This is a genomic window from Streptomyces sp. NPDC047130 (assembly GCF_040643475.1).
GTDB lineage: Bacteria > Actinomycetota > Actinomycetes > Streptomycetales > Streptomycetaceae > Streptomyces.
This window is the reverse complement of record NZ_JBEYUK010000013.1, coordinates 111,877-166,463: the sequence shown is the minus strand read 5'-3', so window position 1 is coordinate 166,463 and position 54,587 is coordinate 111,877. Positions and strand designations below refer to the sequence as shown.

Genomic DNA, 54,587 nt, shown 5'->3' with positions numbered 1-54,587 from the left:
ACGAGACCGGAGGCGATCAGCGCGTCACGGCCCTGCTCGTTCGCCTCGCCGAACTTGCTGGCGATGTTCTGGGCGAAGGTGCCGCCGCCCGGGTCCAGGAGGCTGGCCTGGATGTCGAAGGTGGGCGACAGGACGGTGGCCACGGCCATGGTCTCGCCGAGCGCGCGGCCGAGACCGAGCATCGAGGCGGAGATCACGCCGGAGCGGCCGAACGGGAGGACCGACATGCGGATGACCTCCCAGCGGGTGGCGCCGAGGGCCAGCGCGGCCTCCTCGTGCGCCTTGGGCACCTGGCGGAAGACCTCACGGCTCACGTTGGTGATGACCGGGAGGATCATGATCGCCAGCAGGATGCCGACCGTGAGCATGGAGCGCGGGGCGCCGCCCTGCCACTCGAAGATCTTGGTCCAGCCCAGGTACTCGTCGAGCCAGCTGAACAGGCCGTTCATGTGCGGGACGAGCACCAGCGCGCCCCACAGGCCGTAGACGATCGACGGCACGGCGGCGAGCAGGTCCACCACGTAGGCGATGGGGCCGCTCAGCTTCCGCGGGGCGTAGTGGGTCAGGAAGAGCGCGATGGCCACCGCGACCGGAACCGCGATGATCATGGCGATGATCGACGACACGACGGTGCCGAAGGCCAGCACCGCGATGCCGAAGACCGGCTCGGTGCTGTTCGGGTTCCACTCGAAGGTGGTGAGGAAGTTCCCCTGGTCCTTGCTGATCGCCAGCGCCGCGCGGTAGCTGAGGAACACGGCGATGGCGGCCATGACGGCCAGCAGCAGGATGCCGGAGCCTCGCGAGAGGCCGAGGAAGATGCGGTCGCCGCGGCGGGTCGCCGGGCGGGGGGCGCGGGGCTCGGAGGTCTTCCGGCCCGTGCCCGTACCCGTGCCCTTGGCCTTGCCCTGTTCCTGCTCCGGCTCCGGGGAGGAGGAGGTGCGGGGCGTGCCGGCGGCCGCGCCCGCGGGAGGCGCGTTGTCGTTGTCCGTGTGTGACTTCTGTGTCGATATGTCCATCAGGATCTCCGGTCTGCGGGGCCGGGGCCCGCCCTGACGGGGCTGGGCGGGCCGTCGGCTCCCTGGCGGCGGTGCACCGGACGGAGCCCGGCCGGGGGCCGGGCTCGTGGATCAGGCGAGGCCGTTGATGGTTTCGCGGACCTTGCCGATGATCTCGTCGGGGATCGGGGCGTAACCGGCGTCGGCGAGCAGCGCCTGGCCGTCCTCGCTGGCGACGTAGTTCAGGAACGCCTTGGTCGCCGGCAGCGTCTCGGGCTTGTTGCCCTTGTCGCAGACGATCTCGTAGGTGACCAGGACGATCGGGTAGGCGTTGTCGGCGGTGGTGCCGTAGTTCAGCTCCAGCGCCAGGTCCTTGCCGGTGCCCACGATCTTGGCGTCGGCGATGGCGTTGGAGGCGTTCTCCACGGTGGCGGCGACCGGGGCGGAGGCGCCGGTGGCGATGGAGACGGTGGAGCTGTCCTTGGCGTACGAGAGCTCCATGTAGCCGATGGCGCCCTCGGTCTGCTTGACCTGCTGGGCCACACCGCTGGAGCCGGAGGCCGCCTGGCCGCCCTTGGCCTGCCAGGACTTGCCGCCCTCGTACTTCCAGTCGTCGGGGGCCGCGGCGATCAGGTACTTGGTGAAGTTGTCCGTGGTGCCGGACTCGTCCGAGCGGTGGAACGCCTGGATCTTGGTCGACGGCAGGTCCGCGTCCGGGTTCAGCTTCTTGATGGCGGCGTCGTCCCAGGTGGTGATCTTCGAGTCGAAGATCTTCGCCAGGGTCGGGGCGTCCACGACCAGGTTGTCCACGCCGGGGAGGTTGTAGGAGACAGCGATCGGGCCGCCGACCATCGGGAGGTCGATCGCCTGGCCGTCCTTGCAGATCTTCTTGGACTCGGCGATCTCCTCCGGCTTCAGCGCGGAGTCGGAGCCGGCGAAGGCGACCTGGCCCTGGGTGAACGCGGTGATGCCCGCGCCGGAGCCGGAGCCCTTGTAGTTGATCTGCAGGCCCTGGCAGGCGGCGGTGAACTGCTTCACCCAGGCGTCGATCGCGTTCTTCTGGGCGGAGGAGCCGTCGGCCAGCAGCTGGCCCTGGGCGTCGCCGCAGTCGATCTTCCCGGTCTGGGCGGCGGCGGTGCCGCCGGTCGAGTCACCCTCGGAGGTCGCGTCCGAGCCGCACGCCGTGAGGGCCAGGGCGCCGGAGACGGCGAGAGCGCCGAGGGTCAGGGCCCGCCGGGTCTGGCGCCGGGTCTTGCGCTGAAGCGTCACTTTTCGTGTCTTCCTTCCGGGAGCCGCCGGGTGGAACCGGTCCGCTTGGCGGCGTGCGAAGTGTCGGTGGCGGGGGGTTGTCTTTGCGACGGTTTCCCCGCTGTCGAGGCCGAAATTAGGCCGGGGAGGTGACGGGGCCGACGGGGGAGGGTGAACGGGGGGTGAATCCGCGGGGACGGTGCGGTGAGCCGCCCTCCGGCCGACACCACCCGTCCCGCACGCCTCCCGTCCCGCTCGCCTCCCGTCCCGCACGCCCCCGTTCCGCGCGCCGCGTACCCCTCACCGCCGGGGGCGCACCTGGGGCGGGGGTCCTGCGCGGGGGCGCGTGGGTTCGCCTGCGCCGCGGGGGAGGGCTGGCGGTGGCGGGGCTTGCGTGCGTCGGGCCCCGGCGGCGGTGGGGGCTTGCCTTTCCCAGGTGGATGCCGGGCGGGTGCCGGGACCGCGTGGCAGCGTGGGCGTCGTCCTCCGACGGCACCGGGGTGGGGCGGCGGTGGGTGGCGTCACCTTGCCGCCGCGCGGCCGGGTGCATGGCGGGCAGTGCCCCCCGCCTCGCACCGGGGCGCGGGCGGGCAGAAGTGCGGGCGTCGGGCCCCGGCGGCGGTGGGGGCTTGCCTTTCCCCGGTGGATGCCGGGCGGGTGCCGGGACCGCGTGGCAGCGTGGGCGTCGCCCTCCGACGGCACCGGGGTGGGGCGGCGGTGGGTGGCCGGCTTGCCGCCGTGGGGCCGGGTGCACGGCGGGCGGTGCCCCCGCCTCGCACCGGGGCGCGGGCGGGCAGAAGTGCGGGCGTCGGGGGAGGAGCGGGGCTGTCCGCCCGGCTGTGTCTGCGCCGTGCTGCGGTGCGGGGCCGTGCGCACGGTGCCGTCGGCTACGCCGGGTGCGGTGCGGGGCGGTGCGGGCCGCTTGCCGCGGGGGCGCCGACCTGCGTCCGCCCTCGCCCAGGCGGCTTCGGCTTCGCTCGCGCGGGGTGGGGGTGGGGACGGTCAGAGGGGGAGGGCGAGGAAGGCGGTGAGGAGGGGGCGGTCGTGGGGGTGGGTGAGGTGGGGGTGCGCGGCGCGGGCGGGGTGCCAGGCGAGGGCGTCGATCTCGTGGGTGGGGGTGAAGGCGTCGGGGGAGGTCGCCTCGGCGGCCCAGTAGTCGACCCGCTTGGGCCGGCCCCCGACCGTGTAGTGGACGGTGGGCAGCCGCGGCCCCAGCCGGACCCGGTGCCCCGTCTCCTCCGCGACCTCCCGCACCGCGGCCTCCTCGGCGCTCTCCCCGGGGTCCAGCTTCCCCTTGGGGAAGGACCAGTCGTCGTACTTGGGCCGGTGGACGAGGCAGACCTCGAGACCGCCCGGCGTACGGCGGTAGAGGACGCAGCCCGCCGCCCGGACCGGGCCGGAGGAGGCGTCGGGAGCGGCGCCGGAGCCGCCGGAGCCGTCGGAGCCGCTGGAAGGCCGGGTCATCGTACGGTCACCGTGTCACGGGAGGCGGACTGCCAGGTCCGGTGGAAGGCGCGGCGCGCGGCGAGCACCTCGTGCCGCTGGTGGGCGTGGAGGTTGCCCAGCGCGTACGCCGTCGCGGGGGCGATCCGCGGCGTGCGCGCGGCCGCGGCGGCGACCGAGGCGGCCTCGGCGGCGTCCCGGTGCCGGTCCAGTGCCCGCGCCGCGCCGACCAGCCGGCGCGGCACCGGCTCGGTGAGGACCTCCAGCGCGTACCGGTGCAGCCGCAGCAGCGACCGCACCTGGTGCCAGGCGGTGTCCCCGTCGCCGGGGCGGTCCCCCGGGTAGCCCGGGCACGGGCCGCCGAGGTCGCCGTCCCCGTCGAGGAGGTCGTGGGGCAGCGCGGCGACCGCCTCGGCGAGCCGCCGCTCCGCGGTGTCCGCGTGCCCCCGCAGCACCGCCCCGGCCGGGCCGGCGTCACGCCCGCCGCCGCGCAGCGGGACCTCGCCCGCCAGCAGGGCCACCGCGTCGGCCAGCGCGTGGAACCGTGCCGACCCCAGCGCCTCCAGCACCGCGGAGTGCGCCCGGCCCCGGGCCAGCGTGAGCCGCCGCTCCAGCAGCGCGGCCGCCTTGGCGGCGCCGAGGTCCCCCTGCGGCTCGTTCAGCGCCGCCTGGAGGCGCCGCAGGGTGGCGGCGTGCAGCCGCTCCTGGGCGAGGACGCCCGAGAACCAGGCCAGCTCACGCCGTAAGGCCGCCGACCAGGCCGGATCGAGCGCGGAGTGGAAGGTGTGCAGTGTCGCCCCGATGCGGCGCGAGGCCCTGCGCAGGGCGGGCGCGGAGTCCGCGTCCCCGCCCGAGGCGGCGGCCCTCAACGCCCGCAGGAACTCCGTGGCCTGCCCGCGCAGATAGGCCGAGAGCACAGGGACGTCACTGTCAGGGTGTTGCTGGGCCACGCCGGCGCCTCCGGGCGTCGATGAGCATCTCCTGGACATGCGGCAACGGGCGCCCGTCCGGATCCGTGGCGTGCCGCGTCCACTCGCCGTCCGGGCCGAGGTGCCAGGACGAGGTGGAGTCGGACATGCCGGTCTCCAGGAACCGGTGGAGGGTGGCCCGGTGGGTCGGGTCGGTGACCCGGACCAGCGCCTCGATGCGCCGGTCGAGGTTGCGGTGCATCATGTCGGCGCTGCCGAACCACACCTCGGGCTCGCCGCCGTTGGCGAAGGCGAAGATCCGGGAGTGCTCCAGGAACCGGCCGAGGACCGACCGGACCCGGATGTTCTCCGAGAGCCCCGGCACGCCGGGCCGCACGGCGCAGATGCCGCGGACCCAGATGTCCACGGGCACGCCGGCCTGGGAGGCGCGGTAGCAGGCGTCGATGACCGCCTCGTCCACCATCGAGTTGACCTTGATCCGCACGTAGGCGGGCCGGCCGGCCCGGTGGTGGCGGATCTCCTTGCCGATCCGGGAGACCAGCCCGTCCCGCAGGGACTTCGGCGCGACGAGCAGTCGGCGGTAGGTCTCCCGGCGGGAGTAGCCGGAGAGCCGGTTGAACAGGTCGGACAGGTCCGCGCCGACCTGCTGGTCGGCGGTGAGCAGGCCGAGGTCCTCGTAGAGGCGGGCCGTCTTCGGGTGGTAGTTGCCGGTGCCGACGTGCGAGTAGCGGCGCAGCGTGTCGCCCTCCTGGCGGACCACCAGCGACAGCTTGCAGTGCGTCTTCAGCCCGACCAGGCCGTAGACGACGTGGCAGCCGGACTCCTCCAGCTTGCGGGCCCACTTGATGTTGGCCTGCTCGTCGAAGCGGGCCTTGATCTCGACGAGCACCAGGACCTGCTTGCCCGCCTCGGCGGCGTCTATGAGGGCGTCGACGATGGGGGAGTCGCCGGAGGTGCGGTAGAGCGTCTGCTTGATCGCCAGCACGTCCGGGTCGGCGGCGGCCTGCTCCAGGAAGGTCTGGACGGAGGTCGAGAAGGAGTCGTAGGGGTGGTGCAGCAGCACGTCCCGCTCGCGCAGCGCGCCGAAGATGTCCGGCGCGGACGCGGACTCCACCTCGGCGAGGTCGCGGTGGGTGCCGGCGATGAACTTGCGGTACTTGAGCTCGGGGCGGTCCAGGCCGGCGATGCCGAACAGGCCGGTCAGGTCCAGCGGGCCGGGCAGCGGGTAGACCTCGGCCTCGGTGATCTTCAGCTCGCGCACCAGCAGGTCCAGGACGTGCCGGTCGATGGACTCCTCGACCTCCAGGCGCACCGGCGGGCCGAAGCGGCGCCGCATGAGCTCCTTCTCCAGGGCCTTGAGGAGGTTCTCGGTGTCGTCCTCCTCGACCTCCAGGTCCTCGTTGCGGGTGATCCGGAAGGCGTGGTGCTGGATCACCTCCATGCCCGGGAACAGCTCCTCCAGGTGCGCGGCGATGACGTCCTCGATGGGGACGTAGCGCTCGGGGGAGGCCTCCAGGAAGCGGGAGAGCGACGGCGGCACCTTGACCCGGGCGAAGTGCCGGTGGCCGGAGACCGGGTTGCGGACCACGACGGCCAGGTTGAGCGAGAGGCCGGAGATGTAGGGGAACGGGTGCGCCGGGTCCACGGCGAGCGGCGTGAGGACCGGGAAGATCTTGGAACGGAACAGCGTGAAGAGCCGCGCCTGTTCCTTCTCGGTCAGCTCGTGCCAGCGCACGACGTGGATGCCCTCCTCGGCGAGGGCGGGGGCGACGTCCTCGTGGAAGCAGGCGGCGTGCCGGGCCATGAGCTCGCGGGAGCGGCCCCAGATCATCTCCAGCACCTCGCGGGGCTGCAGCCCGGAGGCGGAGCGCTGGGCGACGCCGGTGGCGATCCGCCGCTTCAGGCCGGCGACGCGGACCATGAAGAACTCGTCCAGGTTGCTGGCGAAGATCGCGAGGAAGTTGGCGCGCTCCAGCAGCGGGGTGTTCGGGTCCTCGGCGAGCTCGAGGACCCGCTCGTTGAAGGCGAGCCAGCTGCGCTCCCGGTCCAGGAAGCGGCCCTCGGGGAGCGGCCCGTCCTCCTGGCGGATCTCCTGGTAACCGTCGAAGTCCGGCCCCTCGCTCGGCTCCTCGGCGGGCCGGGGCTGCGGGGGCTCGGGCTCGTGGCCCACCGGTATCAGTCCCACCGCTGCCTGCGAGGGCAGCGGGGAGGCGGGATCCTGGGCGCTGCGGTCCTGGATGCTGGGGTCCTGGGCACTGGGCTCGCTCATGTTCCCATTGTTCCGCGCGGCGTTGCCGTATGGCATGTCGGACCGGGCGCGCGGAAGCACCCGGAGGTGGGCATTCCGCCTGCTCACGCCGCCTTTGCGCGACTTCGCGGACCGGGCGCGCGCGTCGTCGCCCCCCGAGGAAGCGGCCTTGGGGGGCGGTGACCCGGCGTCGGAGGGAGGTTTCACCACGCGGGAAGGGTCCCAAGCGAGCCTGAATGCCGGGTTACGGGCAGTTGGCTGCCAGGCGTCAGGCCGTGCGGAGCCGGAGGATCCGGTACGACAGGATGACCGCGACGACGGCTACGGCGAGCCAGATGCCGGACTCCACGAGCTGGAGCGGCCAGAAATGGCTCTCGGGGTGGTAGCTCGCCCACACGTCGGTGTAGCCGCTGTCCTCGAGACAGGCGTAGAAGTCGCGGGCGGTGCCGGGACGGCCGTCGTCGCCGATGACGGCGTCCAGGCAGTCGTAGTCGTAGGGGACGTGCCGCCCCGACCCGGTCACCGCCCCGCTGTCCAGCGGCCACTCGCCGGCGGACGCGTACCAGTGGGGGAGCGGCCCGTCGGGCGTGTAGCCGTGGCGGACCTCGGTCGGCCAGAGCTGGTGGCGGCCCACCGAGAACTTGAGGGCGCCCGCGGCCATCACCAGCAGTCCGGCGCCGAGGGAGGCCAGGCTCCGCTTCAGCAGGAAACCGGCCAGGACGCCGACGGCCACCGCACACAGCACCCGGGGCACGGCCACGATGCCCATCGCGGTGAAGAAGTCCTCGCCCCACCAACGCGGCGACGCTCCGTACCGGACGACGTGCCGGACGTCGGCACCCGCGGTGTGGGCGATCCGGTGGACGGCGAGCAGGAGGGCCATGCCCGCCGCCGCGACCGCGGCCGGGAGCGCCAGCTTGGCCGTGAGCCAGCGGGTGGGGGACACCGACTGGGTCCAGGCCAGGTGGGCGGTGCCGGTCTCGAGTTCCCTGGCGGTCAGCGAGGCGGACGCCCAGGCGCCGACCAGGAAGGGAGCGGCGAGGATGGTGTAGAGCCCGAGGCGCAGCAGGAGGTCGTAGGCCGTCCAGACGTCCTCCAGTTCCTTCGGGCAGCGAGAGGAAGGACCGTTCCCGGCCTCGCAGGCCGCCAGCAGGACCCGGGCGTCGTCGCCCATGGTCGCCCAGGCCGCGAGCAGCAGTCCGGCCCCGAGGGCGACGTAGGCGATCCACAGCCACAGGGCCCACCGGTGCAGGCGGAGCACGGTCCGTGCCAGGCCGCCGGGTGCTTTCGCCGGGGCGGTGGCGCCGCCCCCGGACGGTGCGGGTGGGGTGAGGGTGGTGGTCATGCGGGGCTCCCGGAATCGGAGGACGAGGCGGGGGGCATCGGCGTCAGACGGCCGTGCGGCGGCGGAGGGCGCGGTAGGAGAGGGCGACCGCGGTGAGGGCGACGGCGAGCCAGAGGCCGGACTCCACGAGCTGGAGCGGCCAGAAGTCGTCCCGGTTGTGGAAGGCGACCCAGATGTCGGTGTAGCCCTCGTCCTCCAGGCAGGAGTAGAAGGCGTCGGCGTCGAAGCCGGGGCCGTCGTCCCGGTAGCCCTCGTTCATGCAGACGTACCCGGCCGTCTCGCCGGCGTCCCCGGCCAGTTCCCCGGACTCCGTGACCGCGCCGGTGGCGATCTGCCACTCCGAGCCGTTGAGGCTCAGGTAGGGCGAGCCGGCCGTCTCCGCCCTGGCGAAGCGGATCTCCCTGGGCCAGAGGTAGCCGCGGCCGAGCGTGACGGCGAAGGTGGACGCGGCGAGCAGGGCCAGCCCGGTTCCGAGCGAGGCCAGCGAGCGCTTCAGCAGCAGGCCGAGCAGGACGCCCACGGCGACGGCGCACAGGACCCTGGGCACCATGACGACGCCCGTCATGGTGAAGAGGTCCTCGTTGTACCACGACGGCGTCCAGTGCCGGATCGCGGTGAAGGCGGCGGCCCCTTCCTGGTGGGCGAGCCGGTACAGCGCCAGCAGCAGCGTGGTGCCCGCCGCGGCGACCACGGCCGGGAGCGCCAGCTTGGCGGTGAGCCAGCGGGCCGGGGTCACCGACTGGGTCCAGGCCAGTTCCGCGGTGCCGGTCTCCATCTCGCGGGCGGTCGGCGCGGCCGCCGCCCAGGCGCCGACCAGGAACGGGGCGCCGAACACGGCGAAGAAGCCCAGGCGCATGAGTTCCTGGTAGGTCTCCAGGGCCTGGTAGACGTTCCGGGCGCAGGAAGGTTCCGTCTGTCCGCCCAGGTCGCACGCCGCCGCCAGGGAGGCCAGTTCGTTCGCCGCCGGCCCCCAGGCCCACAGCAGGACCCCGGCGGCCAGGGCCACGTAGGCGATCCATGCCCACAGCGCCCAGCGGTGGAGGCGGAACACCGCCCAGGCGAGGCCGCCCGGCGCCTTCACCGGCGCGGCGGCGTCCTCGGCCTCCGGCGGGACGGGGGACTTGAGGGTGGTGCTCACGCCGCCTCCCGGAGGTAGGAGAGGACCAGTTCCTCCAGGGTCGGCGTGGTCGCCTCGTGGGCGGCGGGGACCGGGCCGTCGGGGCGTATCAGCGCGGTGGTCTGACGGCCCGTGGTGCGGGACTCGATCACCGTGTGGCCCTCCAGGCCCGCCTCCGCGGGGCCGGTGACCAGGGCGTGGGCGGCCAGGACGTCCTCCAGGGAGCCCTGCAGGCGCACCTGACCGCGGCGGATCAGCAGGAGGTGGTCGCAGGAGCCCTCCAGCTCCGCGATGACGTGCGAGGACATGACAACCGTGGTGCCGTGTTCGGCCGCCTCAGCCATCAGCTCGCCCATCAGCTGGTGGCGGGCCAGCGGGTCCAGGTCGGCCATCGGCTCGTCGAGGAGCAGGAGTTCGGGCCGCTTGCCGAGCGCGAGGGCCAGCGCGACGCGGGTGCGCTGGCCGCCGGAGAGGCTGCGGACCGTGGCGGTCGGGTCCAGGTCGCCCTGGGCGACGATGCGCTCGGCGGTGGCCTGGTCCCAGCGGGCCTGGTTGAGGGCGTGCCCGAGCCGCAGCGTGTCGATCACCGTCAACTGGGTGTGCAGCGGCTTGTTCTGCGCGACGTACGCGACGCGCTCGCGGGCCGTCCCGGGGTCGGTGCCCAGGACGCGGACCGCGCCCTCGGTGGGGCGGGCGAGGCCGGCGGCCAGGGACAGCAGCGTGGACTTGCCCGCGCCGTTGGGGCCGACGACCGCGCAGACGCGGCCGACCGGCAGGCTGAAGGAGCACGCGCGCAGTGCCCACTTGACGCGGCGGGGCAGCAGCCGGGTGTAGCGCCTGCCCAGCGCCTCCGCCTCGATGGCGATCTCGGTCATCGGTGGTCCCCCCCAAAGGGATAGAGGTCGTCCAGGACGGAGGTGAACAGCGCGGACACGTCGTCGCGTTCCAGGCCGGCGGCCTTGGCCCGCCGGCCCCAGGCGACGAGGTCGTCGCGCAGCGGGGCCGCGTCGGCCGGGGCCGGCCCGAGGGAGCGGCGGACGAACGTGCCGAGGCCGCGCCGGGCCTCCACCAGGCCCTCGCGTTCCAGTTCGCGGTAGGCCTTGAGGACGGTGTTCGGATTGATGGCGGTGGCCGCCACGACCTCGCGGGCCGTGGGCAGCCGGTCACCCGGTTCGAGCAGGCCCAGCCGCAGGGCGTGCTTGGTCTGCTGGACGATCTGCAGATAGGTGGCGACGCCGCTGCGCCGGTCGATGCGGTACTCGACCACTCGACAACACCCTTTCACTAATTGAGTAGTGGAAGGGTGATGCAAGGCAGGGGGCGGCGTCAAGTCGCCGCCCCCTCGGGGGTGTTGTCAGTGGCCCGGTGTCACAGTTCGGTGCGGTACATCAGGTCCGTCTCGTGGGTGGTGAAACCGAGGCGCTCGTAGACGGTGACGGCGGCCTTGTTGTCCCCGTCCACGTAGAGCATCGCGGCGGGCAGGCCCCGTCCGGCCAGGTGGCGCAGGCCGGTGACGGTGAGCGCCTTGCCGAGGCCGCCGCCCTGGGCGCCGGGCCGCACGCCGACCACGTAGACCTCGCCGAGGTCCTCCTCGGCGTGGACCTTGGTCCAGTGGAAGCCGACCAGGTCGCCGTCCTTCTCCGCGAGGAAGAAGCCCTCCGGGTCGAACCACGCCTCGGCCTTGCGGTCGTCCAGGTCGCGCTGGGTCAGCGAGCCCTGCTCCGGGTGGTGGGCGAACGCCTCGGCGTTGACGGCCAGCCAGGCGGCGTCGTCCTGTCCGGGCACGAAGGTGCGGACGGTGACGCCCGGGGGCAGCACCGGCTCCGGCAGCTCGGGGGCGTCCGGGCCGGTCAGCGGGCGGCGCATCTGGCGCAGTTCGCGGAAGAGCGTGAGGCCGAGGACCTGGGCGAGGTGGCGGGCGGAGGCGTGGCCGCCGTGCGCCCACAGCCGCAGGCGCTTGCCGGTGGCGGCGAGCAGGGCGCCGCCCAGGGCACGGCCGTGGCCCCGGCCGCGGTGGCCGGGATGCACCACCAGTTCGGCGGCGGGCGGCTCCACGGTCTCCGAGCCGTCGAGCTGGGCGTAGCCGACGAGTTCGCCGTCGCCCAGGGTCAGCAGCAGGTGGGCGATGCCCGGGCGGGGTTCTCCGCTGCGCAGGTGGAGACGGCCCTGTTCGGAGACGGCCTCCTGGCCGTCCACCCGGGCGGCCGCCTCCAGCAGGGCCAGGACGTCGCGGATCCGCGCGTCCGTCAGCGCGTCGACGGTGTCGATCTGGCGAGGGCTGAGAGGGCTGGTCATGCCAGTGAGCGTAGTCCGGCGGGCCGCGCCCGGTGGCGGTCTGCCGCGCCGCGGCCGCCGGGCCGGGCGTCCGGGCAGTCGCAATCAGGCTGTGACCCGCGTCCCCTGTCGCCGCTACGCGCGTTGACCCTAAGCTGCCGCTCAGCCACCCCACTGTGTACCTACTCATTCAAGAGGGGGGACGATGCCGCGGATCACCCGGCAGAGACGTACCCACCGCATTCTGATCACCGGCGCCGCGCTGGCCACCGTCGGCGCGCTGACCGCAGCGCTTCCCGCCGGTACCTCCGCGTCCGCGGACGGCCACGACGACCGGCGCGGGAAGGCCCGCACGGTCGACGTGCAGCTGCTCTCCTTCAACGACCTCCACGGCAACCTGGAGCCCCCGACCGGCTCCAGCGGCCGCGTGACCGAGCGGCAGCCGGACGGCACGGTGAAGCCCATCGAGGGCGTCGGCGGCATCGAGTACCTGGCGGCCTCGCTGCGCACCGCGCGCAAGGGCCAGGAGTACAGCGTCACCGCCGCGGCCGGCGACCTCATCGGCGCCAGCCCGCTGCTCTCCGGCCTCTTCCACGACGAGCCGACCGTCGAGGCGCTCAACAAGCTGGACCTGGACGTCTCCGGCGTCGGCAACCACGAGTTCGACGAGGGCCTCGCCGAGCTGAAGCGCATGCGCGACGGCGGGTGCCACCCGACCGACGGCTGCTACACCGAGACCCCGTTCGAGGGCGCCGACTTCCCCTACCTGGGCGCCAACGTCACCCACGAGGGCACCGGGAAGACCGCGCTCGCCCCGTACTGGGTGTGGAAGCAGGGCCCGGTGAAGATCGGCTTCATCGGCGTCACGCTGGAGAACACCCCGGGCATCGTCACCGCCGAGGGCGTCGAGGGACTGGAGTTCCACGACGAGGTCGAGACGATCAACAAGTACGCCGACGAGCTGCACCGCAAGGGCGTCAAGTCCGTGGTGGCGCTGGTCCACGAGGGCGGCGCGCCCGCCGACGGCGCGTACAACGCCTACTGCGACGCGGAGGCCGGCGGCGTCTCCGGGCCGATCGTGGACATCGCGAAGAACGTCAGCCCCAAGGTCGACGCGCTGGTGACCGGTCACACCCACAACGCCTACGTGTGCGACATCCCCGACCCGGCGGGCAACTCCCGCATGGTGACCTCGGCGGCCTCCTTCGGCCGGCTGTACACGGACACCACGCTGACCTACGACGTGGCGACCAAGGACATCGTCCGCACGGCGGTGGAGTCGGCCAACCACGTGGTGAGCCGCACCCAGAAGCCCGCCGGGGACATGTCGGACCTGATCGAGCACTGGAACGCGCTGGCGAAGCCGGTGGCCAACCGGCCCATCGGCTGGATCAGCGGCGACATCACCAAGACCGGCACCGAGAGCCCGCTCGGCGACCTGATCGCCGACGCCCAGCTCGAGCACGCCCGCACCATCGACCCGGACACGGCGTTCGCGCTGATGAACCCGGGCGGCATCCGGGCCGACCTCATCCACGCGCAGAGCGGCAGCGAGGGCGACGGCGTCGTCACCTACGGCGAGGGCTTCACCGTCCAGCCGTTCAGCAACACCGTCAACCTGGTGGACCTGACCGGCGCGGACGTCGTCGCCGCGCTCCAGCAGCAGGTGAGCGGCGGCAACGCGGCCTCGCCGAAGATCCTCCAGGTCTCCGAGGGCCTCACCTACACGCTGGACCTGACGAAGTCCGGCGCGGACCGCCTGGTCGCCGACTCGGTCCGGATCCAGGGCCGGCCGGTGGACCTCACCGCCACCTACCGGGTCGCGATGAACAACTTCCTGGCCGGCGGCGGGGACAACTTCCCGGCCCTCGCCAAGGGCACCGACCCGGTCGTCGGCAGCGACGACCTGACGGCGTTCGCGGACTACCTGACCGCGAACTCCGGCCCCGCCTCGCCGATCGCCCCGCCGGCGGCGAACCGCATCACGATCGTCAAGTGAGGCCGGCGGCCGGAGGGCCAGGGACCTGACGGCCCGAAGGCCCGAAAGGTCCGACGACGAGAGGGCCGCCCCGTGCACGGCACGGGGCGGCCCTCTCGTGTGCGGCGGCCGCTGCCGGCCGCCTTCTCAGCCCAGCAGCAGCGCCGCCGGGGCGGCCAGGGCGAGCGGCAGGGCGACGCCCGCGGTGAAGTGCACGAAGCGGGACGGGTAGTCGTAGGCGGCGACCCGGTGGCCCACCACGGCGCACAGGCCGGCCAGCGCGCCCAGCAGCGCGCCCGCCGTCCCGTCGCCCACCAGCACGCCCGCGCCGGCCGCGACGGCCACCGCGAGGACCATGCCGCCCGCGGCGGGCTTCGGGACGGCGGCACGGGCCACGATCGCCGCGGCCACCGCGACGCCGGCGACGGTGACCGCCTCCGGGTCCGCGGCCAGGTGACCGGCGGCCAGGATGGCCAGCGCGGCGGCGGCGAGGGCGGCGGTCAGGCCGTACATCCGCTCGTCGGGCTCGGCGTGGCTGCGGAGCTGGAGCACCAGGGTGAGCAGCACCCACACGCCGAGGGTGCCGAGGACCGCGCCCGTGCCGTGCTCCCGGCCGACGACCAGGACGGCCGCGTCGGCGGCGAGCGCGCCGAGGAAGCCGAGGGCGATGCCCTGGCGGGCGGGCCACATGCCGTTCAGACGGAACCAGCCGGCCGCGGTCAGGCCCTGGAGCACGATCAGCGGCAGCAGCAGCGCCCACGACCCCAGGGCCGCGCCGCCCGCCATCAGCAGGGAGAGCACGGCGGTGAGGACGGCGGGCTGCATGCCGGGGTCGATGATCGGGGAACGGCCCTCGGCGCGGGCGCGCTGGGCGTCCGTGATCCGGGCGTTCCCGCCGACGGTCGCCGGACCGTACCCCGCCAGATCCGGCCCACCCTGCGCGGCGGCCCCACCCTGCGCGGCGGCCCCACCCTGCGCGGCGGCCCCGGCCTGGGCGGCGGCCCCGGCCTGCGGAGCGGCTGCCGGCTGTGCGGCAGGTCCGGTGTACGCGGCGGCCCCGGCCTGCGCGGCGGCTCCCGGCTGCGCGGCAGGCCCGGTGCAGGCGGCGGGCCCCGCCTCGGCGGGGGTCTCGGCGGGGGTTCCGGTGTACGCGGCGGCCCCGGCCTGCGGGGCGGTTGCCGGCTGTGAGGCGGGCCCGGCGTACGCCGTGGCTCCCGCCCGGGCCGCGGCCCCCGCCCCGACGGCGGCCGCGGGGTACCCGGCGGCCCCTGCCCAGGCGGCGTCGCCGGAGTGTGCCGCGTCCCCGGTGCCGTGCGGCATCGGCCCCGGGGCCGGGTGGGCCGGGTGCGCCGGGGCGCCCCCGGTGCCGGGGCCGGCCGTCCCGCCCTGCGACGGGTACGCCTGGTACGCGCCGTACCCCTCCTGCTGCGACGGGTGGCCCTGCCGGACGCCCTCCGCCGCACCCGGCTGCGACGGCTGCGCCGGGGACGCCGGGTACGCCGAGTACGCACCCGGCGCCTCCGGCCCGGCGGCTCCCGGCACCGGCGGCAGGTACGCGGTGCGGGCGGCCTCCGGCTCGGGGGCCGGGGAGGTGCCGAGGTGGGGCTGGAGCTGGGAGTCCCACGTGTTGCCCTGCCACTGCTGGGTGGTCTCCGCGGGCGGCGGCGCGTCCGGGTAGGCGGGCCCGTGGCCCTGGTGCGGGCCCGGATACGGCTCGTACTGGTTGCTCATGCTGTGGGGGTCACCCTCCTGCGAACGGCGGGAGCACCTCGACCGTGCCGCCCGGGGCCAGCCGTACGGTGTCGTGCCCGCGGGTCCCCACGGGATCGCCGTCGATCAGGAACGAGCAGCGCCGCAGCACCCGGGTGAGTTCCCCGGGGTGCCGTGAGCGCACCGCGTCGAGCGCCTGGGCGAGGGTGTCCGCGTCGAAGGACTCCTCGGCGACGCCGGCCGCGGCCTTGGCGGCGGCCCAGTAGCGCACCGTTACCTGTGCCATACCGTTCCTCGGCTGAGTGAACTGATGTGTGAACACGGTCAGGCTAGCGGCCCCCGCGCGCGGAGTCGGCCAGCCAGGCGCCGAGCCGCCGGGCCAGCTCCTCGCCGGTCGCGTTCTCCGCGTGGCCCATCCCCTCCTCCAGCCAGAACTCGGCGTGCCCGCCCGACGCCTCGACCAGCGAGCGCGGGTGGTCGAGCGGGAAGTAGGGGTCGCTGTCGCCGTGCACCACCAGCAGCGGGACGGGCGCGATCAGCGGCGCCGACTCCACCGGGGAGGGCGGGACCGGGTCCCAGTCCCGGTGGTGGATGCGGGTCCGCAGCGCCAGCCGCCCGACCAGCCGGCCGGCCGGCCGCAGCACCACCCAGTGCAGCCGGCGCATCGCGGCCGTGCCCCGGTAGTACCAGCGGGCCGGGCCGCTGACCGTGGCCACCGCGTCCACCCCGGCGTCCGGCAGGGCGGCGTGCCGCACCACCACCGAGCCGCCCATGGAGAACCCCACCGTGGCCACCCTCCGGTGACCGAGCTCCCGCGCCCAGGACACCGCGGCGGCCAGGTCGTGGACCTCCTTGTCGCCCACCGTGGAGTGGCCGCCGGAGGCGCCGTGGCCACGGAAGGAGAAAGTGATCACCGCCCCGAAAGGTGAAAAGGAACGCGCTATTCGCCGCACGTGGGGCCGTTCGAGATCTCCGGTGAATCCGTGCGCCATCACAATCGCCGGGTGATCGGATTCCGCGCCCGGCGGATCGTATACAGCCGGTCCGGGATCGTATACGGCATCGATCGTCACCCCGTCCGTCGTGCGCAGAAACGTTCTGCGGGGCCGTCTGCCCCGTGTCTCAGCCTTCGGGACGTCCGCCGAATGGTCCGCTTGACCTGCCTTGCCGGTGCTCATGTGGGTTATTCTGCTCGGCAGAGGACTCGGGCGACGCAGCCCCCGGGTCCTTTCGTGCATTAAAGCGAGCTGTATACGAGCCAGAAAGCGCAGGTGCACGGGACTTCCTCCCGCACGACGCGGTGCGGCGAAGGGGCCCCGGGGTGATGGAGCCGAGCCGCGCGCCGAGATTGCCAGTGCCGCAAACGTCCTCGCGGGGACCGAGGAGGATCCAAGACGTTATGGGCAAGCGAACCGTGCACCACCGGACCACCGACAGTGTGGAGACCCGATGAGCTCACTGCTGCTCCTCACCAACGCCCTCCAGCCGTCGACCGAGGTGCTGCCCGCCCTCGGCCTGCTGCTCCACAACGTGCGCGTCGCGCCCGCCGAGGGGCCCGCGCTGGTGAACGTGCCCAGCGCCGACGTGATCCTCGTCGACGGCCGCCGCGACCTCCCGCAGGTCCGCAGCCTCTGCCAGCTCCTGCGCTCCACCGGGCCCGGCTGCCCGCTGATCCTGATCGTCACCGAGGGCGGCCTGGCCGCCGTGACCGCCGACTGGGGCGTCGACGACGTCCTCCTCGACACCGCCGGCCCCGCCGAGGTGGAGGCCCGCCTGCGGCTCGCCGTCGGACGCCTCCAGCTCACCGGCGACGACTCCCCGATGGAGATCCGCAACGGCGACCTCTCCGTCGACGAGGCGACCTACTCGGCCAAGCTCAAGGGGCGGGTCCTCGACCTCACCTTCAAGGAGTTCGAGCTCCTGAAGTACCTCGCCCAGCACCCCGGCCGGGTCTTCACACGCGCCCAGCTCCTCCAGGAGGTCTGGGGCTACGACTACTTCGGCGGCACCCGCACCGTCGACGTCCACGTCCGGCGGCTGCGCGCCAAGCTGGGTCCCGAGCACGAGTCGCTGATCGGCACCGTCCGCAATGTGGGATACCGCTTCGTCACTCCTGAAAAGGGCGAACGCCCGGCCGAGGAGACCAAGCGGTCCACCGCCCCCGCGTCCCGCTCGGGGGCGAACCGGGGCGAACGGGAGGAGATCTCCCCGGAACTGCCGGCCGACGCCTGATCCCGGGGGCGGTCCGGGCGGCCGCGGGCCGCTCCGGACCCGTCCACCGGCGGGACCTGGGTCGACAGCAAAGCGTAGATGTCCTGCCCAGAGGTGTTTCCATACGCGTAGACTCCGCGCGTGGCCAAGGTGACTCGGGACGACGTGGCACGACTGGCGGGTACCTCGACCGCCGTAGTCAGCTATGTCATCAACAACGGACCGCGGCCGGTCGCCCCGGCCACCCGCGAACGCGTGCTGGCCGCCATCCAGCAGCTCGGCTACCGGCCCGACAGGGTGGCGCAGGCGATGGCCTCGCGCCGCACCGACCTGCTGGGCCTGATCGTGCCCGACGCCCGTCAGCCGTTCTTCGGCGAGATGGCGCACGCGGTCGAGCAGGCCGCCTCCGAGCGCGGAAAGATGGTCCTGGTCGGCAACACCGACTACGTGGCCGAGCGCGAGGTCCACTACCTGCGCGCCTTCCTCGGCATGCGGGTCTCCGGCCTGATCCTGGTCAGCCACGCGCTGAACGACCAGGCCGCCGCCGAGATCGAGGCCTGGGACGCCCGCGTGGTGCTGCTCCACGAACGGCCCGAGGCGATAGACGACGTCGCGGTGGTGACCGACGACGTCGGCGGCGCCCGCGAGGCCGTGCGGCACCTGCTGGAGCACGGCCACCCGTACGTCGCCTGCATCGGCGGCACCGCCGAGACCCCGGAGGTCGGCGACCCGGTCTCCGACCACGTCGAGGGCTGGCGGCTGGCCATGGCCGACGCCGGCCTCTCCACCGAGGGCCGCTGCTTCCAGGCGCCCTACAACCGCTACGACGCCTACCGGATCGCGCTCGGCCTGCTCTCCGGCCCCGACCGGCCGCCGGCGGTCTTCTGCTCCACCGACGACCAGGCCGTGGGCGTGCTGCGCGCCGCCCGCGAACTGCGCATCGACGTGCCGGGGGAACTGGCGGTGGCCGGCTTCGACGACATCAAGGAGGCGGCGCTCACCGACCCGCCCCTCACCACGGTCGCCACCGACCGCTCCGTCATGGCCCGCGCGGCGGTGGACCTGGTGCTCGACGACACCGTGCGGCTGCCGGGCAACGGCCAGGACCGGGTCCGGGTCGTGCCCTCCCGCCTGGTGGTCCGGCGCTCCTGCGGCTGCGAGGGCTGACGACGCCCGGGACGCGGGTGTGCCGGATCCGCGCGAGGCTTGTCACAGCTGATCCACAACCTTCCCCGCCGGACGGCCGACGGCGTTACCGTCGAACGACGCGTTGCCCCGCCGACCGCCCAGCCAGGGAGACCCACAGGTGCGTGCCGTTCGGATACTTCTCGTCGTGGCGCTGGTGTTCGGCGGCCTGCTGGCCGCGGTCGACCGGGTCGCCGTCGGCATCGCCGAGGACCGCACCGCGGACGGGATGCGGGACGCCCAGGAGCTGAGCGCGGCGCCGGAGGTGGCGATCCACGGCTTCCCGTTCCTCACCCAGCTCGTCGGCGGGACGCTGGACGAGGTGGACGTGGCCGTCGACGCCTACCCGGTGAGCGGCGCCGAGGGCCAGGACATGACCGTCGAGGACCTGGACATCGGCCTGCGCGGAGTGGACCTGGACTCCGGTTACTCCCCGGAGCGGGCGGAGCGGGTGAGCGGCACCGGGCTGGTCCCCTACGACGAACTGCTGAAGGCCGCGCGGTCCGAGCCGCAGGACGTGGCGCCCGGGGTGACCGCGGCCGTGGTGGGCCTGTCCCACGGTGGTGACGGGCGGATCAAGCTCAAGGTGGTGCCCACCCTGCTGGGGCAGCAGCTGCCGCCGCTGGACGTGCTCAGCACCGTCGAGGTGGAGGACGGGGAGCTGCGGGTGCGGGCGGACTCGCTGCCCGACCTCCCCCTGGACGTCGCCGAGCGCTCGGTGCGGTCGGTGACCGACTTCGACCAGGCCCTCGCCGACCTTCCGGGTGGCCTGAGGCTGACCTCCGTGACCCCCACGGCGGACGGCGTGCGCATCACGGTGACCGGCGAGGACGTCGACCTGTCGACCTGGTAGCGGCGGCGGGGCGGAGCAACCGCCCCGCCGGCAGCCCTGCCGGCCGCCTGTCCGTACCGCGAGGCGGTCCGTACCGCGAGACGGGATGTCCGCAGCGGTGGTCCGGCGGCGGCCCGGCGGCGGTCAGGACGGCCGTGGACAGGGCCGCCGACCCTGCCCGGTGGCCGGTGCGGCGTCCGAACGACCGCATTCCGGACCGATCTGTCTCAGGATGCGACACAACGGTGACATGCCCCGTACCGCGTCCTTAGGATTCGGGGCATGAAGCGACAGGCGGATCTCACCAAGCGGCGGGCAGTGGACCTGTGCCGTGTGGCCGCCATGCTCTGTCGCACTCCCTGACGGGCTCCACCCCCCGTTCCCCGCGGCCCGCCCGGCGGGCCCGCCCGCGTGCGCCCCCGGCCGACGAACCGCGCGACCGCGCCGCGCCACGCGTGCGCCCTTCTCGAACTTGCCAGCTTTCGGCTTCCCGGCCGAACCCCCGCACCTGCCCCGGAGGAAGAGCATGAGCCGCAGCGACGTCCTGGTCGACGCAGACTGGGTCCAGGAGCACCTGGACGACCCCGGCGTGGTCGTCGTCGAGGTCGACGAGGACACCAGCGCCTACGACAAGAACCACATCCGCAACGCCGTCAAGCTGGACTGGACCAAGGACCTCCAGGACCCGGTCCGCCGCGACTTCGTGGACCAGGAGGGCTTCGAGAAGCTGCTCTCCGCCAAGGGCATCGCCAACGACTCGCTCGTGGTCCTCTACGGCGGCAACAACAACTGGTTCGCCTCCTACGCCTACTGGTACTTCAAGCTCTACGGCCACGAGAACGTCAAGCTCCTCGACGGCGGCCGCAAGAAGTGGGAGCTGGACGCCCGCGAGCTGGTCGAGGAGGTCCCCGAGCGCCCGGAGACCACCTACAAGGCCAAGCCGCAGAACACCGCGATCCGCGCCTTCCGCGACGACGTCCTCGCCGCCATCGGCCGGCAGAACCTGGTCGACGTCCGCTCGCCCGACGAGTTCTCCGGCAAGCTGCTCGCCCCGGCCCACCTGCCGCAGGAGCAGTCCCAGCGCGCCGGCCACGTGCCGACCGCCCGCAACATCCCGTGGTCCAAGAACGCCAACGACGACGGCACCTTCAAGTCCGACGAGGAGCTGAAGGCGCTCTACGCCGAGGCCGACGTGGACCTGGCCAAGGACACCATCGCCTACTGCCGCATCGGTGAGCGCTCCGCGCTGACCTGGTTCGTGCTGCACGAGCTGCTGGGCGTGGAGAACGTCAAGAACTACGACGGTTCGTGGACCGAGTACGGCTCGCTGGTCGGCGTGCCGATCGAGCTCGGCCCCGGTAAGTGAGGACGGACGACCATGTGTGGAGCTAAGGCAGGCGGCCCCGACGCCGCCGTCCGGCCCGGTGAGACCACCATCCAGGGCCAGGTGCTGCACGAGGGCGAGCCGGTGACCGGTTACGTCCGGCTGCTCGACTCGACCGGCGAGTTCACCGCCGAGGTGCCCACCTCGGCCACCGGCCAGTTCCGGTTCTACGCCGCCGAGGGCACCTGGACCGTCCGGGCCCTGGTCCCCGGCGGGCTGACCGCGGACCGTACGGTCGTCGCCCAGCAGGGCGGACTGGCCGAGGTCGCCATCGCCGTCTGACGGCGACCGGGCCACCGGCTGCCCTACCGGCTGGCCTACCGGGTGGGCCGGGCTGCCGGGCTGGCCCGGAGGAACGATCGCGGCGCCGTCGCGCGGCATGCCTACGCTGGAGGCATGTACGCGCGACGGCGCCGCGCCTATCTGGTGCTGATGGGCATCTGCCTCGGGCTCTTCGTCCTGGCCTGGGGCGTGGTGCGGCTGTGGTCGGTCCCGGCGGCCGTGGCCATGTGCGGGGTGGCCATGGTGATCCCGCCGGTCGCCGCGGTGGTCGCCAACCGGCGCGGGCCCGACGACCGGTGGTGGGACGAGCCGAACGGTCAGGACCGCGACCAGGACGGGGACGGGGACCGGGACCGCTGAGCCTGCTCGTACCGCCGGGACACGGCTCGCCGGATCAGTAGACGAGCGCCTGCGTGTCGTCGGCCAGCGCCTCCTGGACGAACACCTGCGCGCCCGCGATCCGCACGCCCTGGAGGACGTCCGCCTCGGTGATCTCGCGCCGCGCCGCGCACTGGGTGCACAGGGTCACGCCGCCCCCCGCCAGGATCGAGTCCAGCAGGTCCGGCAGCGGCGCCGCGTGCGGCAGGTCGAACTCGGCGGCCCGGCCCGGGAGGGCGAACCACGCCGACTCCCCGGTCAGCCAGAGGGAGACCTCCACGCCGCTGGCCACCGCCACCGCCGCCACCGTGAAGGCCTGCGAGCAGCGCTCCGGGGCGTCGGCACCCGCGGTCACCTTGATCACCAGTTTTTTGGCCATGGCTGGATCGTAACCAAACTCGCTTGCAACCCTGAGGCGGGTCGATGAGTCTTCCCCCTGGCATGGACGCGAAAACGTCGCGCGTGCCCTCAATCCCTCAGGGGGGAACGACTTGTCAGACCAGACGCCGAAGGAACCCGAGGAGGCCGTCCCCACCGGGGGAACGGCCCCCGGGGAACCGGAGGCCCCGCACACCGAGGGCACCCCGGCCGCCGAGCCCGAGGCAGAGGCCGAGGCCGGGGCCGGTGCCGAGCCCGGGCCCGAGGCCGTGCCCGGGTCCGCCGCCCCGCGCCGCCGGGGCCGCACCACCGCGCTGATCGCGGCCGCGGCCGTTCTCGGCCTGGTGGGCGGCACCTGCGCCGGCTACCTGATCCAGGCGGACCGCGCGCCCACCAAGCTGCCGTCCCTGTCCCAGCCCGAGCTGAAGCAGGCCGAGGGCGAGGGCCCGGACCCGCTGCCGGCCGCCCAGGACCGCAAGGTGAGGACCGACGGCGACCTGCGCAAGCTGCTGGTGAAGAAGCCCGAGGGGGCCAAGGACCTCACGGCCGAGATCACCGGTGACGGCTGGATGGAGGTGCCCGCGTTCGCGGAGACCTTCGACGAGCCCGGCGAGGCGTTCTCGGCCCATGTCGCGGCCCAGCTCCGGCGCATCGCGGTCGTCTACTGGGAGAAGGGAAACCAGTTCACCGAGGTGCGGCTGGCCCAGTACCGGCACGAGGAGTACCTCGAGGCCGCGGAGCTCACGGAACGCCAGAACGGCTTCGCCGAGGGTGAGGGCGCCGACAGCCGGCCTCTTCCCGGTACCGCGGACGGCATGGTCCACGTCCTCCACGAGCCGACGCGCGAGGCCGGGTACCTGCCGATGTACCAGGCCAGGGCCTTCGCCTACCGCGGTGACATCTCCCTGCAGATCTGGATCACGGACAGCAGGCCGATCCCCAAGAAGACGATCATGGACCTGGCCAAGCGGCAGATGGAGCGGCTGTGACCGAGAACCGGACCCCGGCCGAGGAGCCGCAGACCGCCCCCGGACCCGCAGAGCCCGTCACCGTGCCCGGAGCCGGAGCCGGAGCCGGAGCCGGAGCCGGAGCCGACGACGTCGCCGCGCCCGCTGCCCCCGCGGACGCGACCGGGAAGGCCGCTCGTGCCCGGCGGATCACGCGGATCGCGCGGATCGCCGGTGCGGTCGTGCTGGCCGGCGCCGTCCTCGGCGGCACCGGCTTCACCGTCGTGACCGTCCGGGACGCGGACCGCGACCCCGGGAAGCCCGTCTGGGAGCACCCGGAGGTCTCCGCCGCGGACAAGAAGAAGCAGCAGACCCGCTACACGGGACTGCAGGCCATGCTGCTCACCTACGAGGAGGTCGGCCTCGAGCGGGGGCCCGACCTCGGCGAGTTCGGTTCCGACGCCGCGTTCAGCGGCAAGGAGGCCGCCGCGCTCGCCAAGAAGTCGATCAGGGACCTGCCCCGCACCCAGCGCCGCCAGCTGGAGCGCGAGATCGACAAGCAGCGCGTCAAGGGTCTGGCGATGCGCAGTTACGCCAACACCGCCGTCACCCCCGGCGACGAGTACCTCGTCGAGATCGTCCTCACCCGGCAGGGGAACGAGCAGGCGGTGGCGGACGGGGTCAAGGAGCGGCGGAAGGCGTTCGAGGCCCTCGAGGAGATCGGCTTCCTGCGCGAGGGGCCCAAGGTGAAGGGCCACGAGAAGAACGCCTGGTGCTACCTGCCCGAGCTGGGCGAGGACGACCGGATGGAGGCCATGTACTGCGTGGCGTCCCAGGGCGAGGTGTCGGTCACGCTGACGGCGGACGCCGCCGAGCCCATCGACAAGAAGGACATCGCCGGCCTGCTCGTGAAGCAGCTGGACCGTATCGAGACCCCTGGGGAGGCGGTATGACCGAGCAGACCGTCGATCGGACCGCGGAGCCGACCGAACCGCCCGCCCCTGTCGTGCCCGAGCAGGCCGGCGCCGGTGTCGCCGCCGAGGCGCCCGGCGCCGAGGGGAGCACCGTCGCCGCCGAGGCAGGCACCGTCGTGGGGGAGCCGGCCGCGGGGGAGTCCGGCGCGACCCCGCGCAGGGACCGGCGCGTGCTGCGGGCGGTGGCCCGGTGGACCGCCGCCGCGGTGGTGTTCGCCGCCGTCGGCACCGGCACCGCCTACGGCATCGCGTCCATGGAGCGCACCGACGTGCCGGGTCTGGCCACCGGGTCCGACGGCCGCTGGGACTACCCCGAGCTGGTGAGGCCGCCGCTCCCCGAGGGCAGCCCCGGCCCGTACGCGGACGACAACCCGGCGGGCGCGCACTACGCCGACCTGCGGAAACTCCTCCTGCCGCTCCCCGCGGGCGCGACCGCGGACAAGGAACTGGCGGGCGACGGGAACGGCTGGCTGGACAGGAAGACCTTCCTGGCCGGCTTCGGGAAGGACGACCGCGAGGACCTGTCGCAGCTCCTCACCGACAACGGCCTGCGGCACATCGCCGCCCGTGGCTGGACCATGCCGGACGGCACCCGCGCGGAGATCTTCCTGCTGCACTTCGGAACCGCGGAGCAGGTCGAGGGCGCCCTGCTGCACGAGTTCCTCGGCTACGACGAGCCCGGCTTCCTGCCGGCCGGGACCGAGGCGTGGTCGGACGACGGGAGCTATCCCGCCGACGCGGGCGTCCCCGACGTCATCACCAGCGTGTACGTCGAGGCCGAGCCCACCGGCGACGAGCAGAGCCGCCACGCGTACCTGGCCGCCGGCGACACCTTCGCCGTGATCAGCCACACGAGGAAGGGGAGCGCCCCGGCCGTCCCCTTCCACCAGACGGTCGCGCTGCAGGCCCAGCTGCTCGGCTGACCGCACCTCGCAGGAAGAGCCGGACCCCGGGCGCGTAAGCTGGGGTCCGGCTCTTGTGTACACCGCTATACCGCGCTCATCTGAGGAGCACCCGTGGAGATCTTCTTTTCGGCCCTGCTGGTTCTTGTCTGCATCGGCGTGCTCGCCTTCGCGGGTCTGACCGTGAAGAAGCTGTACCAGGGCCAGCGCTGACCCCCGCGCCGCGCACCAGACCTTTTACGCCCCTCGCGACGAAGAGCAACTCATGATCGAGATCCCGTCCGACCTTCACAAGGACCTCGTCCCGCTCGCCTTCCTGCTCGGCAACTGGGCCGGCGCGGGCGTGCACGACTTCCCCGGCTCCGAGAAGTGCAACTTCGGCCAGGAGGTCAGTTTCAGCCACGACGGCCGGGACTTCCTGGAGTACCACTCCCACACCTGGGTGCTGGACAAGGACGGGAACAAGGTCCGCCCGCTCGAGACCGAGTCCGGCTTCTGGCGCATCGACAAGGACCGCAACGTCGAGATCGTGATGACCCGCGACGACGGCGTGGTCGAGGTCTGGTACGGCCGGATGGCCGACAAGAAGCCGCAGATCGACGTCGTCACCGACGCGGTCGCGCGGACCGGCGCCTCCGGCCCGTACAGCGGTGGCAAGCGGCTGTACGGCTACGTCAAGAGCGACCTCATGTGGGTCGGCGAGAAGCAGACCCCCGAGGTCGAGCTGCGCCCGTACATGTCGGCCCACCTGAAGAAGGTCGTCACGCCGGAGGAGGTCGAGCGCTGGGCCAAGGCCCTGCCCGACGATATGCCGGACGACGGAATCGCCTTCTTCAAGTAGGCCGGGCCGACCTAGACTTTCGGTGTGGTGAGCACCGACTGGAAGACGGACCTGCGGCAGCGCGGCTACCGGCTGACGCCGCAGCGGCAACTCGTGCTCGAAGCGGTCGAGACACTGGAGCACGCGACCCCCGACGACATCCTCGTGGAAGTGAGGAGAACCGCGTCGGGGGTCAACATTTCCACCGTGTACCGGACGCTGGAGCTCCTGGAGGAGCTCGGCCTGGTCAGCCACGCCCACCTGGGGCACGGCGCGCCGACCTACCACCTGGCCGACCGGCACCACCATCTCCACCTGGTGTGCCGGGACTGCGGCGAGGTCATCGAGGCCGACGTCGCGGTGGCGGCGGAGTTCACCGCCAAGCTCCGGGCGACCTTCGGGTTCGACACCGACATGAAGCACTTCGCGATCTTCGGGCGGTGCGAGCGGTGCGGGGAGGAACCCCGCGCGGGATCCGCTCCCGCCCCCGGTGATCATGGTGACCACGACACGTAGGGTGATCCGTATGAAGAGTCCCTTGCTGCTGCTGCCCGGCGCCGTCCCCGCCGAGGGCGTGGACGAAGGCGTGGCCGCCCACTACGGCGACCTGTTCCGCGAGCAGCGCGCGCTGGCCGAGGGCAGCGGTTTCGTGGACCTCTCCCACCGCGGCGTGGTCACCGTCACCGGCGACGACCGGCTGACCTGGCTGCACCTGCTGCTCACCCAGCACGTCGAGAAGCTGCCGCCGCACCGGGCGACGGAGGCGCTGATCCTCTCCCCCCACGGGCACATCGAGCACGCCCTGTACCTGGTGGACGACGGCACGACCACCTGGGCGCACGTGGAGCCGGGGACCCAGGAGGCGCTGGTCGCCTACCTGGAGTCGATGAAGTTCTTCCACCGGGTGGAGGTCGCCGACCGCACCGGCGAGTACGCGGTCGTGCACCTGCCGGCCGGGTCGATCGCGGCCACGCCGGAGGGCGTCGTCGCCCGGGAGACCCCGTACGGGCGGGACCTGTTCCTGCCGCGCGAGCGGCTGGAGGAGTTCGCCGGGGCGCACGGCCCGGCGGCGGGCCTCCTCGCCCTGGAGGCGCTGCGGGTGGAGGCCCACCGGCCGCGCCTGGGCTTCGAGACGGACCACCGGACCATCCCGCACGAGCTGGGCTGGCTGGAGACCGCCGTGCACCTGCAGAAGGGGTGCTACCGGGGGCAGGAGACGGTCGCCCGCGTCCACAACCTGGGGAAGCCGCCGCGGCGGCTGGTCTTCCTGCACCTGGACGGCAGCGAGGTGCACCTGCCTCCGCCGGGGACCGGGATCCACAACGCGGACGACGGGCCGGAGGGCCGGAAGCTGGGGTTCGTGACCACCTCGGTGCGCCACCACGAGCTGGGGCCGGTGGCGCTGGCCCTGGTGAAGCGCAACGTGCCCGTCGACGCCCGGCTGATGGCCGGTGACACGGCGGCGGCCCAGGAGGTCGTGGTCGAGCCGTAGGCGCCGCCGCGCGCCGCTCGGACCGCGCCCGTGCCCCTCGGGGGCGCGGGCGCGGACTCACATCTCCAGCAGGACCGTGAAGGGGCCGTCGTTGGTGAGGGAGACCCGCATCTCGGCCCCGAAGCGGCCGGTGGCCACCGTGGCCCCCAGGGCGCGGAGCCGCGCGACGACCTCCTCGACCAGCGGCTCGGCCACCGGCCCGGGCGCCGCGGCGTTCCAGGTGGGCCGGCGACCCTTGCGGGCGTCCCCGTAAAGGGTGAACTGGCTGATCACCAGAAGCGGGGCGCCGACGTCGCTGCAGGACTTCTCCTCGTGGAGGATCCGCAGCGACCAGAGCTTGCGGGCCAGCTGGGCCGCCTTCTCCGGGGTGTCGTCGTGGGTCACCCCGACGAGGACGCACAGCCCCTCACCAGTGATCTCTCCGACCGTCTCGCCCTCGACGACGACGCTCGCGCCGTCCACCCGCTGCACCACCGCTCGCATGCGTCCCATCATGCCGTGCCGCCGAACGGTGGTTCCGCGCGGCCCCGGACGGCCCGGAGGGGATTGCGACCCACCTCATCAGGGGACGATCGTGGACACTCGCGCACATTGCGGCCACTTGGGGTGGCACGATGCACGTGCACACGCCGGTCGAGGGGCGCCAAGGAGATGCTGGAGCAGATGAGGACACCGGGAACGCACATCGGAGGGCGGGCCGCCGGGCGGGACGGGCAGGCGATGGCCGGCCGCGCCTTCGCGCAGCGGTCGCCCTCGCACGACATGGCGGACGCGGCGCCGGGGGCCGCGACCGCGGGGACGGCGGCCGGTACCCCGGTCGCCGGGCTGCCGATGGCCGAGATCCGCGCCCTGCGCCGCCGCACCCAGCGCCAGGAGGCGGACCTGAGCTACCTGCGGCGGCTGCTCCAGGGCCGCATCGACATCCTGCGCGCCGAACTCTCCCGCCGGGGCCCGGCGGGACAGAGCCCGGTCATGGAGCGGCTGCCGGAGATCCTCCGGGACGCCCCGGCCCGGCATCCGTCCTCGGCCCGGCACGTGACCCTCTCCGCCCCGAGGGACGAGGAGTGCCGCCGGCTGGCGGCCGGGATGCTGGACGAGGTGGGGCTCTCCGACCTGGCCGCGCGGACGGACGTCGAGCTGCGGGTGGCGCTGGCGCGCCTGGTGCGGCACGAGCGCGAGGTGTCCTCGCGGCGCCAGGAGCTCCAGCGGTCCGCCGACGCGTGCGGGGCGGAGCTCGCGCGCAGGTACCGTGAAGGAGAAGCACAGGTGGACGACCTGCTTCTCTGAGCACTCCCGAAAGGCCCCCGCACGTGTCCGAGCCGACCTGCGTCCCCGCCGCCGACCGCCCCGCCCGGGCGGCCTCCGCCACCGCCTCCGCCTCCGCCTCCGTCGAGCCGGTTCCGCTGGCCGAGGTGGTGCGCTCGGGGTTCGTGGAGGGGCGGCACCGCGGGCACCTGGTGCTGCTGGCCCCGGACGGTTCCGTCGAGTACGCGCTGGGCGACCCCGCCGCGGTGGTCTTCCCGCGGTCGTCCAACAAGCCGATGCAGGCCGCGGCGGTCCTGCGGGCCGGGCTGGCGCTGAAGGGCGAGCGGCTGGCGCTGGCCGCGGCCAGCCACTCGGGAGAAACGTTCCACCGCCGGCTGGTCGGCGAGATGCTGACCGCGTTCCGGCTCACCGAGGACCAGCTCCGCTGCCCGGCCGACCTGCCGCTCGACCCGGTCGAGGCGGAGGCCTACCTGGCCGCCGGCGGCGTCCGCGAACGGCACGTGATGAACTGCTCCGGCAAGCACGCCGCCATGCTGGCCGCCTCCGCCCTCAACGGCTGGGCGCTGGAGAGCTACCTGGACCCGGAGCACCCGCTGCAGCGGCTGGTGCACACGGAGATCGAGAAGGCGGCGGGCGAGCCGGTGGCCGCGGTCGGCACCGACGGCTGCGGGGCGCCGCTGATGGCGATCAGCCTCACCGGGCTGGCGCGGGCCTTCCGCTCCTACGTGCTGGCGGAGCCGGGCAGCGTGGAGCGCCGGGTGGCGGACGCGATGCGGGCGCACCCGGAGTACGTGGCCGGAACCCGCCGCCCGGACACCTGGCTGATGCGTGAGGTGCCGGGGACGCTGTCGAAGATGGGCGCCGAGGCGGTGCAGGCGGTGGCCCTGCCCGACGGCCGGGCGCTGGCGTTCAAGGTCGAGGACGGCGCCACGCGCGCCCTCGGTCCGGTGCTGGCGCGTGCGCTGCGGCGGGCCGGCGTGGACTCTCCGGTGCTCGAGCGCATTGGCCACGCGCCGCTGCTGGGCGGCGGCCGCGAGGTCGGCGCGATCCGCGCCGCGTTCTGAACCCGGACCTGAACCTGGCCGCAGGGGCCGCAGTGGGCCGCGGGGGCCTCTCGCGGGGGCCGCGAGGGGTCGCAGGGGCCCCGCCCGGTGGGGCGGGCTCCCTGCCGTTGACGCTCCTGGTCGGGCTCCTTCCTGCCTGTCGTGCCGCGGGTTCCGTCCGCCCTTCGGACGGTGCGACGGCGCCGGTCGTACGGGTCGTACGGGTGGTGCGGATGGTGCGGGTCGTGCATCCGTAGCGTGCTCTTCAGTTGTGGGTGGTGCCGCGCTCCCGGCTCCCCTCCGGAGAGGAGCGCTGTCCTCGCACGAGCCGTGACGCCAACCCCCTGGACGTTCGGCCAGGTTGGGAGAGTTGGCGACCAACTCATCTCTAGTTGTATCCATCTCGCCCTGCGGGGTAACCACCTTTTACGTGAACTCCCGCGAAATGGCGCGAAGTTGTAGGCTTGGCCGGGTCAGACCGCCGGCGAGGTGACGGTCACGGCGAGCACCACCGCCCCCGCGGAGCTGCACGTCGGGCTGTTGGCCTTGTGGCCGACGGTGAGGAGCAGCAGGCCGACGAGTCCGGCCGTGCCGTACCTCATCTCGACGTACCGCTCGACCAGGACGACGGCGACGGCGGCGGCGAGGGCGGCAAGGGCGGGCACGGGTGCCTCCAAGGGGTCGTGGTAGCTGGGGTGTCCGGTCCGTGGTTCTCTCCCGGTGGTGGTAGTGCAGCCAACTCGGTCCAACTTTGCCAAGAGTCCAAGTTGGTTGCAGTTATGTCCAGTTGGCGGTTAGTGAAACCAACGTCCCGTGTTCGCGCGGAAGTTGTACCGTTTGGTCGTGACCCAGGAGAACGTGGCAGTGACTGGCAGCAGGAGACTCTCGTCCCATGAGATCGCCGAAGTACTGCGCGACCGGATCCAGGCGGGCGAGCTCAGGGCGGGTGACCGCCTGCCCACCCAGGCGGAGCTGGCCGAGGAGTTCGGCGTGGAGCGCGGCGCGGTGCGCCAGGCGCTGCGCACCCTGCAGGAGCTCGGGCTCCTGACCAACGTGAGCAAGGGCAGTCCGCCGCGGATCGCCGAGCGCCGCCCGCTCTCGGGCGAGCCGCGCCCGGCCATGGTCGGACTGGCCCCCCGGCTGGTGCAGGCGTTCCAGGAGCCGGCGGTGCGGATCGACGCGGTCTGCCTGACCGCCGAGACGCTGATGCTGGCGCTCGCCGAGCCGCTGCGGATGGTCCACGAGGGCCGGGTCCGGCCGGACTCCATCGACGTGCGGATCCTGGTGCCGTCCCGGAGCATCAACCTGGCCTTCCCCGTCCCGGTCGAGGGGCGCCGCAAGCGTGCCGACGGCGACGTCGAGCCGCCCGACCCGGTCCACGAGTGGTGGCTGGCGCAGCGCAACGCCCAGGGCCACGTCCTGCGCCACAACCTGCGGATGCTGCGCCACTCGCACGGCGTGGACGTCCGGGTCACCTTCCGGGCGCTGCCGTTCACCCCGCCGATGAAGCTCTACCTGCTCAACGGCTCCGAGGCGCTGATGGCCTACTACATGATCACGCGGCGCGAGGAGACGGTCGGCGAGAGCGAGGCCGTGGAGGTCTTCGACGGGATGAGCGCGGAGTCGCTGCTGTTCTCCTTCGAGCGCGCCGGCGCCTCGCGCGACGCGGCGTTCGTGGAGCAGTCGCAGAAGTGGTTCGACGCCCTCTGGGAAACCATCACCAGTGACCTGACACTGTCCTGATGGCCCCTCATGTGATGACCGACGAGGCGGACCGCCTCGTCTCCCGCGCCCGCGTCGTGCTGCTCGCCCTGGACGGCCCCCTGTGCCGGCTGTTCCCGCCCGGGGGCGAGGAGGAGCGCCGCCTCGCCGACGAGCTGATCTCCCTGGTCGACGCCGCGCCGGCCACCGTACCGCTCCCGGAGGCCGTGCGGGCCGCGCGTGACCCCTACGCGGTGCTGGCGGCGCTGGCGGAGGGGCGGGACACGGCCCTCGCGGCCGCCGTGCGCGAGCACCTCACGACGGCCGAGCTGCGCGCCGTGCCGAGGGCCGTGCCCACCCCCTGGGCCGACCCCCTGGTGCGCACCTGGGCCGCGCTGGACGTGCGCACGGTCGTGGTGACCCGGCACGCCGCCGAGGTGGCGAGCCGCTACGTCGCCGGGCGCGGGCTGGCCGAGGCGCTGCCCCGCGTGTGCGGCCGGGGCACCGGGCACCGGGACGAGTTCCCCTACACGCTGGCGGGGGCGCTCGTCTCCCTGGACGCCGCGCGCGAGGAGGCCCTGTTCGTGGGGGAGTCCCCGGCGCACCTGGAGGCGGCCCGCGCCGCGGACATCCCCTTCCTCGGGCACGCGCGCAGCGACGCGGGGGAGCGGCTGCTGCGCGAGGCGGGCGCCGGTCACACGGTCGGATCGCTGAAGTTCGTGCTGGACGCCCTGCTCGCCCGCCGCGGCGGGACGCTCTGCCGGCCCCCCTGCTAGCAGGGCGCTTGCAAAAGTTAGCGCACGGTGGCACCGTGTGGCCATGGCATCGCTCAACGTCGGTGGTCTCGGGGAGTACCTGCGCGAACAGCGGCGCGGCGCGCAGTTGTCGCTGCGTCAGCTCGCCGACGCCGCCGGGGTGTCGAACCCGTACCTGAGCCAGATCGAGCGCGGCCTGCGCAAGCCCAGTGCCGAGGTGCTGCAGCAGGTCGCCAAGGCCCTGCGGATCTCCGCCGAGACCCTTTACGTCCGGGCGGGCATTCTCGACGCCGAACGGGGCAGCGGCTTGGCGGACGACGGGACGAGCGGCCCGGACACCCGGGCCGTGATCCTCGACGACCCCGCGCTCACCGAACGGCAGAAGCAGGCGCTGCTCCAGATCTACGACGCGTTCCGCCACGAGAACGGCGCCGGCCGCCCCGCGGACGGCACCGGGTCCGCGACCGGGGCCGGGGCCGCGAACGGCACCGGCACCGCGGCCGGGGCCGGGACCGGCGGAGACCGTACGGCCGACGGCGAGTGCGCGCCAGACCCGCAGGCCGACCGTCAGAAGCACCACCCTCAGCAGTAAAGCGATCCGGGAGGACCATCCTCATGGCCATCACCGACGACCTCCGCAAGACCCTGAGCGACCCCACCCCCCTCTACTTCGCCGCCGGAACGGCCGACCTGGCCCTGCAGCAGGCCCGGAAGGTGCCCGCGCTGGTCGAGCAGCTGCGCACCGAGGCCCCGGCCCGGATCGAGGCCGTGAAGGCCGCCGACGCCAAGGCGGTGCAGGAGAAGGCCGTGGCCCGCGTCAAGGAGACCACCGAGGTCGTGCAGGCCAAGGTCTCCGAGGCCGTCGCCGGCCTGGAGCCCGACCTGAAGAAGCTCGGCGAGACCGCGCAGGGCCTGGCGCTGCGCGGCGTGGGCCGGGCGCTGGAGTACGCGGTCAAGGCCCGCGAGACGTACGAGCGGGTGGCGGAGCACGGCGAGCAGGCGGTCCGCGTCTGGCGCGGCGAGGCGGCGGACGGCATGGTCGACGCCGCGGCGGCGGTCGAGCCGCGGGCCTCCCGCCCGGCCGCCTCGGTCACCCCGGTGGCCGAGCCGCCCGCCCCCGCGGCGGCCCAGCCGGCCGAGAAGGCCGCCGGGACCACCGAGGCCGCGGAGGCCGGGACCGCCGACGCGGCGCCCGGTGCCGGGGCGAAGAAGCCCGCCGCGGCGAAGAAGGCCCCCGCGCGGCGGGCCGCGAAGAAGGCCGCCCCTCCCGCCGAGTGAGCGCTCCCGGCCGCCCGCCGGGTGAGCGCTCCCGGCCGCCCGCCGGGTGAACGTTCCCCGGACGCCCTCCGCGCCGCCCTCCCGCACCGCCGACGCCGGCCGTCGGCGTGAGGGGCGGGCGGCCGGGGTGCCCGGCCCGCCGACCGGGTAGGGGAGCACGGACAGCCGAGCGGGGCCAGGGGCGGGGACGGCGAGTACCGTGGCTGACAGGACCTCCCCCAGGACCCCTCCCGGGCCCGGGCGACCTGAGACTGGTGGTGGACGTTGTGCTGATGCAGGGCTTCAGCAACCTGTTGTATCTGCTGAACCTGGCGCTGATCGTGTTCAGCGGGTTCGCGCTGGTGGACGCGGCGATCCGCCGTGAGGACGGCTACCGTGCCGCCGACAAGCAGACCAAGCCGTTCTGGCTGATCATCCTGGGGCTCGCCTTTCTGGTGAACCTGATCTTCCCGATCATGTCGTTCCTGCCGATCATCGGTCTGATCGCGACGATCGTGTACATCGTCGACGTGCGCCCCGCGCTGCGGAGCCTGCCGGGCGGCGGCAAGGGCCGCACCCGTGGCGGCTCCAGCAGCGACGGCCCCTACGGCCCGTACAACGGCGGCCGCTGACCGGCGCGCGTCGCCCGCCGGCAGACCTCTCCGCCCGCTCGGGGCGCCGCTCAGGCGGCTCCCGGGCGGGCGGTGCCGTCCGGGGCGGCTCTTCCGGGCGGGCGGTTCCGTCCGGGGGCGGCTCTCCGGGCGGGCGTGGGGCGCGTCGGGTCAGCCGCGCTCGAGCAGCAGGACGGCCACGTCGTCGGTGAGCTCGCCCCCGTTGAGGGACCGGACCTCCGAGAGCGTCTCGCGCAGCAGCGGCTCGCCGCTCAGGCCCGCCGCCAGGTGGTGCCGCACCAGGTCGGCCATGCCGTCCTCGCCGAGCCGCTCGCTCCGGCCGTTGCCCTGGCGGCCCTCGATCAGGCCGTCCGTGTAGAGCATCAGGCTCCAGGCGTCGCCCAGCCACAGCTCGGTGCGCGGCCAGCCGGCGTCCGTCAGCAGGCCCAGCGCCGGGCCGTTCTCCTCGTAGGGCAGCAGGTGCGCGCCCTCGCCCGGGCGGGCGATCAGCGGCGGCGGGTGCCCGGCGAGGCACACCCCCGCGCTGCGGCCGTCCGGGGCGATGTCCACCTGGCAGAGGGTCGCGAAGGTCTCCTCGCTGTGGCGCTCGTGCTCCAGCACCTTCTGCAGCGTGGTGAGCAGGTCGTCGCCGCTGAGCCCGGCGAGGGTCAGGGCGCGCCAGGCGATGCGGAGCTCGACGCCCAGCGCGGCCTCGTCGGGGCCGTGACCGGCGACGTCGCCGATCATCACGTGCACCGCCCCGTCCGGGGTGCGCACCGTGTCGTAGAAGTCGCCGCCCAGCAGCGCGCGGGAGCGTCCGGGGCGGTAGCGGGCCGCGAAGCGGAGCGGCGAGCCGTCGAGGATGGGCGTGGGCAGCAGGCCGCGCTCCAGGCGGGCGTTCTCCTGGGCGCGCAGCCGGGACTCGGTGAGCCGCCGCTCGGCGGTGTCGGAGCGCTTGCGCTCCACCGCGTAGCGGATGGCGCGGCGCAGCAGGCGCCCGTCGAGCTCGTCGCGGACCAGGTAGTCCTGGGCGCCGACGCGGACCGCCTCGGGGCCGCGGCGCTCCGCGTCGCCGGAGCTGGTGAGGGCCAGCACGGCGTGCCGGGGCGCGATGCGCAGCACGTGCTTGAGCACGGCCAGCTCGTCCTCGGCCGCGCCGTCCTCCGACGGGGCGGTCCGGCCGGGGGCGGGGAGGTCGAGATCGAGCAGGATGCAGTTCACGTCGTGGGTGAGGAGACGCTCCGCCTCGGTGAGGTTACGGGCGGTGCGGACCCGCACGGGCCTGCCGTCGGACTCGCGCAGCTCGGTCACGACGGTCGAGCCGCCCGGTTCGGCCTCGATCAGCAGCAGTGTCAGCGGCGCCGGGACGGCGGCCTTCTCGGCGACCGGGGCGCTGGACGCGGGATTCTCCGGCGAGGCGTGCTCCTCCTGTTTCGGGCCGGCCCGGTGCGGGCCGTCGGCCGACGTGTTCGCCGGTGCCGCGGAGGGGTCGGCGTCGGCCGTCTCCTGCGGGCGCGGGGCCTCCGGGGCGGGGGCGCCGTACAGCCAGGCACCGGAGTCCGGTTCCTGGTCACGCTCCACGGGCGGGACTGCCCGGGGCCGCGGTATGGGCATCGGCATGGGTTCGGTTTCCTTCCCTCCCCCCGAGACGGCGGGAGTCGAGAGGGTTCGACGCCCACCGACTGGGGACCTTAGCGGCTCACAAGGGCGCAACGGAATGCCGGACAGCCCTCGGTGAGGACTGTCCGGCAGAGTCAAATGCCGCGTTCAGGAGCGCTTTTGGACAGGTCGGCGGCCTCGGCGGGGATGACGAACGTCACGCGCCCGCGGCCGCCGGGAGAGGAGGCGGGTGGAATGCGTCACTCCGTCCGCCGGTCCCGGAACGTGCCGTTCCGGCGCCTTAGTCCGTCTTCCCGCCCTTGTTGTTCTTCACGTCGCCGCCGTTCTTCCCGTCGGTCCCGTTCTTCCCGTCGCTGCCGCCGGCGGTGTCGGCCTTGACGCTGGGGCGCTGCGGGTCGGGGCGGACCACGCCCAGGATGGGCATGGTGCCGGCGCCCGCCACGGTCACCGAACGGCCGGGGCGCGGGGCGTGGATCATCTGGCCGCCGCCCACGTATATCGCGACGTGCGTGGCGTCGCTGTTGTAGATGATCAGGTCGCCCGGACGCATCTGCTGGACGGGCACCCGGTGCAGCCGGCGCCACTGCTCCTGCGAGGTCCGGGGGATCGGATAGCCGGCCTTCGCCCAGGCCTGGGAGGTCAGGCCCGAGCAGTCGAACGAGTCGGGCCCCTCGGCGCCCCATACGTACGGCTTGCCGAGCTGCTGGGTGGCGTAGCCGATGGCGCGGCGGGCGGAGGCGGAGGTGGCGTCGTCCAGGCCGGTGAGTATGCCCGAACCGACCCAGTCGGCCTGGGCCTGGCGGGCGGCCTCGGCCTCCAGCTCGGCGAGCCGCTCCCGCTCCTCCTTCTCCAGCTGGGACTCGAGCTCCTCGGCCTCGGCGATCTGCTTCTCGATCTTCTCGCGGGCCTTGTCCTTGGCCTTGCGCTGCTTCTCGAGCTCCTCGAAGCGGGTGGACGCCGTCCGCTCCAGCTCCTTGAGCTCCGTCCGTGAGGCGGTGAGGTCGTCGAGCAGGTTCTTGGCGGCCTTCTCGCCCTCCTGGACGCGGCGGGCGCCGTCCAGGAAGTCCTCGGGGTCGTCGCTCAGCCAGAGCTTCGCCTCCGGCGGCATTCCCGCCCCCCGGTACTGGGCACGGGCGGCGGCCCCGGCACGCCGGCGCAGGTCGTCCAGCCGCTCCTGCACGGCGTGGATCTGGCCGGCGATCTCGGCGATCTTCTTCGACTGGTTCTCGGCCTTCTCCTCCGCGGCGTTGTACGCCTCGGTGGCGCGGGCCGCGTCCCGGTAGAGGGCGTCGAGCTGCCCGCGGACCGTCTCGAGCTCGGCGTTGGACGCCGGGGTGGGCGCGGGTTCGGCGGGGGCGGACACCGAGGAGGGCGCATGGGTTCCCGCGAACGCCGTACCGGACGTGCCCAGTGCGGTGATGGCACAGACCAGGGCGACCGCCGTGGCGATCAGTCTCCGGCGGCGCGGGCCGCTTCCGTCTCTTCCTCCGCTTGCTGCCATGGGTCGCCTCCCACCTGCCTTACCGTCGGTAACTCTGACTCTCCTGGGGGATGCTGCCATGCCCGGCGGGCAGAGCGACAGAGGCTGTACCCGGTCGACCCGGATCGGGCCCGCCCGCCCACCGCCCCGGGCGGTCACCCCGTGGCTGCGGTCCCGCACGGCCACTTCCCAGGGTGGCGGCCGTGTATGACGATCTCTCAGGGGTGTGACGAACGACGCAGAACGATCGTTCCCGTGGCGCGCGTCCGATCGGGTGACGTTCGGTCAGGAGGGGGCGGGGGCGGTGGAGGAGTACGTCTGGACGGTCTGCGACGAGGTGCCGGGCGACGTGGTGCTGCTCGATCCGGGGCCCGAACCGCTCCACGTCGCGCAAGCCGTGCGGCGCCTGACGGGCCTGAGCCCGTGGCGCAGCCGGACCTTGCTCGACCGGGTCCCGGTGGTGGTCCTCCACGGCGTCCCCGAGGAGACGGCCGAGGCCGCCTGTGCGGTGCTCCACGCCGCGGGCGCGCGAACGGAACACCGACGCCTCTGAACCGCTCCCCGTCGCCCGCCGACCGTGCCCCGCGGCCCGCCGCCGCCCGCCGACCGCGCCCCGCGGCCCGCCGCCGCCCGAGGTCCGCCGCCCGAGGCCCGCCGCCCGTGCGCCGCCGCCCGAGGCCCGCCGCCCGTGCGCCGCCGCCCGAGGCCCGCCGCCCGTGCGCCGCCGCCCGAGGCCTGCGCCCGCACCTGTGGTCCGGTCCCCCGCCCCGTGCAACGGGCCCGTGCGCCCCGCACATGCCCCCCGGGGCGTGACCGCCCCGGCGCCCCGGGTCAGCGCAGGGTCGCGCCGAACCAGGCGTCCGTGGCGGGGGCGCCGACGTCCTCGGGGTCGACCGCGACCGCGTCCCGCGTGGACGGGCCGGCGGAGCCGCCCCGCAGCACCCACACCGCGCCGTTGTCGCCGTCCTCGGCGCTCGTGCCCACGGCGAGGTCCCGGTGGCCGTCGCCGTCGACGTCCAGGAGGGCCGCGGAGACGCCGAACCGGTCGCCCGCCTCGGCGCCGCCGGGGATGCCGGCGGTGTTCTGGTGCACGGCCCTGCTGCCCGCCCCGGTGACCCCGGCGGCGCTGCCGGGCACCAGCACCACCGAACCCGCGTCCTCGACGCCGCCGATGTCCTCGCCCGCGATCCCCAGCGCGATGTCGGCGTACCCGTCGCCGGTCATGTCGGCCACCGACACGGCCGAGCCGAACTGGTCGCCCTCCTCCTGCACCCCGGGGATGCCGGGCAGTTCCTGGTCGAAGGCGACCGTGGTGCCGTCGGACGGGCCGGTCGGCGAGCCGTACGCGATCCGCACCTTGTCGCTCCAGCCGTCCGCGCCGACCACCACGTCGTCGTAGCCGTCACGGTTCACGTCGCCGACGCCCGTGCCCACCGGGGTGCTGGAGGTGTCGTCGCCCGGCACGCCGCCCCGGGTGAAGCCGGTGGCGCCGCCGCCCAGCAGCAGGCGGTTCCCCCAGGTGCCGTCGCCGGTGTAGACCCACTGGACGATGTCGTCCCGGCCGTCCCCGTCGACGTCGCCGACCTGGCCGGAGACGACCGGGCCGGTGATCGAGGAGGGGCCGTCCTCGCAGGCGCCGCTCTCCGCGCAGGAGGCGTCCTCCCGGTCGTAGCCCCACCACAGCGACCGGTCGAGCAGCGGCAGGGTCGCCGCGGGCTTGCCGGTCCGGGTGATCGGGCCCTTCCACAACGCCGCCGGCGCGCCCGTCGGGTCGTCGCCGCGGATGTCCTGCGCGGAGAACAACGCCAGGTCGGAGGTGCCGTCGCCGTCGAAGTCGCCGACCTGGGGGGCGCTGCCGTACCCGGCGAGCGCGGTGCCGCCGGTGAGCCCGGACGGCGAACCCCACAGGATCACCGAACCGGCCGGGCCGCCCCCGATCACCAGGTCGCCGAAGCCGTCCCGGTCGAGGTCGCCCTTGGCGAAGGTGGCGCCGAAGCGCTGGCCGGTGGTCGCCGCGCCGGGGACGCCGGCGGTGGAGCGGCTGACGATCTTCCGGTCGGCGGGGTCGATGCCGTCGGACGAGCCGTACAGCACGGCGACGTACCCGGCGCGGGAGACACCGGAGACGGTCGCGTTCGGCGCGCCCACGACGAGGTCCGCGTACCCGTCGCGGTCGAAGTCGTCCGCGACGCCGACGGAGGGGGCGGTGGCATGGGCCGCCTGGGCCGTCGCCGTGGTCAGGGACCAGGCGCCCGGCCCGCCGGCCAGCAGCGCCACGGCGCCGAGGGACGCGCCCAGACGTGTGGTGCGGGCTCGGGTTCCGCCGCGTGCTCGGGACATGCGATGACCTCTCCAGGTCGGGGTCGGTAGGGGCCGGTCGGGCCGACGCGGGGCCGGTGAGGCGCCGCGCGTCCACCCGGTTCGACACGGAGGGGCGGCCACCGGTTGTACGCCGCGATGTCACGGAACGGACGACGCGCCGCCACCTGACCGGCTGCAGGCCGACCGGTCGGCTGACCGGCCGGTCGGCCCGTGCCCGGCGGGCTCCCGCCGCCGGAGGCGAATGGGCGACCGCGGCCGTACAACCCTGTGGGGCGCTCGCACGTCGTAACACCCGGCTTCACCCTGCGCGTTGCCTGCCTCACGCCTCACGCACCCCACATCGCGCACCCAGCAGCACGCACCACGCACTCCGCACCACGCACCCCGCTCATCCGATGGAGTCCCTTTGCGCCCCTCTCGCTCCCTCGCCGTCGCGGCCGTCCTCGCGGCGGCGGTCGCCGGCCCCTTCGTGATCGCCCAGCCTGCGGTGGCGGCACCGGCCAAGCTGTCCGACGACTTCAACGGCGACGGCTACCGCGACCTCGTCCTGCTCGGCGGCAGGTACAAGACCGACTACCGGGTCGACGTCGTCTACGGCACGTCGAGCGGCCCGGGGACGCGCGTGCAGACCATCCACCAGAGCCAGGCCGCCATCCCCGGCACCGCGGAGACGGACGACTCGTTCGGGATGTCCGCCACCAGCGCCGACCTCGACCGCGACGGGTACGCGGACCTGATCGTCTCCTCCCCCTACGAGAGCGTCGGCGACATCCAGTACCGGGGCGGGCTCACCGTCGTCTGGGGCGGGGCTAAGGGCCTCGGCACGGGCACCGTCATCCACTCGCCCGTTCCCTCCGAGTACGAGGGCCAGGGCGACCGGTTCGGCGAGGACGTCGTGGCGGGCGACTTCGACGGCGACGGTGACCAGGACCTCGCGGCCACCAGCGCCAGCCAGGCCGGCGGTGTCGTGCTGCTCGAAGGCCCCTTCACCCGGGCGGGCGGGTACCCGGAGTCCCAGACGCTCGGCTGGAACTACGACTACCTCGCCCCCGACAGGCTGGTGGCCGGCAAGGTCAACGCCGACGGCGCCACCGACCTCTACATCCTCGGCCAGGACCTCGGCGACGCGGACATGGACGTGCGGGCCTACTTCCACCGCGGCGGGGACACCTTCGCCACCCGGGCCGCCGCCGTCCGGATCCCGGACCCCAACCCGATGGAGCCGCAGGGCAACGGCCCCTACGGCATCGCCCTGGGCGACTTCGACAAGGACGGTTTCGGCGACCTGGCCGTCGGCCGCGGCGCCGAGGAGGAGGACTCCAACCGGGGCTACGTCGTGGTCCAGTACGGCGGCGCCAACGGCCCGAACACCGCGCGCAAGCCGGTGAAGTTCAGCCAGGCCACGGCCGGCGTGCCCGGGGCGGCCGAGAGCGACGACCTGTTCGGCTACTCCCTCGCCGCCGGCGACGTCAACGGCGACGGCTACGCGGACCTGGCCGTCGGCGCTCCCGGCGAGGACCTCGCGGACCGGCGCGACGGCGGCTCGGTCACCGTCCTGCTGGGCCGCGCCGGGGGCCTCTCCGGCACCGGCGCCAAGGCCTACGACCAGAACACCTCCGGCGTCGCCGGCAGCATCGAGGCCGACGACAACTTCGGCAACGACCTGCGGATGGCCGACTACACCCGTGACGGGCGCGCCGACCTGATGGTGGAGACCGACGAGTGGGCGGGCGACACCCTCGGCATGGCCCACCTGCTGAAGGGCTCCTCCACGGGCATCACCGGCACCGGCTCCAAGAGCTACACGGTCAGCTCCCTGAGCCTCCCCTACGACACCGTCGGCGGCTGGTTCGCCAACTGACCCGACGACCGGCCACCGGGCCACCCGGAAACCCGAAAGTGCCCCCTCCCACGGCGGATCCGCGGGCAGGGGGCACTTTCGTGGGCGGTTACTTCTTCTTGCCCTGGTTCTTCACGGCCTCGATGGCCGCCTTCGCGGCGTCCGGGTCGAGGTACGTGCCGCGGGCGACCAGCGGCTTGAACTCGGCGTCGAGTTCGTAGGCGAGCGGGATGCCGGTGGGGATGTTGAGGCCGGCGATGTCGGCGTCGGAGATGCCGTCGAGGTGCTTCACCAGCGCGCGCAGCGAGTTGCCGTGGGCGGCGACCAGGACGGTGCGGCCGGTCAGCAGGTCCGGGACGATGCTGTCGTACCAGTACGGCATCATCCGGTGGACGACGTCCTTCAGGCACTCGGTCTGCGGGCGCAGCTCCGGCGGGATCGTCGCGTAGCGGGCGTCGTCGTACTGCGACCACTCGGCGTCGGCGTCGAGGACCGGCGGCGGGGTGTCGTAGGAGCGGCGCCACTGCATGAACTGCTCCTCGCCGAACTGCTCGAGGATCTCCGCCTTGTTCTTGCCCTGGAGCGCGCCGTAGTGGCGCTCGTTCAGCCGCCAGCTGCGGTGGACGGGGATCCAGTGCCGGTCGGCGGCGGTCAGGGAGAGCTGGGCGGTGCGGATGGCACGCTTCTGGAGGGACGTGTGCACGACGTCGGGGAGGAGCCCGGCGTCCTTCATCAGCTCGCCGCCGCGGATCGCCTCCTTCTCGCCCTTGTCGGTCAGGTCCACGTCCACCCAGCCGGTGAACAGGTTCTTGGCGTTCCACTCGCTCTCGCCGTGGCGGAGGAGGATCAGCTTGTACGGTGCGTCGGCCATGGCACCCAGAGTAATCGGAGGCGTTCGAGCCCCGCGCGCCCCGTCCACAATGCGGTGGCCCCCTCGGTGACGGCGGGAGTAACATGCGGTGTCCCTCTGCGCCGCTTACACCGGCCGCTCGCCCGCCCCCTGCGGAGGCTCCCTTGCTCCTCGCCTCGCTGATCCGCGCCCTGAGGGCGGCCGTCTCCGGTCTGCCCCGCGAGTTCTGGTGGCTGTGGACCAGTTCGCTGGTCAACCGCCTGGGCGCGTTCGTCGCCACCTTCATGGCGCTCTACCTGACGCTGGACCGCGGCTACTCGGCGTCCTACGCCGGTCTGGTCGCCGCGCTGTACGGCCTGGGCGGCGTCATCTCCTCGGTGGGCGCCGGCGTGATGACCGACCGGCTGGGGCGCAGGCCCACCATGCTGATCGCCCAGCTCTCCACGGCGGTCTCGGTGGCGGCCCTCGGCTTCGTGGTCGACCCCGTGGCCATCGCCGCCGTGGCCTTCCTGGTGGGCATGGCGTCCAACGGCTCCCGGCCCGCCGTGCAGGCGATGATGGCGGACATCGTGCCGCCGCAGGACCGGGTGCGGGCGTTCTCCCTCAACTACTGGGCGATCAACCTGGGCTTCGCGGTCTCCGCGGTGGGCGCCGGGTTCGTCGCCGAGGTCAGCTACGTCGCCGGATTCCTGATCGAGGCCGGGATGACGCTGGCCTGCGCGGTGCTGGTCTTCGTGAAGATCCCGGAGTCCCGGCCCGAGGCGCCGGTGGCCCCGGCGGGCGGCGACGGCGAGGGCGAGGGCGTCGGCGCCGGCCCGGAGAAGGCGATCGGTCTCGGCACGGTGCTGCGGGACGGGCGCTTCATGTCGATGGTGGGGCTGTCGTTCCTGGTCGCGCTGATCTTCCAGCAGGGGTACGTGGCCCTGCCGGTGGCCATGGGACAGCAGGGGTTCAGCCCGGCGGACTACGGCCTGGCCATCGCCGTCAACGGTGTGCTGATCGTCGCCGTGCAGATCCCCGTCACCGGGCTGCTCCAGCGACGGGACCCGCGGCGGCTGCTGGTGGTCTCCGCCCTCCTGGCGGGCTACGGCTTCGGACTGACCGCGTTCGCCGGATCGGTCGGCGTGCTGGCCCTCACGGTGTGCGTGTGGACCATCGCCGAGATCATCAACGCTCCCACCCAGTCGAGCCTGGTCGTCCGCCTCTCGCCGGTGCAGGGGCGCGGGCGGTACCAGGGGATGTACTCGGTGTCCTGGGCCCTTGCGGCCCTGGTCGCGCCGCTCGTCTCCGGCGTGGTCATCGACGCGTACGGCCCCGACCTGCTGTGGGCCGCCTGCGCGGTGATCGGCACGGTGGCGGCCGTCGGCTACGCGCTCCTGATGCGCGCGTTGCCGCCCGAGCCGGAGGTGGCCTCCCCGGTCGTGTCCGCCGGGGCGCCGAAGCCGAAGCCGAAGCCGAAGCCGGTGGCGGAGTCGGAGGCCGCCGGGGGCGCGACGGCCTGAGCGGACGCCTCCGCGGCCCGCGGGCCGGCACCGGGCGTGGCCGGGCGGGCCCGGCTCAAGTACCGCGTGACCCGCGCAAGCCGTGCCGGCCCCGCTCAGAACTTGCGTGACCCGTGCCGGGCCGCGCTCAGAGACCGTGCGACCCGTGCGGCCCCGGGGCAGAGGCCGCGCGAGCCGTGCCTGCCCCGGCTCAGAACCCGCGTGACCCGTGCCGGGCCCGCTCAGAGACCGCGTGACCCGTGCCGGGCCCGCTCAGAGACCGCGTGACCCGTGCCGGGCCGGGCTCAGAAACCGCGCGACCGGTGCGGCCCCAGGGCAGAGACCGCGCGAGCCGTGCCGGGCCGCGCTCAGAGACCGTGCGACCCGTGCGGGCCCGGGGCAGAGGCCGTGCGAGCCGTGCCTGCCCCGGCTCAGAACCCGCGTGACCCGTGCCGGGCCGGGCTCAGAAACCGCGCGACCGGTGCGGCCCCGGGGCAGAGGGCGCGCGAGCCGTGCCGGGCCGCGCTCAGAGACCGTGTGACCCGTGCGGGCCCGGGTCAGGGGCCGGGCGGGTCGTCCGTTCCGTGGAGGACCGCCTCCGCGATCTCCCGCACCCGCGCCAGCGTGATGCCCTCACGCTGCTCCACCGCGAGCGGATGGTCCGTCGGCTCCAGCTCGACGAAGGGTCTTCGGCCCACCTCACGGGTGTGGACGTTGGTGCGGAGGTTCAGGGTGCTGGGGGAGTACAGGGGGAGCTCGGTGGTCAGCCAGCCGAAGTACGGCGGCTCCGCCTCCCGCCCCGGCGTCTCCCACAACTCGTCCGCCCGCCGGAAGTTCTGGGCGCTGAGCGAGACCCAGACACCCCACTCGAAGCTCTCGCCGGTCTCGCGGACCGGGATCTCGATCAGGCCCTTCACGAAGAAGTGCTCGCCCTTGATCACGCACTGGTCGGGGGAGAGGACGCTGTCCTCGCGGTCGGCGTAGCGCGGGTCCCAGACGTCGGGCGCCTCGGTGGAGTAACCCATGGGAAGGCCCGCGTGGCGCTCGTCGCACCGCGAGCAGACGAAGCCGGGTTCCTCGTGTGTCATGTCCCGAGGGTAGTGGCCCCCTCCGACGGTCACGGCGGAACCGTCGGACACGGCCCTTTCCCGCACGCGTCCCCCACAATGGCGTCTCCGCCGTCACCCGGTCGGCGGGAGACGGCGCCCCACCCCTGTGTCCGGCCGCGCCCCGCGACCGGAGGCCACCGGTCTCCTCGCGCGGGCCCTGCACGGACCGTCCGACCCGCCCATGCTCCCGCTGCCGGACCGTGCGGCCGGGCTGCTGACCGCCGTGGACTGCCCGCCGCGCCTGGCGGCTCACCTGCGCGCCGTCCACGACGTGGCGCACCGGCTGGTGGACCGGCTGGAGCGCGACCACCCCTCCGTGGCCCTCGACCGGGAGGCGGTGCTGTTCGGGGCGGCCACGCACGACATCGGCAAGGTCCTCCACCCGGGCGAACTCACCGGCCTGGGGTCGGCCCACGAGGAGGCCGGCCGCGGCCTCCTCCTGGACCACGGCGTCGCGCCCCGCCTGGCCCGCTTCGCCGCCACCCACGCCGCGTGGACCGACCCGGGTGTGGTCCTGGAGGACCTACTGGTGTCCCTGGCCGACAAGGTGTGGAAGGGCAGGCGCGTCGCGGACCTCGAGGACCTGGTGGTGGCCCGGCTCGCCGCGGCGACCGGCCGCGCGGCCTGGGAGGAGTTCGCCGCCCTCGACGACCTGGTGACCGCCCTCGGTGAGGACGCCGACGCCCGCCTGCGGTTCCAGGCGTCCTTCCCCGTCCGCCCGCGAGAGACGTAAGGGGCGTAAGGGAGGTGAGGGGCGTGAGGGGCGGACCGCCGGACGATGCGAGGGCTACTCGTCCCCGAGGAGGTGGGAGAAGGCCTCCAGGTTCCTGGTGGACTCGCCGCGGGAGACGCGCCAGGCGTACTCCTTGCGGATGGAGGAGGCGAACCCCAGCTCCAGCAGCGTGTTGAACGCGCCGTCGGCCGCCTCCAGGACCTGGCCGAGGAGCCGGTCGAGTTCCTCGGCGGTGATGGAGGCCAGCGGCAGGCGGGCGGTGACGTACACGTCGCCGTGCGGGTCGACGGCGTAGGAGACGCCGTACAGCTTGAGGTTGCGCTCCAGCAGCCAGCGGTGGACGCCCGCCTCGTTCTCGTCCGGGTGACGGATGACGAAGGCGTTCAGGGAGAGCGAGTGGCGGCCCGCGATCAGGGAGACCGCCGTGGAGAGCTTTCTCGTGCCGGGGAGCGTGACGACGTACTTGCCCGGCCCCGGGGACTCCCAGTCCAGCTCGGCGTCCCGCAGGAACTCCTCGATCACCTCTCGCGCGTCAGCCATGGGCCGAGCGTACGCGACGACGGTGGGCGTGCAGGGCGGCCGTGTACACCTCGGTGGTCGCCGCGGCGGCGCGGTCCCAGCCGAAGCCCTGGGCGTGGCGGGCGGCCTTCCCGCCCAGGCGGGCGGTCAGCGACGGGTCGTCGGCGAAGCGGCGCAGCACGCCCGCGTAGTCGGCGGGATCGTGGCCGCGGACCAGGTAGCCGGTCTCGCCGTCGCGGACCGCCACCGGCAGCCCGCCCACCGCGGCGGCCAGCACCGGCGTGCCGGTGGCCTGCGCCTCGATGGCGACCAGGCCGAACGACTCGCTGTAGGACGGCATCACCAGCACGGACGCCGCCCGGAACCAGTCCGCCAGCCGGTCCTGCCCCACCGGCGGGTGGAACCGCACCACGTCGCCGATGCCGAGCCGCGCCGACAGCTTCTGCAGCCGCTCCGGCTTGGCCAGGCCGCTGCCGCTGGGCCCGCCCACCACCGGCACCACCAGGCGGGACCGCAGCTCGGGCCGCTGCTCCAGCAGCACCGCCACCGCCCGCAGCAGCACGTCGGGGGCCTTCAGCGGCTGTATCCGCCCGGCGAAGAGGGGGATCAGGGCGTCCTGCGGGAGGCCCAGGCGCGCGCGGGCCGCGGCCCTGCCGTCGGCCGGGCGGAAGCGGTCCAGGTTGACGCCGGGGTGCACGATCTCGACCTTCGCGGGGTCGGCCTCGTAGTGGTGGACCAGGTCGGCGGCCTCGTCGGCGGTGTTGGCGATCAGCCGGTCCGCCGCGTCCACGATCTGCGTCTCGCCGATCACACGGGCCGGCGGTTCGGGCGTGTCGCCCTCCGCGAGGGAGGCGTTCTTGACCTTGGCCATGGTGTGCATGGCGTGCACCAGCGGCACGCCCCAGCGCTGCGCGGCCAGCCAGCCGACGTGGCCGGAGAGCCAGTAGTGCGAGTGGACCAGGTCGTAGTGGCCCGGCCGGTGACCCGCCCAGGCCCGCATCACGCCGTGGGTGAAGGCGCAGAGCTGGGCCGGCAGGTCCTCCTTCGCCAGCCCCTCGTACGGCCCGGCGTCCACGTGGCGCACCAGGACGCCGGGGGCCAGTTCCACGGCGGGCGGAAGGGAGGCGGCGGTGGCGCGGGTGAAGATCTCCACCTCCACGCCCTGCGCGGCGAGCCGGCGGGCGAGCTCCACGATGTAGACGTTCATGCCCCCCGCGTCGCCCGTTCCGGGCTGGTGCAGCGGCGAGGTGTGCACGGAGAGCATGGCGACGCGGCGCGGGCGGCGCGGGCTCCCCGGCAGCCTCAACCGCGGCGGCGACGCCGGGGAGAGACGCCCGAGCCTGGTCACGTACTGGCTCACGTGGCAGTCCTCCATGGGTGTCGGGTGGGTGCGCGGCCTGGAACCCCTCCACGGGCGGAAACACCGGAGGGGCGTGCGCCATTTCGACTTTGCCAAAACGTTACGCCCCGCGACCGTTCCGTCGCCGTGGTGTGAACGGCGCCTCACGGGCCGCGCGGGCCCCCGCACCCCGTGCTTCCGTACCCTCGTAGCCATGACGACCCGCCCCGCGACCCTTCCTCACCCGCGGTCCCGCCGGGGCGGGAGCACCGCCGTGGTGGGCACGGTGACGCGCGGGACGACCAACCCCAACCGGCTGCGGCGGATGGACCGCTGGATCGCCGCCACCCACGGGGCGGAACTGCGCCGCGCGGAGCGGCCGGTCGCCGTGGACCTGGGCTACGGGGCCGCCCCGTGGACCGCGGTCGAACTGCTCGGCCGGCTGCGGACCGCCGCGCCGCGGACGCGGGTGGTCGGCATCGAGATCGACCCCGCCCGGGTCGCCGCGGCCCGCCCCTACGAGCGGGAGGGGCTGGAGTTCCGGCACGGCGGCTTCGAGGTGCCGCTGGCGGCGCGGCCCCAGCTGATCAGGGCCGCGAACGTGCTGCGCCAGTACGACGAGGACCAGGTCGCCGAGGTGTGGTCGCGGCTGTGCGCCCGCCTCGCCCCGGCCGGTCCGCACGGCTCGCGGGGCGGGCTGCTGGTGGAGGGCACCTGCGACGAGATCGGACGCCGCCACGTGTGGGTCGCCCTCGGCCCCGAGGGGCCGCGGACGGTGACCTTCGCGACGCGGCTGGGGTCGCTGGAACGGCCGTCCGACCTGGCGGAGAGGCTCCCCAAGGCGCTCATCCACCGGAACGTCCCCGGCGAGCCGGTGCACGCGTTCCTCCGCGACTTCGACCGGGCGTGGGCGGCCGCCGCGCCGTACGCCGCGTACGGGGCGCGCCAGCGGTGGATCCGCGCGGTGCGGGACCTCACCGCCGACTGGCCGGTCGCCGACGGCCCCTCCCGCTGGCGCCAGGGCGAACTCACCCTCCCCTGGCCGGCCCTCGCCCCCCGCCTCTGACCGGCCCTCGCCCCCCCGCCTCTGACACCCCGATCCTCCGCCGACGCCCGGCCGGCACCTCCGGCCGCCGCATCCGGCCCCGGCAGCCCGCACCGGACGCTTCCGCCTGCCTGGGCTGCCTGCTCGTCTGCGGTTCGTCCGCCCGGCAGCCCGTCCCGCAGCCACCGATGGTGACCGGACGCCGTCGGCGTCCGATTCCGGTCTCCTGCTCCGGTCCTGCGGCCTCTCAGCCCGCCCGGCCCGTGCGGCGGCGGGGCCCGCGGCCGGCCCTGTACCGCCTGTCCGTGCGCAGCCCGTCGGGCAGTCGTCGACGGTGACCGGACGCCGTCGGCGACTGGTGCCGGCCTTCCGTGCTGGGCCTGTGGTGCCTCGGCCCGCCCGACCTGTGCGGCAGCGGAGCCCGCACGCGGCTCCGTGTCGTCCGCCCGGCAACCCGCCCGGCTGGTGCCGGCCGTGGCCGGACGCTGTCGGCGTCCGACCCCACTCCTGCTCCGGTCCCGCGGCCTCCGGCCCGCCCGGCCCGTGCGGCGGCGGGGCCCGCGGCCGGCCCGGCCCCGTACCGGCTCACCGTCCAGGTCGCGGAGGCCGCGCGCACCGCACGTCGAGCCCCGCTCCCGGAAAGGGGAGCGGGGCTCGGCGCGGTGGTGGGCGTCCCGGTGTCAGCCGCACTGACAGGGGGCGCCGGACTGGCAGCCGCAGCCGCAGCCGGAACCGCAGCCGCAGGCGGCCAGCAGCGGCAGGGCGCGCGGCGCGGGCGCCTCCTCGGTGTCGGCGGCGCGGGTCGGGTCGTCGTCCGTGCGGGGGGCCTCGGCCATCTCGGGTCCATCCCTCCAGTGGCGTGCCGACAGGGCACGGGAAACCAGTGGTCCTCCCCATTGCACCGCCCGCCCCCACGGCGCATCAACGGCGCACGGAGGCGCCGCGCACGGCGGGACGGCGCATCACCAGCCGCCCGGACGCCCCTTCCGGAGGGCCTCCGCAAAGGCCTTCCGGCGGCATCCCCGAGGCATCCCGGGGCGGGACCGGAGCCGCGCCGCGCCGGGACCGGGGCCGGGCCTCAGGCGCCGCCCACGCCGCCCTCCGCGGAGAAGTCCCCCGGGTGCTCACCGGTGACCAGGAACACCACCCGCCGCGCCGCGGACACCGCGTGGTCCGCGAACCGCTCGTAGTACCGGCCGAGCAGCGTGACGTCGACCGCCGTCTCGATGCCGTGCTCCCACTTGTCGTCCATCAGGTGCTGGAAGAGCGTGCGGTGCAGGCTGTCCATGGCGTCGTCGTCCTGCTCGAGCTGGAGCGCCAGCCGGACGTCCTTGGTCGCCAGCACCTCGGCCGTCTTGGCCATCAGCCGCTGGGCGAGCTGGCCCATCTCCAGGACGGTGGCGTGCAGGTCCGAGGGGACCGCCTGCTGCGGGTAGCGCAGCCGGGCCAGCTTGGCCACGTGCTTGGCGAGGTCCCCGGACCGCTCCAGATCGGCCGAGATCCGCAGCGAGGTCACCACCGTCCGCAGATCCGTCGCCACCGGCTGCTGGCGGGCCAGCAGGGCGATCGCCCGGGCCTCCAGGTCGTGCTGCTTCTCGTCGACGTCCTGGTCGGCCTCGATCACCCGCTCCGCCAGGGAGAGGTCGGCGTCCAGGATCGACGTGGTCGCCCGGCCCATCGCCGAGCCGACCGTACGGGCCATCCCGACGAGGTCGTCGGCGATCGAATCCAGCTCCTCGTGGTACGCGTCGCGCATCTGTTGTTCCCCTTTTCGGATGACGGACGGTCCCGGGCGGATCCCGGGTGGCTTCCCCGGGCGGGCCGATCATGCTCGTGTTTCCACGTGGGGTCGGTCCTACCCGCCCGTCGCGACCTGAAGCAACCGGAAAGCGTGCCCCCCGTTCCACCGCCGTTCACGCGGCTCCCGGCCCGCCGGCGGCCGACGGGGTGAACCGACACGAACCGGAAGGTGAACTCTGGGCGACCAGTGCGCCAGGTCTCGCTCCGGAGGCTGGGGGACACGCCCTCACCCCACCTAACCTGGAGGCATGGACGTGAACGCGGCGGTCGCCGCAGCGGCGGCGATCGCAGGTGTGCTCACCGGCGTCATCGCCATGCTGGCGTTCCGCTGGAGCGAGAGCGACCTGGAACGCCCGAGCCGCGCCTCCGCGCACGCCGAGAGCCCGCTCCCCCGGGGGGTGGACACCGTCCTGTCGGTGCTCCGCTCCTCGGCGGTGGTGCTGGACGAGGCGGACGCGGTGGTCAAGGCCAGCTCCGCCGCCTACGCGCTGGGACTGGTCCGCGGCGGCAGGCTCGCGGTGGAACCGATGCTGCAGATGGCCCGGGACACCCGGCGGGACGGCGAGATACGCCAGGTCGAACTGGAACTGCCCCGACGCGGCACCGGCCGCGGCGAACCCCTGGCGGTCTCCGCCCGGGTGGCCCCGCTCGGCTCGCGCCTGGTGATGCTGCTGGTCGAGGACCTCACCGAGGCCCGCCGCATCGAGGCCGTCCGGCGGGACTTCGTCGCCAACGTGTCGCACGAGCTGAAGACCCCCGTGGGAGCGCTCTCCCTGCTGTCGGAGGCCGTGATGGACGCCGCCGACGACCCGGAGGCGGTGCAGCGGTTCGCCGGACGCATGCAGATCGAGGCCACCCGCCTCACCAACCTCGTGCAGGAACTCATCGACCTCTCCCGGATCCAGAACGACGATCCGCTGGAGGACGCCGAGCCGGTGAAGGCCGAGGTGCTGGTCGAGGAGGCCATGGACCGCTGCCGCCAGCAGGCCGGCTCGAAGAACATCACCATGGCCGCCGCCGGCGCCGAGGGACTGTACGTCTGGGGCAACCGCGGCCAGCTCGCCGCCGCCCTCGGCAACCTCGTCGAGAACGCGGTCAACTACTCGCCCGCCCAGACCAAGGTCGGCATCGCGGTCCGCCGGGTGGCCGGCCCGGGCGGCGAGATGATCGAGATCGCCGTCACCGACCAGGGCATCGGCATCTCCGACCGCGACCGGGAGCGCATCTTCGAGCGCTTCTACCGCGTCGACCCGGCCCGCTCCAGGGCCACCGGCGGCACCGGCCTGGGCCTGGCCATCGTCAAGCACGTGGTGGCCTCGCACGGCGGCGAGGTCACCGTCTGGAGCACCGAGGGCCAGGGCTCCACCTTCACCATCCGGCTGCCGGAGGCCCGCGCGGCGCGTGAGCGCGGCGACGGCTCCACGTCCGCCGCCCCGGACACCACCGGCACCGCCCCCGACACCACCGGCGCCGCCGCGGCGCCCGGGCCCGCCACCGGCTCCACCGCCGTACCCACCCCTTCGCCCGATCCGCTTCCCGCTCCGGAGGTCCGCCCGTGACCCGTGTGCTCGTCGTCGAGGACGAGGAGTCCTTCTCCGACGTCCTGTCGTACATGCTCCGCAAGGAGGGCTTCGAGGTCGCCGTCGCGGCCACCGGCCCCGACGGCCTCGAGGAGTTCGAGCGCAACGGAGCCGACCTGGTTCTGCTCGACCTGATGCTGCCCGGGCTGCCGGGCACCGAGGTCTGCCGTCAGCTGCGCAACCGCTCCAACGTCCCGGTGATCATGGTCACCGCCAAGGACAGCGAGATCGACAAGGTGGTCGGGCTGGAGATAGGCGCCGACGACTACGTCACCAAGCCGTTCTCCTCCCGCGAACTGGTGGCCCGCATCCGTGCCGTGCTGCGGCGCCGGGGCGAGCCCGAGGAGACCACCCCCACGGCGCTCGAGGCCGGCCCGGTCCGCATGGACGTGGACCGCCACGTCGTCACCGTGGACGGTGACAAGGTGGACCTGCCGCTCAAGGAGTTCGACCTGCTGGAGATGCTGCTCCGCAACGCCGGGCGCGTGCTGACCCGGATGCAGCTCATCGACCGGGTGTGGGGCGCCGACTACGTGGGCGACACCAAGACCCTCGACGTCCACGTCAAGCGGCTCCGCGCGAAGATCGAGCCCGACCCCGGGGCCCCGCGGTACCTGGTCACGGTCCGCGGCCTGGGCTACAAGTTCGAGCCGTAGGCCGGCGCGGACCCACGCGCGCACGCCGAAGGGGCGGCTCCCCGCGGGGAGCCGCCCCTTCGGCGTGCGTGTCGCGGCGGGTGCGTGACCCGTCCGCGCCGTCAGTGGCCGGCGTCGGCCTCGGAGGACGGGTCCGCGGAGGCGCCGGCCTCGCCGGCCTCCGCGGAGCCGGACGGCGACGCCGAGCCCGAGGGCTCCCCGGACGGCTCGCCGACGCCGGGAACGGCGCTCGGGCCCCAGTCGGAGAGGTAGCTGTCGGCGGGCAGCACGAGCGCCTCCAGGGAGACCCGGCCGGTCTCGCTGAAGGTGAAGGTCACCTCCTGGTTGTCACCGTCCTGCACGGCGTCCCGGCCGGCGGGGACCGTCGCGCTCGCGTTGTTCTCGCCGCCGATCACCAACCGGCCGCCGGCCGGTACGGTCAGCGTGCCGCCCTTGGCCGGCTCGAGCTCCACGGTGTGGCCGCCGCCCAGGGTGATGGAGTCCAGCGTCTGATCCTTCGTGCCGTCGTTGAAGACGGTCGCCATGACGGCGGCCGGGCCGGCGGCCTCGGTGTCGGCCTGGGTGATGACGGCGACGTTCCGCACCTTGATGTCGCCGACGGCGGTGCCCGCGAGGTCCGGCTTGATCTGCAGGGTCTCGGCGTTGTTGCCGGCGCCGCAGGCGGCGAGCGAGGCGATCGAGAACGCGATGGCGGCGGCGGCGAGGGCGCCGCGTCGAAGGCTGCTGCTCACGGCGGCGGCAACTCCTTAACGTGGGCGAAGCGGGACGGCGGTGACGCCGCCGGCTCCCAGGGACGGGTGAAGCGTTGGCGCCCCAAGATTACCGAGCCGCCTCTTCCCGGCCGCACCCGACCCACCCGAGGCGAACCGCGCGCTCACCCGGTGTGAACCGCCCGTCGGCGGGCACCGGAACGTCACCCTTCCGCTTGACGTTCGTCACAACAACTCGATCTTCCGCCCCCGAAGGCGCCTCGAACCCTTGTCGGGCGCCGATGGATTCACGTGCCGTCGGTCCGGCATTCGGATAACTGCGGGCTGTTATTTCCGCAGGCCCGGAATGCCCCTGGCGAATTTTGATCAGGGGGCCGATCGGGTGCCCGGTGATCAATTTCCGATTGCCTCCGCGGGTCACCCGGCAGCCGGATGGCCCGCTCGAACGGAGTAGCGGAGATCGTTCACTTGGAATCGGACATTCTGGGGCGTAACGTCGTTGTCGCGAGGCCGCGAAGGGGTGTAACGTCCGCGTTTCGCACGGCCGGGAACCCCCCTCCGACCTGCGAATACCCCCTTCCGCTCCCCTTCCGAAGCATGTACCGGCTGGAGTTGTCAAGCCCCGAGATATGCCCTGACCTGCGAAAACGCCATTCAGAACCCGCCCAATCCGTGTTACCCTGGATAGCCACGGAAGGGGTACCTGTCACATGACGTTCAAGGTTGGCGACACCGTGGTCTATCCCCATCACGGGGCCGCGCTGATCGAGGCCATCGAAACTCGCCAGATCAAAGGCGTGGACAAGACCTATCTGGTGCTGAAGGTCGCCCAGGGCGATCTCACGGTGCGCGTGCCGGCGGACAATGCGGAGTTCGTGGGCGTGCGTGACGTGGTCGGTCAGGATGGACTGGACCGGGTCTTCGAGGTGCTGCGCGCGCCGTACGCCGAGGAGCCCACCAACTGGTCACGCCGTTACAAGGCAAACCTGGAGAAGCTGGCCTCCGGTGATGTCATCAAGGTCGCCGAGGTCGTCCGCGACCTGTGGCGTCGTGAGCGCGAGCGCGGCCTGTCCGCCGGTGAGAAGCGCATGCTCGCCAAGGCCCGCCAGATCCTGGTCAGCGAGCTCGCTCTCGCGGAGAACACCAACGAGGACAAGGCCGAGGCGCTCCTCGACGAGGTGCTCGCCTCCTGATGTTGTTCCTCCGGACGCGCCCGCGCGGCTACGCCGAGCGCGACCGGATCTAGGACAGTCGCTGCCGCAGTGCCCGATGATGCGAAAGCATTGCCGGGCGCTGCGGCATGTCCACAGTCGGATCGGCCGTCGCGCCGGCGGTGAGTCTTCGACCGGCCTCTCCCGACCCGTGATCCTCCGCGCCGCCCGTCTGTCACGGAAGGGCCGGCCGGCGGCGGAGCATCCGGTTCGGTGAGGCCATACCCATCCGCGCGGAGCACACAAACCTGACAGGAACCGATGTCTCACGCAGCCTTGTCCCGAGACGAGCGCCCCTCCTCCCCGCCCGCCGGCACCGCCGTGGTGATCCCGGCCGCCGGCCGCGGGGTACGGCTGGGCCCCGGCGCCCCCAAGGCGCTGCGGACGCTCGGCGGGACCCCCATGCTGATCCACGCGGTGCGCGCCATGGCCGCGTCCCGCCATGTCTCCCTGGTCGTGGTGGTGGCCCCGCCCGACGGCGCCGCCGAGGTGCGGTCGCTCCTCGACTCGCACGCGCTGCCGGAGCGCACCGACTTCCTGGTGGTCCCCGGCGGCGGGACCCGGCAGGAGTCGGTGCGGCTCGGCCT

General features: G+C 73.8%; 56 protein-coding genes (2 of these 56 only partly in view). 30 read left to right on the top strand and 26 right to left on the bottom strand.

Translation table 11 applies throughout. From position 1 onward, the window contains the following. The 10 genes from pstC to mshD form a co-directional block, all read right to left on the bottom strand. On the bottom strand, positions 1-1,016 hold the 5' portion of the coding sequence (pstC, locus tag ABZ836_RS18015) for a phosphate ABC transporter permease subunit PstC (protein WP_361143237.1). The gene continues 85 nt to the left of window position 1, outside the view; only the first 1,016 of its 1,101 coding nucleotides appear in the window; it begins with the start codon at positions 1,014-1,016; its stop codon lies off the left edge, out of view. A 111-nt stretch (positions 1,017-1,127) separates the two neighbouring features. Further along, positions 1,128-2,264 carry a phosphate ABC transporter substrate-binding protein PstS gene (pstS, locus tag ABZ836_RS18010; protein WP_361143234.1) on the bottom strand — a complete coding sequence of 379 codons (1,137 nt, stop codon included), beginning with the start codon at positions 2,262-2,264 and terminating at the stop codon, positions 1,128-1,130. 981 nt (positions 2,265-3,245) lie between these two features. Beyond that, a complete protein-coding gene (locus ABZ836_RS18005; protein ID WP_361143231.1) occupies positions 3,246-3,707 on the bottom strand; it encodes an NUDIX hydrolase in 462 nt (153 codons plus the stop codon). Next, the gene (locus ABZ836_RS18000) at positions 3,704-4,603 is read right to left on the bottom strand and encodes a CHAD domain-containing protein (RefSeq protein ID WP_361143228.1); all 900 of its coding nucleotides are present in this window, start codon (positions 4,601-4,603) and stop codon (positions 3,704-3,706) included. The genes ABZ836_RS18005 and ABZ836_RS18000 overlap by 4 nt, the downstream gene beginning before the upstream one ends. Positions 4,604-4,616: 13 nt before the next feature. Continuing rightward, complete coding sequence (locus tag ABZ836_RS17995) at positions 4,617-6,920, bottom strand: RNA degradosome polyphosphate kinase (protein ID WP_361143290.1); 2,304 nt, start codon at positions 6,918-6,920, stop codon at positions 4,617-4,619. A 211-nt stretch (positions 6,921-7,131) separates the two neighbouring features. Further along, positions 7,132-8,208 (bottom strand): ABC transporter permease, encoded by a 1,077-nt coding sequence (locus ABZ836_RS17990; protein WP_361143225.1) that lies wholly within the window; start codon positions 8,206-8,208, stop codon positions 7,132-7,134. Between the two features lie 43 nt (positions 8,209-8,251). After that, positions 8,252-9,346, bottom strand: coding sequence for an ABC transporter permease (locus ABZ836_RS17985; RefSeq protein ID WP_361143222.1), 1,095 nt, complete (start codon positions 9,344-9,346; stop codon positions 8,252-8,254). After that, positions 9,343-10,200, bottom strand: coding sequence for an ABC transporter ATP-binding protein (locus tag ABZ836_RS17980; protein ID WP_356130218.1), 858 nt, complete (start codon positions 10,198-10,200; stop codon positions 9,343-9,345). The genes ABZ836_RS17985 and ABZ836_RS17980 overlap by 4 nt, the downstream gene beginning before the upstream one ends. Beyond that, positions 10,197-10,592 carry a GntR family transcriptional regulator gene (locus ABZ836_RS17975; protein ID WP_356130216.1) on the bottom strand — a complete coding sequence of 132 codons (396 nt, stop codon included), beginning with the start codon at positions 10,590-10,592 and terminating at the stop codon, positions 10,197-10,199. Before ABZ836_RS17975 ends, ABZ836_RS17980 begins: the two co-directional genes overlap by 4 nt. A gap of 101 nt (positions 10,593-10,693) precedes the next feature. Next, the gene (gene mshD, locus ABZ836_RS17970) at positions 10,694-11,620 is read right to left on the bottom strand and encodes a mycothiol synthase (protein ID WP_356130214.1); all 927 of its coding nucleotides are present in this window, start codon (positions 11,618-11,620) and stop codon (positions 10,694-10,696) included. Positions 11,621-11,804: 184 nt separating this feature from the next. Between mshD and ABZ836_RS17965 the strand changes: the two genes are divergently transcribed. Beyond that, the gene (locus ABZ836_RS17965) at positions 11,805-13,598 is read left to right on the top strand and encodes a bifunctional metallophosphatase/5'-nucleotidase (protein ID WP_361143216.1); all 1,794 of its coding nucleotides are present in this window, start codon (positions 11,805-11,807) and stop codon (positions 13,596-13,598) included. 126 nt (positions 13,599-13,724) lie between these two features. On the opposite strand, the gene ABZ836_RS17960 is transcribed toward ABZ836_RS17965, so the two are convergent. From ABZ836_RS17960 to ABZ836_RS17950, 3 genes are read right to left on the bottom strand one after another with little or no spacing between them, the layout of a single operon-like run. After that, positions 13,725-15,308, bottom strand: coding sequence for a hypothetical protein (locus ABZ836_RS17960; RefSeq protein WP_361143213.1), 1,584 nt, complete (start codon positions 15,306-15,308; stop codon positions 13,725-13,727). 10 nt (positions 15,309-15,318) lie between these two features. Continuing rightward, entirely contained in the window at positions 15,319-15,573 is a 255-nt protein-coding gene (locus tag ABZ836_RS17955) for a MoaD/ThiS family protein (protein WP_356130208.1), read from the bottom strand. 43 nt (positions 15,574-15,616) lie between these two features. After that, entirely contained in the window at positions 15,617-16,465 is an 849-nt protein-coding gene (locus ABZ836_RS17950; RefSeq protein ID WP_361143210.1) for an alpha/beta fold hydrolase, read from the bottom strand. Between the two features lie 271 nt (positions 16,466-16,736). On the opposite strand from ABZ836_RS17950, the gene ABZ836_RS17945 reads away from it, so the two are divergent. From ABZ836_RS17945 to ABZ836_RS17915, 7 genes are all read left to right on the top strand, one after another. Next, on the top strand, positions 16,737-17,519 hold the full coding sequence (locus tag ABZ836_RS17945) for a response regulator transcription factor (protein ID WP_356130204.1): 783 nt from the start codon (positions 16,737-16,739) through the stop codon (positions 17,517-17,519). A gap of 120 nt (positions 17,520-17,639) precedes the next feature. After that, positions 17,640-18,665, top strand: a complete 1,026-nt coding sequence (locus tag ABZ836_RS17940; RefSeq protein WP_356130202.1) for a LacI family DNA-binding transcriptional regulator — start codon at positions 17,640-17,642, stop codon at positions 18,663-18,665. Between the two features lie 139 nt (positions 18,666-18,804). Continuing rightward, positions 18,805-19,536, top strand: a complete 732-nt coding sequence (locus ABZ836_RS17935) for a DUF2993 domain-containing protein (protein ID WP_356130200.1) — start codon at positions 18,805-18,807, stop codon at positions 19,534-19,536. Between the two features lie 261 nt (positions 19,537-19,797). Further along, positions 19,798-19,878 carry a putative leader peptide gene (locus ABZ836_RS17930; protein ID WP_356130315.1) on the top strand — a complete coding sequence of 27 codons (81 nt, stop codon included), beginning with the start codon at positions 19,798-19,800 and terminating at the stop codon, positions 19,876-19,878. A gap of 163 nt (positions 19,879-20,041) precedes the next feature. Next, positions 20,042-20,881, top strand: a complete 840-nt coding sequence (locus ABZ836_RS17925) for a sulfurtransferase (protein WP_356130198.1) — start codon at positions 20,042-20,044, stop codon at positions 20,879-20,881. A gap of 12 nt (positions 20,882-20,893) precedes the next feature. Next, positions 20,894-21,181, top strand: a complete 288-nt coding sequence (locus tag ABZ836_RS17920) for a DUF1416 domain-containing protein (RefSeq protein ID WP_361143205.1) — start codon at positions 20,894-20,896, stop codon at positions 21,179-21,181. 114 nt (positions 21,182-21,295) lie between these two features. Then, complete coding sequence (locus ABZ836_RS17915; protein ID WP_361143202.1) at positions 21,296-21,541, top strand: DUF3099 domain-containing protein; 246 nt, start codon at positions 21,296-21,298, stop codon at positions 21,539-21,541. 34 nt (positions 21,542-21,575) lie between these two features. Here the strand turns inward: ABZ836_RS17915 and ABZ836_RS17910 are convergent, their stop codons facing one another. Beyond that, positions 21,576-21,938, bottom strand: a complete 363-nt coding sequence (locus ABZ836_RS17910; protein ID WP_356130192.1) for a DsrE family protein — start codon at positions 21,936-21,938, stop codon at positions 21,576-21,578. A gap of 112 nt (positions 21,939-22,050) precedes the next feature. Here ABZ836_RS17910 and ABZ836_RS17905 point away from each other — a divergent pair, with 112 nt between their 5' ends. The 6 genes from ABZ836_RS17905 (at position 22,051) to ABZ836_RS17880 (ending at position 27,072) form a co-directional block, all read left to right on the top strand. Next, positions 22,051-22,926, top strand: coding sequence for a hypothetical protein (locus ABZ836_RS17905; protein WP_361143199.1), 876 nt, complete (start codon positions 22,051-22,053; stop codon positions 22,924-22,926). Further along, entirely contained in the window at positions 22,923-23,837 is a 915-nt protein-coding gene (locus tag ABZ836_RS17900; protein WP_361143196.1) for a hypothetical protein, read from the top strand. Before ABZ836_RS17905 ends, ABZ836_RS17900 begins: the two co-directional genes overlap by 4 nt. After that, positions 23,834-24,781, top strand: coding sequence for a hypothetical protein (locus ABZ836_RS17895; protein ID WP_361143193.1), 948 nt, complete (start codon positions 23,834-23,836; stop codon positions 24,779-24,781). The genes ABZ836_RS17900 and ABZ836_RS17895 overlap by 4 nt, the downstream gene beginning before the upstream one ends. A gap of 244 nt (positions 24,782-25,025) precedes the next feature. After that, entirely contained in the window at positions 25,026-25,601 is a 576-nt protein-coding gene (locus ABZ836_RS17890) for an FABP family protein (protein WP_356130184.1), read from the top strand. A gap of 24 nt (positions 25,602-25,625) precedes the next feature. Beyond that, the gene (locus tag ABZ836_RS17885; protein WP_356130182.1) at positions 25,626-26,096 is read left to right on the top strand and encodes a Fur family transcriptional regulator; all 471 of its coding nucleotides are present in this window, start codon (positions 25,626-25,628) and stop codon (positions 26,094-26,096) included. A 10-nt stretch (positions 26,097-26,106) separates the two neighbouring features. Then, positions 26,107-27,072 (top strand): folate-binding protein, encoded by a 966-nt coding sequence (locus ABZ836_RS17880; protein ID WP_361143190.1) that lies wholly within the window; start codon positions 26,107-26,109, stop codon positions 27,070-27,072. A gap of 57 nt (positions 27,073-27,129) precedes the next feature. On the opposite strand, the gene dtd is transcribed toward ABZ836_RS17880, so the two are convergent. Then, the gene (gene dtd, locus ABZ836_RS17875) at positions 27,130-27,555 is read right to left on the bottom strand and encodes a D-aminoacyl-tRNA deacylase (RefSeq protein ID WP_356130179.1); all 426 of its coding nucleotides are present in this window, start codon (positions 27,553-27,555) and stop codon (positions 27,130-27,132) included. Positions 27,556-27,834: 279 nt separating this feature from the next. Between dtd and ABZ836_RS17870 the strand changes: the two genes are divergently transcribed. Next, positions 27,835-28,359: an aerial mycelium formation protein gene (locus tag ABZ836_RS17870; protein ID WP_361143287.1), complete on the top strand. Its 525-nt coding sequence runs from the start codon at positions 27,835-27,837 to the stop codon at positions 28,357-28,359. 23 nt (positions 28,360-28,382) lie between these two features. Then, positions 28,383-29,402, top strand: a complete 1,020-nt coding sequence (locus ABZ836_RS17865) for an asparaginase (RefSeq protein WP_361143187.1) — start codon at positions 28,383-28,385, stop codon at positions 29,400-29,402. Between the two features lie 452 nt (positions 29,403-29,854). Here the strand turns inward: ABZ836_RS17865 and ABZ836_RS17860 are convergent, their stop codons facing one another. Then, on the bottom strand, positions 29,855-30,046 hold the full coding sequence (locus ABZ836_RS17860; RefSeq protein WP_356130175.1) for a hypothetical protein: 192 nt from the start codon (positions 30,044-30,046) through the stop codon (positions 29,855-29,857). 172 nt (positions 30,047-30,218) lie between these two features. Here ABZ836_RS17860 and ABZ836_RS17855 point away from each other — a divergent pair, with 172 nt between their 5' ends. The 5 genes from ABZ836_RS17855 to ABZ836_RS17835 all read left to right on the top strand — a co-directional run bounded on the left by ABZ836_RS17855 (position 30,219) and on the right by ABZ836_RS17835 (position 33,726). After that, positions 30,219-31,124 (top strand): winged helix-turn-helix domain-containing protein, encoded by a 906-nt coding sequence (locus ABZ836_RS17855; protein ID WP_356130173.1) that lies wholly within the window; start codon positions 30,219-30,221, stop codon positions 31,122-31,124. Continuing rightward, positions 31,124-31,858 (top strand): HAD family hydrolase, encoded by a 735-nt coding sequence (locus ABZ836_RS17850; protein ID WP_356130171.1) that lies wholly within the window; start codon positions 31,124-31,126, stop codon positions 31,856-31,858. Before ABZ836_RS17855 ends, ABZ836_RS17850 begins: the two co-directional genes overlap by 1 nt. 43 nt (positions 31,859-31,901) lie before the next feature. Beyond that, positions 31,902-32,429 carry a helix-turn-helix transcriptional regulator gene (locus ABZ836_RS17845; RefSeq protein ID WP_361143182.1) on the top strand — a complete coding sequence of 176 codons (528 nt, stop codon included), beginning with the start codon at positions 31,902-31,904 and terminating at the stop codon, positions 32,427-32,429. 23 nt (positions 32,430-32,452) lie between these two features. Beyond that, the gene (locus ABZ836_RS17840) at positions 32,453-33,115 is read left to right on the top strand and encodes a hypothetical protein (RefSeq protein WP_361143179.1); all 663 of its coding nucleotides are present in this window, start codon (positions 32,453-32,455) and stop codon (positions 33,113-33,115) included. A gap of 272 nt (positions 33,116-33,387) precedes the next feature. Beyond that, entirely contained in the window at positions 33,388-33,726 is a 339-nt protein-coding gene (locus ABZ836_RS17835) for a DUF2516 family protein (RefSeq protein WP_361143284.1), read from the top strand. A gap of 150 nt (positions 33,727-33,876) precedes the next feature. Here the strand turns inward: ABZ836_RS17835 and ABZ836_RS17830 are convergent, their stop codons facing one another. Together ABZ836_RS17830 and ABZ836_RS17825 are read right to left on the bottom strand one after the other, a co-directional pair. Next, positions 33,877-35,325 carry a fused response regulator/phosphatase gene (locus ABZ836_RS17830; RefSeq protein WP_356130165.1) on the bottom strand — a complete coding sequence of 483 codons (1,449 nt, stop codon included), beginning with the start codon at positions 35,323-35,325 and terminating at the stop codon, positions 33,877-33,879. A 280-nt stretch (positions 35,326-35,605) separates the two neighbouring features. Continuing rightward, positions 35,606-36,826 carry an NlpC/P60 family protein gene (locus ABZ836_RS17825; protein ID WP_361143176.1) on the bottom strand — a complete coding sequence of 407 codons (1,221 nt, stop codon included), beginning with the start codon at positions 36,824-36,826 and terminating at the stop codon, positions 35,606-35,608. A 253-nt stretch (positions 36,827-37,079) separates the two neighbouring features. Here ABZ836_RS17825 and ABZ836_RS17820 point away from each other — a divergent pair, with 253 nt between their 5' ends. Then, on the top strand, positions 37,080-37,358 hold the full coding sequence (locus ABZ836_RS17820; RefSeq protein ID WP_361143173.1) for a ribosomal protein L7/L12: 279 nt from the start codon (positions 37,080-37,082) through the stop codon (positions 37,356-37,358). Between the two features lie 278 nt (positions 37,359-37,636). Here the strand turns inward: ABZ836_RS17820 and ABZ836_RS17815 are convergent, their stop codons facing one another. Beyond that, a complete protein-coding gene (locus ABZ836_RS17815) occupies positions 37,637-39,145 on the bottom strand; it encodes a hypothetical protein (RefSeq protein WP_361143170.1) in 1,509 nt (502 codons plus the stop codon). 388 nt (positions 39,146-39,533) lie between these two features. On the opposite strand from ABZ836_RS17815, the gene ABZ836_RS17810 reads away from it, so the two are divergent. Beyond that, positions 39,534-40,988, top strand: a complete 1,455-nt coding sequence (locus ABZ836_RS17810; protein ID WP_361143167.1) for an FG-GAP and VCBS repeat-containing protein — start codon at positions 39,534-39,536, stop codon at positions 40,986-40,988. Between the two features lie 88 nt (positions 40,989-41,076). On the opposite strand, the gene ABZ836_RS17805 is transcribed toward ABZ836_RS17810, so the two are convergent. After that, complete coding sequence (locus tag ABZ836_RS17805; RefSeq protein ID WP_361143164.1) at positions 41,077-41,838, bottom strand: phosphoglyceromutase; 762 nt, start codon at positions 41,836-41,838, stop codon at positions 41,077-41,079. A gap of 143 nt (positions 41,839-41,981) precedes the next feature. Between ABZ836_RS17805 and ABZ836_RS17800 the strand changes: the two genes are divergently transcribed. After that, positions 41,982-43,319, top strand: coding sequence for an MFS transporter (locus ABZ836_RS17800; RefSeq protein ID WP_361143161.1), 1,338 nt, complete (start codon positions 41,982-41,984; stop codon positions 43,317-43,319). A gap of 536 nt (positions 43,320-43,855) precedes the next feature. Here the strand turns inward: ABZ836_RS17800 and ABZ836_RS17795 are convergent. Continuing rightward, a complete protein-coding gene (locus ABZ836_RS17795; RefSeq protein WP_356130309.1) occupies positions 43,856-44,323 on the bottom strand; it encodes a DUF2199 domain-containing protein in 468 nt (155 codons plus the stop codon). A 265-nt stretch (positions 44,324-44,588) separates the two neighbouring features. Here ABZ836_RS17795 and ABZ836_RS17790 point away from each other — a divergent pair, with 265 nt between their 5' ends. Continuing rightward, positions 44,589-45,140, top strand: coding sequence for an HD domain-containing protein (locus ABZ836_RS17790; protein WP_361143158.1), 552 nt, complete (start codon positions 44,589-44,591; stop codon positions 45,138-45,140). A 54-nt stretch (positions 45,141-45,194) separates the two neighbouring features. On the opposite strand, the gene ABZ836_RS17785 is transcribed toward ABZ836_RS17790, so the two are convergent. Continuing rightward, positions 45,195-45,680 (bottom strand): YbjN domain-containing protein, encoded by a 486-nt coding sequence (locus tag ABZ836_RS17785; RefSeq protein WP_356130151.1) that lies wholly within the window; start codon positions 45,678-45,680, stop codon positions 45,195-45,197. Next, positions 45,673-47,019 carry a D-inositol-3-phosphate glycosyltransferase gene (gene mshA, locus ABZ836_RS17780; RefSeq protein ID WP_361143155.1) on the bottom strand — a complete coding sequence of 449 codons (1,347 nt, stop codon included), beginning with the start codon at positions 47,017-47,019 and terminating at the stop codon, positions 45,673-45,675. Before mshA ends, ABZ836_RS17785 begins: the two co-directional genes overlap by 8 nt. 304 nt (positions 47,020-47,323) lie before the next feature. Between mshA and ABZ836_RS17775 the strand changes: the two genes are divergently transcribed. Next, complete coding sequence (locus tag ABZ836_RS17775; RefSeq protein WP_361143280.1) at positions 47,324-48,064, top strand: class I SAM-dependent methyltransferase; 741 nt, start codon at positions 47,324-47,326, stop codon at positions 48,062-48,064. Positions 48,065-48,723: 659 nt separating this feature from the next. On the opposite strand, the gene ABZ836_RS17770 is transcribed toward ABZ836_RS17775, so the two are convergent. Both ABZ836_RS17770 and phoU read right to left on the bottom strand, forming a co-directional pair. Then, the gene (locus tag ABZ836_RS17770; protein ID WP_356130147.1) at positions 48,724-48,879 is read right to left on the bottom strand and encodes a hypothetical protein; all 156 of its coding nucleotides are present in this window, start codon (positions 48,877-48,879) and stop codon (positions 48,724-48,726) included. 242 nt (positions 48,880-49,121) lie between these two features. Then, positions 49,122-49,799, bottom strand: coding sequence for a phosphate signaling complex protein PhoU (gene phoU / locus ABZ836_RS17765; protein ID WP_361143152.1), 678 nt, complete (start codon positions 49,797-49,799; stop codon positions 49,122-49,124). A gap of 292 nt (positions 49,800-50,091) precedes the next feature. On the opposite strand from phoU, the gene ABZ836_RS17760 reads away from it, so the two are divergent. Further along, complete coding sequence (locus ABZ836_RS17760) at positions 50,092-51,402, top strand: ATP-binding protein (RefSeq protein WP_356130143.1); 1,311 nt, start codon at positions 50,092-50,094, stop codon at positions 51,400-51,402. Beyond that, complete coding sequence (locus tag ABZ836_RS17755) at positions 51,399-52,079, top strand: response regulator transcription factor (RefSeq protein ID WP_356130141.1); 681 nt, start codon at positions 51,399-51,401, stop codon at positions 52,077-52,079. Before ABZ836_RS17760 ends, ABZ836_RS17755 begins: the two co-directional genes overlap by 4 nt. Before the next feature lie 101 nt (positions 52,080-52,180). Here the strand turns inward: ABZ836_RS17755 and ABZ836_RS17750 are convergent, their stop codons facing one another. Further along, on the bottom strand, positions 52,181-52,810 hold the full coding sequence (locus tag ABZ836_RS17750) for a DUF461 domain-containing protein (protein ID WP_361143149.1): 630 nt from the start codon (positions 52,808-52,810) through the stop codon (positions 52,181-52,183). Positions 52,811-53,499: 689 nt separating this feature from the next. Here ABZ836_RS17750 and ABZ836_RS17745 point away from each other — a divergent pair. Beyond that, the gene (locus tag ABZ836_RS17745) at positions 53,500-53,982 is read left to right on the top strand and encodes a CarD family transcriptional regulator (protein ID WP_003953493.1); all 483 of its coding nucleotides are present in this window, start codon (positions 53,500-53,502) and stop codon (positions 53,980-53,982) included. Positions 53,983-54,276: 294 nt separating this feature from the next. After that, positions 54,277-54,587: the 5' portion of a 2-C-methyl-D-erythritol 4-phosphate cytidylyltransferase gene (ispD, locus tag ABZ836_RS17740; RefSeq protein ID WP_356130304.1), read on the top strand. The gene runs 442 nt beyond the window's last position; the window shows 311 of its 753 coding nt (coding positions 1-311); the start codon lies at positions 54,277-54,279; the stop codon falls past the right edge of the window.

Bases quoted from the DNA above. Each gene is read 5' to 3' on its own strand.
- ABZ836_RS17815 (WP_361143170.1), bottom strand. From the start codon at position 39,145: ATGTCCCGAGCACGCGGCGGAACCCGAGCCCGCACCACACGTCTGGGC.
- ABZ836_RS18005 (WP_361143231.1), bottom strand. From the start codon at position 3,707: ATGACCCGGCCTTCCAGCGGCTCCGACGGCTCCGGCGGCTCCGGCGCC.
- ABZ836_RS17795 (WP_356130309.1), bottom strand. From the start codon at position 44,323: ATGGGTTACTCCACCGAGGCGCCCGACGTCTGGGACCCGCGCTACGCC.
- ABZ836_RS17825 (WP_361143176.1), bottom strand. From the start codon at position 36,826: ATGGCAGCAAGCGGAGGAAGAGACGGAAGCGGCCCGCGCCGCCGGAGA.
- ABZ836_RS17845 (WP_361143182.1), top strand. From the start codon at position 31,902: ATGGCATCGCTCAACGTCGGTGGTCTCGGGGAGTACCTGCGCGAACAG.
- ABZ836_RS17980 (WP_356130218.1), bottom strand. From the start codon at position 10,200: ATGACCGAGATCGCCATCGAGGCGGAGGCGCTGGGCAGGCGCTACACC.
- ABZ836_RS17955 (WP_356130208.1), bottom strand. From the start codon at position 15,573: ATGGCACAGGTAACGGTGCGCTACTGGGCCGCCGCCAAGGCCGCGGCC.
- mshD (WP_356130214.1), bottom strand. From the start codon at position 11,620: ATGACCAGCCCTCTCAGCCCTCGCCAGATCGACACCGTCGACGCGCTG.
- ABZ836_RS17830 (WP_356130165.1), bottom strand. From the start codon at position 35,325: ATGCCGATGCCCATACCGCGGCCCCGGGCAGTCCCGCCCGTGGAGCGT.
- ABZ836_RS17920 (WP_361143205.1), top strand. From the start codon at position 20,894: ATGTGTGGAGCTAAGGCAGGCGGCCCCGACGCCGCCGTCCGGCCCGGT.
- ABZ836_RS17870 (WP_361143287.1), top strand. From the start codon at position 27,835: ATGGCGGACGCGGCGCCGGGGGCCGCGACCGCGGGGACGGCGGCCGGT.
- ABZ836_RS17960 (WP_361143213.1), bottom strand. From the start codon at position 15,308: ATGAGCAACCAGTACGAGCCGTATCCGGGCCCGCACCAGGGCCACGGG.
- ABZ836_RS17835 (WP_361143284.1), top strand. From the start codon at position 33,388: ATGCAGGGCTTCAGCAACCTGTTGTATCTGCTGAACCTGGCGCTGATC.
- ABZ836_RS17775 (WP_361143280.1), top strand. From the start codon at position 47,324: ATGGACCGCTGGATCGCCGCCACCCACGGGGCGGAACTGCGCCGCGCG.
- ABZ836_RS17915 (WP_361143202.1), top strand. From the start codon at position 21,296: ATGTACGCGCGACGGCGCCGCGCCTATCTGGTGCTGATGGGCATCTGC.
- ABZ836_RS17930 (WP_356130315.1), top strand. From the start codon at position 19,798: ATGAAGCGACAGGCGGATCTCACCAAGCGGCGGGCAGTGGACCTGTGC.
- ABZ836_RS17760 (WP_356130143.1), top strand. From the start codon at position 50,092: ATGGACGTGAACGCGGCGGTCGCCGCAGCGGCGGCGATCGCAGGTGTG.
- ABZ836_RS17910 (WP_356130192.1), bottom strand. From the start codon at position 21,938: ATGGCCAAAAAACTGGTGATCAAGGTGACCGCGGGTGCCGACGCCCCG.
- ABZ836_RS17785 (WP_356130151.1), bottom strand. From the start codon at position 45,680: ATGGCTGACGCGCGAGAGGTGATCGAGGAGTTCCTGCGGGACGCCGAG.
- ABZ836_RS17840 (WP_361143179.1), top strand. From the start codon at position 32,453: ATGGCCATCACCGACGACCTCCGCAAGACCCTGAGCGACCCCACCCCC.
- dtd (WP_356130179.1), bottom strand. From the start codon at position 27,555: ATGCGAGCGGTGGTGCAGCGGGTGGACGGCGCGAGCGTCGTCGTCGAG.
- ABZ836_RS17790 (WP_361143158.1), top strand. From the start codon at position 44,589: ATGCTCCCGCTGCCGGACCGTGCGGCCGGGCTGCTGACCGCCGTGGAC.
- ABZ836_RS17880 (WP_361143190.1), top strand. From the start codon at position 26,107: ATGAAGAGTCCCTTGCTGCTGCTGCCCGGCGCCGTCCCCGCCGAGGGC.
- ABZ836_RS17965 (WP_361143216.1), top strand. From the start codon at position 11,805: ATGCCGCGGATCACCCGGCAGAGACGTACCCACCGCATTCTGATCACC.
- ABZ836_RS17890 (WP_356130184.1), top strand. From the start codon at position 25,026: ATGATCGAGATCCCGTCCGACCTTCACAAGGACCTCGTCCCGCTCGCC.
- ABZ836_RS17805 (WP_361143164.1), bottom strand. From the start codon at position 41,838: ATGGCCGACGCACCGTACAAGCTGATCCTCCTCCGCCACGGCGAGAGC.
- ABZ836_RS17990 (WP_361143225.1), bottom strand. From the start codon at position 8,208: ATGACCACCACCCTCACCCCACCCGCACCGTCCGGGGGCGGCGCCACC.
- ABZ836_RS17995 (WP_361143290.1), bottom strand. From the start codon at position 6,920: ATGCCATACGGCAACGCCGCGCGGAACAATGGGAACATGAGCGAGCCC.
- phoU (WP_361143152.1), bottom strand. From the start codon at position 49,799: ATGCGCGACGCGTACCACGAGGAGCTGGATTCGATCGCCGACGACCTC.
- ABZ836_RS17770 (WP_356130147.1), bottom strand. From the start codon at position 48,879: ATGGCCGAGGCCCCCCGCACGGACGACGACCCGACCCGCGCCGCCGAC.
- ABZ836_RS17925 (WP_356130198.1), top strand. From the start codon at position 20,042: ATGAGCCGCAGCGACGTCCTGGTCGACGCAGACTGGGTCCAGGAGCAC.
- ABZ836_RS17945 (WP_356130204.1), top strand. From the start codon at position 16,737: ATGAGCTCACTGCTGCTCCTCACCAACGCCCTCCAGCCGTCGACCGAG.
- ABZ836_RS17950 (WP_361143210.1), bottom strand. From the start codon at position 16,465: ATGAGCACCGGCAAGGCAGGTCAAGCGGACCATTCGGCGGACGTCCCG.
- ABZ836_RS17895 (WP_361143193.1), top strand. From the start codon at position 23,834: ATGACCGAGCAGACCGTCGATCGGACCGCGGAGCCGACCGAACCGCCC.
- ABZ836_RS17850 (WP_356130171.1), top strand. From the start codon at position 31,124: ATGGCCCCTCATGTGATGACCGACGAGGCGGACCGCCTCGTCTCCCGC.
- ABZ836_RS17745 (WP_003953493.1), top strand. From the start codon at position 53,500: ATGACGTTCAAGGTTGGCGACACCGTGGTCTATCCCCATCACGGGGCC.